A 56621-nucleotide genomic window follows, 5' to 3' on the forward strand; every position below is an offset into this window, starting at 1 on the left:
ACCGCATTCGCGAGCAAGCCCGCTCCCACATGGGTTTTGCGGTATTTGATTGATCGCAGAACTACAGACATAAAAAAGGCGACCCGCAGGTCGCCTCTCTCAACGCGGCGCGGATCAGAACTCGTGATCAGCGTTATCCGGGTTCAGGTCGCTGATGCCCAGCTTGCCGGCGGCGGCTTCGATCGAACCAGTCTGCTTGACCAGTGCGGCGATGGCGTCGCGCACGATTTGGTTGCCCTGGTCGTTACCGGCAGCGATCAACTGGTCGTAGTGCTCGCCTTTGTTGGCGTGGTCAACCATGACCTGGATCTTCGCTTCGGTCGACGCCAGGTCGGCCTTGAGCGCGCTGTCGGCGGCCGGGTCGGCCTTGGCCACCAGGGACGACAGGCTGGCGCCGGTCAGCTTGGTGCCGTCGACGCGGGTGTACTCGCCCAGGTAGACGTTGCGGATGCCCTTGGCGTCGTAGAAGTGCGAGTTGTGGGTGTTGTCGCTGAAGCAGTCCTGCTCGTCTTCTGGCGAGTTGGCTTCCAGGGAAACCTTCATGCGCTCACCGGCCAGTTCGCCCAGGGACAGGCTGCCCATGCCGAACAGCATTTTGCGCAGGCCGTCGGTGGCAGGTTCTGCCTCCAGGGTGGCGCGGTAGTTGTCTTCGACGTTGGGTTTCCAGTTGCCGACCATTTCTTCCAGGTCGCTGACCAGCAGCTGGGTCACGGCGCGCAGGTAAGTGCGGCGACGCTCGTTGTTGCCGCCCGTGGCGCCGTCGCCGGTCAGGTAGTCGGAGGCAGGGCGGTTGCCCGCGCCAGGGCCGGTGCCGTTGAGGTCCTGGCCCCAGAGCAGGAATTCGATGGCGTGGTAGCCGGTGGCAACGTTGGCTTCGGAACCGCCCAGCTCATTGAGGCTGGCGAGTTTTTCCGGGGTGATCTCCTTGACGTCGACCTTGTCTTCGCCAACCTGGATCTCGGTGTTGGCGATGATGTTGGCGTTGGCGCCTGGGTTACCCAGGGCATGCTCGTAGGATTTGTCGACGTAGTCGATCAGGCCTTCGTCCAGGGGCCAGGCGTTCACCTGGCCTTCCCAGTCGTCGATGATGGTATTGCCGAAGCGGAACACTTCGCTCTGCAGGTACGGCACGCGCGCGGCGATCCAGGCGGTACGGGCTGCTTTGAGGGTTTCGTCGTTCGGGTTGGCGAGGAAAGTGTCGATGGCGGTTTGCAGGGTTTTCGCAGTGGACTCGGCGTCGCTGTACACCGCGAACACCATGTCAGCGTAATGCGCGACCACGGCTTTGGCGGCCGTTTCGTCGACCTGGCCTGCTGGGGTGGCAGCCGCTGGAGCGGTAGTGCTGGCAGCCGGGGTCGGCGCCTGGTTTGCGGCGGCCTTGTCTTTACCTTCGCCGCAACCGGCGAGAGAAATGGCAATGGCCAGCAGACTGGCGGTGGCCAGGGGCATACGAATCATGGCGAACATCCTGCTTCGGTTGTTGATAGGGCGCGCGGGGGAGCGCAAAAAACTGCGACATAATGCGAAAGATTTGCATTTTGTGTAAAGGTTTATACGAGGGAAATATTTAGTATCGTTTTGCCGCTTCAGAGAATCGCCGCGTTGTTGCGCTCGGACTGCTTCAGGAAGGCCGCCAACTCCCGGGCCGGCAGCGGTTTGCTGTAGTGATAGCCCTGACCTTCATGACAGCCCTCGGAGATGATGTAGGCCTCTTGTTCGGCCGTTTCCACCCCTTCGGCGATCACCTGCATGCCCAGGCTTTTGCCCAGTTGGATGATGGCGCGCACGATGGTCGCATCGTCGTCGTCATCGAGCAGGTCCTGGACGAAGCTTTTGTCGATCTTGATCTTGTCCAGCGGCAGGCTCTTGAGGTAACTCAACGACGAATAGCCGGTGCCGAAGTCATCGATGGCGATCAGCGCCCCGGAACGACGCAGGCTCAGCAGGTGCTGGGCGGCGGTGCTGATGTCTTCCATCAGGCCGGTCTCGGTGACTTCCAGTTCCAGGCTGCGCGGCGGCAGGCGGTAGATCTGCATCAGGTTGTTGACCACCCGCGGCAACTCGGTGTGGTGCAGTTGCACCGTGGACAAGTTGACCGCCATGCGCAGGTCGGTGAAGCCCAGGTCATGCCATTCACGCAGTTGTCGGCAGGCCTGGTCCAGCACCCATTCGCCGATCGGGATGATGGTGCCGTTCTGTTCCGCCAGGGGGATGAACAGGTCGGGCGGCACCAGGCCGTGTTCCGGATGCTGCCAGCGAATCAACGCTTCCACACCCACCACACGATGGTCGCGGTAGCTGATCTGCGGCTGGTACACCAGGTGAAACTGCTCGCGGCTCAGGGCCTCGCGCAGGTCTTTTTCCAGCTCGCGGCGCCGGCGCATTTCGCTGTCGACGCTGGCGATATAGAACTGATAGCGGTTGCGCGAGCGGCTCTTGGCCAATGTCATGGTCTGTTCGGCTTTCTGCAGCAGCTTCTCGGTGCTGTCGCCGTCTTCCGGGAACAAGGTGATGCCGATAGTGGCACGCAGGCGAATCTGCTCATGCTCCAGGGCAAACTCGGCTTCCAGGTCATCCAGGATGCTTTGCGCCAGTTCGGCGGCTTCGTAGGGCTGGTCGATATCGGCCTGCACCAGCGCAAATTGGTCACCGCCCAAGCGGGCGAGGGCACCCAGGCGGCCGCTGTGGGCGCGCAGGCGATCGGCCAGGGCCAGCAGCAATTTGTCACCGGCCTGGTAGGTGAACTGTTCGTTGACGCTTTTGAAGTCATCCAGGCCCACGCACAACACCGCCACGCGGCGCTGACGACGGCCGGCGTCGATCAGGATCTTGTCCAGTTGCTCCTGCAGTTTCTGGCGGTTCGGTAAACCGGTGAGAAAGTCGTACTGGGCCATGCGCAGCAGGCTGCTTTCGGCTTCATGGCGCAAATGGGTGTTGCGCTCGATGGACTCTAGCAACTGGTTGGCGGTATTGATCCACAGGCCCAGCTCGTTGCGTTCGTGACCCTTGAGTGAAGGGATCTTGTGTTCGCTGGGCCGGTCCGGGTTGATCGAAGTCAGGTGTTCGATGATCCGCGACAACGGCTTGGTCAGCAGCCAGTGATAGACCAGGTACAGCACCAGGCCCATGGCCAGGGCGCGCAGCACGCCGGAAATGAAGATGATCACCGAACTGACCAGAAAGCCCTTGCCGTAGGTGGCGGTGTCCAGGGTGATGCTCAGGTCGCCGTAATACTCGCTATACGGGCCTTTGCCGACCAACGAGGTCGTAAAGGTCCGTTCCTGGCCAAGAATCAGGTCGGTCAACCAGCGGGAGGGCGACTGCTGAAGTGCGCGGCTTTTTTCTGCGAGCATGGTTTCGTTGGGATGGCCGATGGAGGCCATGCGCACGGCATCGTCCTGGAACAGGCCCTCAATCACTTGCATGCCCATTTCGCGGTCCAGGCTGTAGACGGCCTGGGTCGAGGGGTCGCGAAACATGTCGAGGATGCGCTGGGCATCGCCGGCCACGGCCTGGCGCGTCTTGTAGGCATCGAAAACGATCTGCGCCGCACTCAGCGCCACGCCCACGATCAATGCCGACAGCAGCACAACCCGTAGCAACTTCACCGACAAGCTGTTTTTGAGTTCCAGCTTCAAAGGGTCATTCCTTGTTCCATGCGGGTAGCCTCAATATGCCATGAGTATTGGCAATCTCGTGATGGCAGTCAAAGGAACATTGGGGGGAAGACTCAATTGAGATTGTGGCTGGGTAAGCGTGGGGGGCTGAGAGTCTGGGTGCCGGTCACTGACCCTCAATGTTGAGGGCTTGTAGGATAGAAGGCCGTACGGGCCGGCCTTCCAGTGAGACGTGCCTGGGTCAGAAAGTAATCTGGTTCTGAGGCTGCGACTCTGTATTACCTGCAATTTTTTCTGCATCTGGCATTTTGTCCAGCAGCTTGCCAGCCACGTCCAACGCGCCTTTTGCCAAGTCCATTCCCTTATCGAGAAGGCCCGTTACCATCGGCACTGCACCTACAACCATCGAAATAGGGTCCATCGTCATACTCCACATTTGATTGGGAGGGTTATTCCTCCCGCGACTTGAGTGGAAATATTTCATTAGTGAGTTCCATGATTCTTCGTCGGTGTTTCCAAGTAACGCCCACAAAAAAGCCCGGCAATTGCCGGGCTCTTTCTACTGCAAGGGTTGCTTAGGCAGTGAAGGTCTTGCCTTCGAACTGCTCAGCCACGAACTTCCAGTTGACCAGGTTCCAGAACGCTTCCACATACTTTGGACGCACGTTGCGGTAGTCGATGTAGTAGGCGTGTTCCCACACGTCGCAGGTCAGCAGCGGGGTGTCGCCGCTGGTCAGCGGGTTGCCGGCGCCGATGGTGCTGGCCAGGGCCAGGGAACCGTCAGCCTTTTTCACCAGCCAGCCCCAACCGGAACCGAAGGTGCCGACGGACGTCTTGGTGAACTCTTCCTTGAACTTGTCGAACGAACCGAACGCAGCGTTGATGGCGTCGCCAAGCGCGCCGGTAGGTTGGCCACCGGCGTTTGGCGCCAGGCAGTTCCAGTAGAAGGTGTGGTTCCAGACCTGAGCGGCGTTGTTGAAGATGCCGCCCGAAGAGGATTTGACGATCTCTTCCAGGGTCTTGCCTTCGAACTCGGTGCCAGGCACCAGGTTGTTCAGGTTCACGACATAGGTGTTGTGGTGCTTGTCGTGGTGGTATTCCAAGGTTTCCTTGGAAATGTGCGGCTGCAGGGCATCGTGTGCGTAGGGCAGCGGCGGCAATTCGAAAGCCATGATGATTCTCCTAATCAGGTCAGTTGCGGTGAGCGCAAGGCCGATCACGGGCGGCCAAACAAGCGCCGGGGAGTTTGTACTCTTTGCGGCGCAGGGGCTGGATCATAGCACCGGGGGTGCGGCAAAACCACGCAACAACTGTGTGGGATAGAGGTTCCAGAGCGTTTTGGAATATTCGCTACGCGGCGATCAATTGATAGGCCACGCTGAACATCATCACCGCCACCAGCAAGTCGAGCAGACGCCAGGTCGCCGGGCGTGCCAACCAGGGCGCCAGCCACGCAGCGCCGAGCGCCAGGGTGGCAAACCACAGGAACGACGCGCTGGCCGCACCGGCCACGTAGGCACCCGGTTCGGTTTGTTGGGCGCCCAGCGAGCCGATCAGCAGCACGGTGTCCAGGTACACGTGGGGGTTGAGCAGCGTCACGGCCAAAGCGCTGAGCAACACGGCGCGCAATGAGCGCACCTTGAGGTTTTCGCCCTGCTCAAGGCTTTGTTTGGAAAACGCCCGGCGCAACGCCAGGGTGCCGTACCACAACAGGAACGCCGCGCCGCCCCAGCGCGCAACCGCCAGCAACAACGGGTTCTGTGCCAGCACCGTGGCCAGGCCGAACACACCCGCAGCCACCAGCAACGCATCGCACACCACGCACAGCGCCGCCACGGGCAAGTGATGTTCACGGCGCAGACTTTGCGCCAGCACAAACGCGTTCTGCGTGCCGATGGCCATGATCAGGCCCAGGGCCACCAGCAGCCCATTCAGATAGCTTTGCCACATAGCGAGTTACTCCGCGTCTGCTGCCAGCTGCCGCAAGACGGCCATGGCGCGCTCGGCATCGGCGCGGCCGACAAACAAGTGGTCGTGGTAGAAGCCGGCGATCACATTGCAACTGATGCCAGCCTTGCCCAAGGCGCTGGCAAACGCAGCCGTCAGGCCAACGGCTTCAAGGGCCGAATGCACATTCAGGGTGATCCAGGCGGCGACGTAGTCGAAGCCCAGCCCGGCGTCTTCTGCTTGTTGGCGCTCGACAATCACCGTCAGGCCTTCGCTTTCGCGAAAACTGCCGATCACCTCGCACCCTGGCGGGATACGGTTGTCGGGCAGGGTGCAGAACACGTAGTCGCCGTCATTGAGTTGCGGGCTCATGCTGCGCAGCAGGGTTGCCAGGGCGGTTTCGCCAGCCATGTGAAGTTCCTTGAAGTAGAGAGAAGCAATGCTGGTCATTCTCACGGGCTACGCTGTATAAGAAAAACCAATATTGCTGATCGCTCATTAGAGAAACTGATGTTCGACTATAAATTGCTTTCCGCCCTGGCGGCGATTGTGGAACAAGCCGGTTTCGAGCGTGGCGCCCAGGTGCTGGGGCTGTCGCAATCGGCGATCTCCCAGCGCATCAAGTTGCTGGAAGCCCGTATCGGCCAACCGGTGCTGGTGCGCGCTACGCCGCCGACGCCCACCGACATCGGCCGCCGTCTGCTCAACCATGTGCAACAGGTGCGGCTGCTGGAGCGCGACCTGCAAAGCCAGGTGCCGGCGCTGGACGAAGAAGGCATGCCCGAGCGCCTGCGCATCGCCTTGAATGCCGACAGCCTCGCCACTTGGTGGGCCGAAGCGGTCAGTGGCTTTTGCGCCGAGCAGCACTTGTTGCTGGACCTGGTGGTAGAAGACCAGACCGTGGGCCTCAAGCGCATGCGTGCCGGTGAAGTGGCGGCCTGTATTTGCGCCAGCGAGCGCCCGGTGGCCGGCGCCCGCAGCTTGTTGCTCGGTGCCATGCGCTATCGGGCGTTGGCCAGCCCGGCCTTTATTGCGCGGCATTTTCCAAACGGCGTACGTGCTGATCAGTTGGCCCGCACACCGGCGCTGGTGTTCGGCCCGGATGATTTCCTGCAGCATCGCTACCTGGCTTCCCTCGGTGTGGACGGCGGTTTCGAACACCATTTGTGTCCTTCGTCCGAAGGGTTTATCCGCCTGACAGAGGCCGGCCTGGGCTGGGGCCTGGTGCCGGAGTTGCAGGTGCGTGACCAACTGGAAAAGGGCGTTTTGGTGGAGTTATTGCCAGATAAGCCCATCGATGTACCGCTGTACTGGCATCATTGGCGCAGTGGCGGGCAATTGTTGGGCTTGTTGACCGACCATCTGGCCCAGGCGTGTGGCCAATGGCTGGTGCCGTTGGGGTGACAGCGGGCGTCAAGGCAACAGCGATGAAAAACGAAAGAACACGGGGTAATACATGAAAATTCTGGTCACCGGCGCAAGCGGCTTCATTGGCGGGCGCTTTGCGCGTTTCGCCCTGGAGCAGGGCCTGGACGTGCGGGTCAACGGGCGACGTGCCGAAGGTGTGGAGCACCTGATACGGCGTGGCGCCGAGTTTATCCAGGGTGATCTGAACGACGCCGACCTGGTGCGCGAGCTGTGCCGCGATGTCGAGGCCGTGGTGCATTGCGCCGGTGCCGTCGGGTTGTGGGGCAAGTACCAGGACTTCCACCAAGGCAATGTGCTGGTCACTGAAAATGTCGTCGAGGCCTGCCTGAAACAACGGGTGGGGCGCCTGGTGCACTTGTCGTCGCCGTCGATCTACTTTGATGGGCGCGACCACTTGGGCCTGACCGAAGAGCAGGTGCCCAAGCGTTTCAAGCATCCTTATGCCGCCACCAAGTACCTGGCCGAGCAAAAGGTGTTCGGCGCCCAGGAGTTTGGCCTGGAGGTGATTGCCCTGCGCCCGCGCTTTGTCACCGGCGCCGGGGACATGAGCATTTTCCCGCGCCTGCTGAAAATGCAGCGCAAGAACCGCCTGGCGATCGTCGGCGACGGCTTGAACAAGGTCGATTTCACCAGCGTGCACAACCTGAACGAGGCGCTGCTCAGCAGTTTGCTGGCCACGGGCTCGGCCTTGGGCAAGGCCTACAACATCAGCAATGGCACGCCGGTGCCGGTGTGGGATGTGGTGAACTACGTGATGCGCCAGATGGACATGCCGCAGGTCACCCGGTATCGGTCCTACGGCCTGGCCTACAGCGTGGCGGCGTTGAACGAAGCGTTCTGCGCGATGTGGCCGGGGCGTCCGGAGCCGGCGTTGTCGCGCCTGGGCATGCAGGTGATGAACAAAGATTTCACCTTGGATATCAGCCGGGCCAGGCATTATCTGGACTACGAGCCCAAGGTCAGCCTGTGGACCGCCCTCGACGAGTTCTGCAGTTGGTGGAAAGCCCAGGATCCTGGGCTCAAGTAAGCTCACATCAGGCAACACATCGGGAACCGAATTCGAGGTTTCGGGTCGACCAGTGCGGCGCGAGCGCGGTTTATACTCCGGTCGCTCGGCTTTCCAGGCAGCCATCTCACCGATTCAGGGTTGATACATGCGTAACGATGCTAACGACGATTTCGACAATGTTCCCAGCCTGCGGGCAGATCACGGGGACGATGATGATTTCGAGCCGACTCCCGCCACCTCCGTGCGTTCGCGCACGACACCGGTGGTCAAGGTCAAGAGTGCCAGCACCGGCCCGCTGTGGGCGCTGGTCGGCGCGCTGCTGATCGCCTTCGCCGGCCTCGCCTGGTGGAGCTTCCAGCAGATCTCCCTGATGGGCCAGCAACTGGTCGCTACCCAGGAAAGTTTTGCACGCATCAGCGAAGAAGCGGCAGGGCGCCTGCAGGATATTTCCGGCAAGGTGGTGGCCAGCGAAGCCAGCGTGAACAATGGCAGCGAAGCCCTCAAGTTGCAGATCAAGCAGTTGGAAAGCCAGTTGCTGGAACAGGGCAAGCAGCAGGTCGGCGTCGCCGGCCAGGCCACCGTGCTGGACCAGCGCCTGGCGCAGATGACCGCCAGCACCACCGACCTGTCGAGCGCCAACGCCAAGCTGCAGGGGCAGGTCCAGGCCCTGACCGATGCCGTCGCGACCCTGAAAGCCGCGCAAGGTGATGCAGGCAAGCGTGATACCGAGATCAAGGACTTGTCTGCCGACGTGGCCGCCTTGAAGAAACAGGGCAACCCGAGCGCGGCCATCGCCCGTCTCGAGCAGGACCTGGTGGTGTTGAAGAGTGCCCAGGACAACCAGCCGGGCAACAGCGACGCGCCGACCAACAAAGAGTTCGACGTGTTCCGCATCCAGACCACGCGCAACATCACCACCTTGCAAAGCCAGGTGCAGAACCTGCAACAGCAACTCAACACCCCCGCCCGCTGAGCTGCCTGTAGTGAGCGGGCTTGCCCCGCGCTGGGGCCCCAAAACCTGCCAACGCAGGTTAACTGGATAGATGCGCTGCCTGGGTTGGGACGGCTGCGCCACCCAGCGCGGGGCGAGCCCGCTCACTACAAGTGGCCTCTTTACATCGTTGGAATTGTCACGGGCCGGTGACATTTCCCTTGCCCTTCGTTACTTGCCCCCACCTCGCCCTTGTTTAGACTTCGGTCATCCCACAAAAAATAATAAGGGCCACCCATGACCACGCACCCACTGCCTGCCAGCAGTTGGCTGAACGCACCTGCCCATCACGCCTGGCTTGCCAATGAAGGCCAGCGCCTGCTGTCGTTCGCCAAGGCCTCTCGACTGCCCGAGGGCTTCGGCAACCTGGACGACAACGGCCAGTTGCCCGCCGATGCCCACGCCGAAACCATGAACACCGCCCGCATGACCCACAGCTTTGCCATGGCCCACGCCATGGGGTTGCCCGGTTATGCCGACTTGGTGGCGCACGGTGTGGCCGCCCTGAGTGGGCCCCTGCGCGATAGCGAGCACGGTGGTTGGTTCGCCACGCCTCACGCGCGGGATGGCAACCGTGGCAAAGCGGCCTACCTGCATGCGTTCGTCGCGCTCGCCGCCAGCTCGGCGGTGGTGGCCGGCGCGCCGGGTGCACAGAATTTGTTGAACGACGCCATCCATATCATCGACCAGTTCTTCTGGAGCGAGGAGGAGGGCGTCATGCTCGAATCCTTTGCCCAGGACTGGAGCGGCATCGAAGCCTACCGTGGCGCCAACAGCAACATGCACGCCACCGAAGCCTTCCTGGCCCTGGCCGATGTCACCGGTGACACGCGCTGGCTGGACCGCGCGCTGCGCATCGTGGAGCGTGTTATCCACACCCATGCGGCCGGCAACCAGCACATGGTCATCGAGCACTTTGACGCCCATTGGCAACCCCTGCTCGGTTACAACGAAGACAACCCTGCCGACGGCTTTCGCCCCTATGGCATCACCCCCGGCCACGGTTTTGAATGGGCGCGGTTGGTGCTGCACTTGGACGCCGCACGCTTGCAGGCCGGGCTCGTCACGCCCGACTGGCTGGTGACCGACGCCAAAGGCCTGTTCGCCAGCGCCTGCGAGTACGCCTGGGCCGTGGACGGTGCGCCCGGCATCGTCTACACCTTGGACTGGAGCCAGCGCCCCGTGGTGCGTGAGCGCCTGCACTGGACCCACGCCGAGGCCAGCGCCGCCGCGCAGGCGCTGCTAAAGCGTACCGGCGAGCTGCATTACGAGACCTGGTATCGACGCTTCTGGGAGTTCTGCGACACCCATTTCATCGACCGTCACCACGGCAGTTGGCATCACGAATTGAGCCCGCAAAACCAGCCCAGCAGCAAGATCTGGGGCGGCAAACCCGACCTGTACCATGCCTGGCAAGCGGTGTTGCTGCCTGCGTTACCCTTGGCACCCAGCATGGCCAGCGCTCTGGGGCGCGGCGCTTATGTCACGAGCTGGTGACATTTGTGCGTCCCTTTGTTACCTGCGCCTGGAAAATCCCTGTTTAAACTCCGTGCAGCGCAAGCTCTAGACTTGCATGCATAACAACAAGAAAAGGTACTCAGATGAACGCGATTAATCGCCTCGCCGTAGCTATTTCCATTGCCTCGTTGTTTCCCCTCAGTGCATTTGCCGCCGACTCGAAAGGGACGGTTGAAGTTGTGCATTGGTGGACCTCGGGTGGTGAAAAAGCGGCTGTAGATGTCCTGAAGGCCCAAGTTGAGAAAGACGGTTTCACCTGGAAAGACGGCGCCGTAGCCGGCGGTGGTGGTGCTACCGCCATGACCGTGCTGAAAAGCCGCGCAGTCGCTGGCAACCCGCCAGGCGTTGCCCAGATCAAAGGCCCGGACATTCAGGAATGGGCGTCGACTGGCCTGCTCGACACCGACGTGCTCAAGGACGTCGCCAAAGAAGAGAAGTGGGACTCGCTGCTCGACAAAAAAGTCTCCGACACCGTCAAGTACGAAGGCAACTACGTTGCCGTACCGGTGAATATCCACCGCGTGAACTGGCTGTGGATCAACCCGGAGGTCTTTAAGAAAGCCGGGATCACCAAGAACCCAACCACCCTCGAAGAATTCTACGCAGCCGGCGACAAGCTCAAGGCAGCGGGCTTCATTCCGCTCGCCCACGGTGGCCAGCCTTGGCAGGACAGCACTGTGTTCGAAGCCGTCGTTCTGTCGGTGATGGGTGCAGATGGCTACAAGAAAGCCCTGGTTGACCTGGACAACGCCGCGCTGACCGGCCCGGAAATGGTCAAGGCCCTGACTGAGCTGAAGAAAGTCGCGACCTACATGGACGTCGACGGCAAAGGCCAGGACTGGAACCTGGAAGCGGGCAAAGTCATCAACGGCAAGGCCGGCATGCAGATCATGGGTGACTGGGCGAAGTCCGAATGGACCGCTGCCAAGAAAGTCGCCGGCAAGGACTACGAGTGCGTAGCCTTCCCGGGCACCGACAAAGCCTTCACCTACAACATCGACTCCCTGGCGGTGTTCAAGCAGAAAGACAAAGGCACCGCTGCGGGTCAGCAGGACATCGCCAAAGTCGTGCTGGGTGAAAACTTCCAGAAAGTCTTCAGCATCAACAAGGGTTCGATCCCGGTGCGCACCGACATGCTGGAGAAAATGGCCTCCTACGGCTTTGACTCCTGTGCCCAGACCGCTGCCAAAGACTTCCTGGCAGACGCCAAGACCGGCGGCCTGCAGCCAAGCATGGCCCACAACATGGCCACCACCCTGGCTGTGCAAGGGGCGTTCTTTGATGTCGTGACCAACTACATCAACGACCCGAAAGCCGACCCGGCCGACACCGCCAAGAAACTTGGCGCTGCGATCAAGTCAGCCAAGTGATGCTTGTGTAGGAGCCGGATTCTGTGGCGAGGGAGCTTGCTCCCGCTGGGGTGCGAAGCGCCCCAAAAGGCGGCGTCTGCTGCGCAGCCGAGCGGGAGCAAGCTCCCTCGCCACAATAAGCCGCCTCCTACAAGGCGATGTGCGTAGCCCTTTTTCCCTGTACTGGATTTTCCCATGAGTTCTGTTGCTGTGTTCAGCAAGGCCTCGCCGTTCGATGCACTGCAGCGCTGGCTTCCCAAACTGGTGCTGGCGCCGAGCATGTTCATCGTTCTGGTGGGCTTTTACGGCTACATCCTGTGGACGTTCGTGCTGTCGTTCACCAATTCCACCTTCCTGCCCAGCTACAAATGGGCCGGCCTTGCGCAATACGCCCGGTTGTTCGACAACGACCGCTGGTGGGTAGCGAGCAAGAACCTGGCGGTTTTCGGCGGGATGTTCATCGGCATCACCCTGGTCATCGGCGTGACACTGGCGATCTTCCTCGACCAGAAAATCCGCCGCGAAGGCTTTATCCGCACCATTTACCTGTACCCGATGGCGCTCTCGATGATCGTCACCGGTACCGCCTGGAAATGGCTGCTCAACCCGGGCATGGGCCTGGACAAACTCCTGCGGGACTGGGGCTGGGAAGGCTTCCGTCTCGACTGGCTGATCGACCCCGATCGCGTGGTCTACTGCCTGGTGATCGCGGCCGTGTGGCAAGCCTCCGGCTTCATCATGGCGATGTTCCTCGCCGGACTGCGGGGTGTGGACCAATCGATCATCCGCGCCGCCCAGATCGACGGCGCCAGCCTGCCGCGCATCTACTGGAGCGTGGTGCTGCCAAGCCTGCGCCCGGTGTTCTTCAGTGCGGTGATGATCCTGGCGCACATTGCGATCAAGAGCTTCGACCTGGTGGCCGCCATGACCGCCGGTGGCCCGGGCTACTCGTCCGACCTGCCTGCGATGTTCATGTACTCGTTCACCTTCAGCCGTGGCCAGATGGGTATGGGCTCGGCCAGTGCAATCCTGATGCTCGGTGCGATCCTCGCGATCATCGTGCCTTACCTCTACTCCGAGCTGAGGACCAAGCGTAATGACTAGTCTCGCCTCCAAACCTTCCATCAGCCTGAGTCGCATCGCGATCTACGCGGTGCTGATCCTCGCCGTGCTGCTGTACCTGGTGCCGCTGGTGGTGATGTTGCTCACCAGCTTCAAGACCCCGGAAGACATCAGCACCGGCAACCTGCTGAGCTGGCCGACCGTGGTCACCGGCATCGGCTGGGTCAAGGCCTGGGCCACCGTGGATGGCTACTTCTGGAACTCGATCAAGATCACCGTTCCCGCTGTGCTGATCTCCACCGCCATCGGTGCATTGAACGGCTACGTGCTGTCGTTCTGGCGCTTCAAAGGCTCGCAACTGTTCTTCGGCCTGCTGTTGTTCGGCTGCTTCCTGCCGTTCCAGACCGTGTTGCTGCCGGCGTCGTTCACCCTTGGCAAGATGGGCCTGGCCAGCACCACCACCGGCCTGGTGTTTGTGCACGTGGTCTACGGCCTGGCGTTCACCACGCTGTTCTTCCGTAACTACTACGTGAGCATCCCGGATGCGCTGATCAAGGCCGCGCGCCTGGACGGTGCGGGTTTCTTCACCATCTTCCGCCAGATCATTCTGCCGATGTCCACGCCGATCATCATGGTCTGCCTGATCTGGCAGTTCACCCAGATCTGGAACGACTTCCTGTTCGGTGTGGTGTTCTCCAGCGGTGACTCCCAGCCCATCACGGTGGCGCTGAACAACCTGGTCAACACCAGCACCGGAGCCAAGGAATATAACGTTGATATGGCAGCGGCGATGATCGCCGGGTTGCCGACCCTGCTGGTCTATGTGATCGCAGGCAAGTATTTCGTGCGCGGCCTCACGGCCGGCGCGGTCAAGGGGTAATCATGGCTACGCTTGAACTTCGCAATGTAAACAAGACCTATGGCGCCGGCCTGCCCGACACCTTGAAGAACATCGAACTGTCGATCAAGGAAGGCGAATTCCTGATCCTGGTCGGCCCTTCGGGTTGCGGCAAGTCCACGCTGATGAACTGCATCGCCGGCCTTGAGACCATCACCGGCGGCGCGATCATGATCGGCGACCAGGACGTGAGCGGCATGAGCCCCAAGGATCGCGACATCGCCATGGTGTTCCAGTCCTACGCGTTGTACCCGACCATGAGCGTGCGCGAGAACATCGAGTTCGGCCTCAAGATCCGCAAGATGCCCCAGGCCGATATCGACGCCGAAGTGGCGCGCGTGGCCAAGCTGCTGCAGATCGAGCACCTGCTCAATCGCAAGCCGGGCCAGTTGTCCGGTGGCCAGCAACAGCGTGTGGCCATGGGCCGTGCACTGGCGCGGCGCCCGAAGATCTACCTGTTCGACGAACCGCTGTCCAACCTCGACGCCAAGCTGCGCGTCGAGATGCGTACCGAAATGAAGCTGATGCACCAGCGCCTCAAGACCACCACGGTCTACGTGACCCACGACCAGATCGAAGCGATGACCCTGGGCGACAAGGTGGCGGTCATGAAGGACGGCATCATCCAGCAGTTCGGCACGCCCAAAGAGATCTACAACAACCCGGCCAACCAGTTCGTGGCGAGCTTCATCGGTTCGCCGCCGATGAACTTCGTGCCCCTGCGCCTGCAGCGCAAGGACGGCCGCCTGGTGGCCCTGCTCGACAGCGGCCAGGCCCGTTGCGAGCTGCCGTTGAACATGAACGATGCGGGCCTCGAAGACCGCGACGTGATCCTTGGCCTGCGCCCTGAGCAGATCCTGTTGGCGAACGGCGAGGGCAACGGTTCGTCGAGCATTCGCGCCGAAGTCCAGGTGACCGAGCCGACCGGCCCGGACACCCTGGTGTTCGTGCAACTCAATGACACCAAGGTCTGCTGCCGCCTGGCGCCGGATGTGGCGCCGCAAGTGGGCGAGACCCTGACCCTACAGTTTGACCCGGCCAAAGTGTTGCTGTTTGACGCCAAGACCGGTGAGCGCCTGGGCACTGCTTCTTCATCGCCCACACAAGGGCATGCCGACAATGTGGCTCAATTCAAAGGCCGCTGAAGTAGATAACTTGTTGTTTTAGCTAAAAAAAGTAAACCGCGTTAGATAAAAACAGTTTAATAACAATAAAGACGAGGATGTAGGGATGAAAAAGCAACACAACAACACTCGGCTGATCTGCCAACTGTCAGCAGCAGCAGCCCTGGTATTGTCCGCCAATGCGATGGCGGCCGATGCATTCAGCTCCGATTCCAAGTGGATGACCGGCGATTGGGGTGGTGAACGTACCAAGCTGATCGAGCAAGGTATCGACATCAAGGCTGACTACGTTGGGGAAGTCGGTGGCAACCTGCACGGTGGCTACAACAACGACAAAACTGCCCGTTACGCTGACCAGTTCGGTCTGGGCGTAGCACTGGATCTGCAAAAGCTGTGGGGCTGGGACAACACCCAGGCCAAGATCCAACTGACCAACCGTAATGGCGCAAACATCTCCAATGACCGTATTGGCGATCCGCGTGCCGGCACCTTGAGTTCGTCTCAAGAGGTTGATGGCCGTGGCCACATGGTGCGTCTGACCCAGTTCTGGATCCAGCACCAGATGTTCGACAACAAGCTGGATGTGAAACTCGGTTACTTCGGTGAAGGCGAAGACTTCAACACCTTCCCATGCGACTTCCAGAACCTGTCGTTCTGCGGCTCGCAAGTGGGTAACTACGTGAACACCTGGTACAACTGGCCTGTGAGCCAGGCGGCTATCCGCGTGAAGTACAACATCACGCCAGAGCTGTATGCGCAAATCGGTGCGTACAACCAGAACCCATCGCAGCTGGAGCACGGCAACGGCTTCAAGCTCAGCGGCAGTGGCACCAAGGGCACCGTGATCCCGGTGGAATTGGTCTGGTCGCCGAAGGTCAATGGCCTGCCGGGCGAATACCGTGTGGGTTACTACAAGAGCACCGCCGATGCCAACGACGTACGTGAAGACGTCAACGGTAACGACGCTGGCACTACGGGCGCGGCCTTCCGTGTTCGTAGCAGCAAGACCGGCTACTGGGGTGTGCTGCAACAGCAACTCACCACGCACAATGGCGACGCTTCCCGCGGCCTGAACATCGCGGCCAACGTGACCTTCCACGACAAAGACACCAACCTGGTCGACAATTACCAGTCGTTGATGCTGGTCTACAAAGGTCCATTCGACGCGCGCACCAAGGATGACGTCGGTATCGGTGTTTCCCGTATCCACGCCAACAGTGACGTGAAGAAAAACGCCGAGCTGCTCAATGCGGCTGGTGGCTTCACCGACTACGACCAATCGGGTTTCGCACCGCTGCGTAACACCGAGTACAACGTCGAAATCAACTACGGCTTCCACGTCACCAACTGGCTGACCGTGCGTCCCAACCTGCAATACGTCGCCAACCCAGGCGGTGTGAAAGAAGTCGACAACGCGTTGGTAGCGGGCCTGAAAATTCAGTCTACGTTCTAACGTTGTTGCGATAAGCTCCTTCTCTCTGTGCGCATTTTGCGGGTAGCCATGGCTACCCGCTTTTTTTTGAGGAAGGGGAGCACATCTCCCTGTGGGAGCTGGCTTGTCGGATCGCCGCACCGCTGCGATCCAGGCGACTCGGTACAGCAGGCAGGCCGCGTTGATGCCATCGCAGGCAAGCCAGCTCCCACAAAGACATTCAGGACCGTGGCACATGCATGAGCATCCGCTGCAACGCTTTTTCAAATCCCTGCGCGAGCGACCGGTGTTCGCCTGGGAACGCTTTCAGATGCGCGACGTGTTGGTGATCGACCACCCGTTGTGCCAGGCGGTGTTCAGCCGCCAGGGCGCGCAACTGCTGCATTTTCAGCCTCGGGGCCAGAAGCCTTGGCTCTGGTGTGCAGCCAAGTGGCCACAAGTCGGCGCTATTCGTGGTGGCGTGCCGGTGTGCTGGCCGTGGTACGGCCGCCATCCGAGCGAGAATGCCTGGCCGTCCCATGGTTGGGCGCGGTTGATTGATTGGAAACTGCTCGACAGCAGCACCGACGACGACGGCGTGCGCCTGCACTGGCAATTGCAGCTGTGCGACTGGCAGGTCGACCTGCACGCGCACCTGGGCGAAACCCTGGAACTGCGCCTGAGCACCGAGCATCAGGACGAGTTGCCGTGCCAGTTGAGCCATGCATTGCACGCATATTGGCGTATTGGTCACGTCGACGAGATAGCGCTGTCTGGGCTCGAGGGGGCGCAAGGTTACGACCAGCTCAATCGCCAGGTCTGCCAGCAGGAAGGCGAATTGCGGGTGGAGGGCGGGTGCCAGCGGGTGTTCCAGCACGAGGGCGAACTGCACCTCAAGGACCACGCCTGGCAGCGTGAGCTGTGCATCGACACCGGTGACAGCGCCGACACGGTGGTGTGGCATCCGGGCAGCCGGCCGTTGTTGGGCGTGAGCTTCAACGAGGCGTCGGGGTTTGTGTGCGTAGAGTCGGCGATGGCCGGGGCGAGTTTGGCGCCGGGGGAGAGGGCGCATTTGAGTTTGCAGGCCAGGGCCGGCGTCTAGCGGTGTAGCTTCTGGCGCTATCGCAGGCAAGCCAGCTCCCACAGGGGAATGCATTCCAAATGTGGGAGCTGGCTTGCCTGCGATAGAGTCGGTACTGCTGGTGGAGATTGCTGCTAGTTGAACTCATCCCCCACCGGATACCGGCTGTCATTCAAGCTCTCTTTGATCTTGCGCAGATGCGGCTGGAAATCCACCCCGCGACGCAACGTCATGCCGGTCGCCAGCACGTCCAGCACCGTCAGCTGGATGATCCGCGAGGTCATGGGCATGTAGATGTCGGTGTCTTCCGGCAACGGAATGTTCAGGCTCACCGTGCTGGCCTTGGCCAACGGCGAGTTCTCAGCGGTCACGCCGAGTACCGAGGCGCCGTTGCTGCGGGCGATCCGTGCCACTTCCACCAGTTCACGGGTACGCCCGGTGTAGGAAATGATCACGAACAGCTCGCCGGTATGGGCCACCGAGGCGATCATGCGCTGCATCAGCACGTCGGCATGGGCGGTCACGGCGAGGTTGAAGCGGAAGAACTTGTGCAGGGCATCCATGGCCACCGGTGCCGAAGCGCCCAGGCCGAAGAAGTGGATCTGCCGCGCCTGGATCAACAGGTCCACGGCTTTGCTGATCAGGGCCGGGTCCAGCGCCTGGCAGGCGCTGTCGAGGGACGCAATGGCGCTGCCAAAGATCTTTTGCGTGTACGCCTCAGGGTTATCATCGGCTTCCACGGCGCGGCTGACGTACGCGGCGCCACTGGCCAGGCTTTGCGCCAGTTGCAATTTCAGTTCAGGGTAACCGCTTACGCCGAACGAACGGCAGAAACGGTTGACCGTCGGTTCACTGACCGAGGCGGCCTGGGCGAGGGCGGCGATCGAGAAGCGGGTGGCCTGCTGCGGGTTGAGCAGGATGACTTCTGCGACTTTGCGCTCGGCCTTGTTCAATTCTTCGAGGCGGTTCTGGATCTGTTCCAGAAGATTTCGCACGCGGTCCATTCAGTCTTTCCTTCGGGCGACGATGCAAATTAAGGGCGGCAACCAATCGACGAGCGGCCCTTGGAGGTGGCCTATCCTACTGAGCGTAGCTGAACACCACCACTCGGAATGCGTATTTCGGGAAAATGTTGTGGTTATTACTACATTTTTCCTTGAGTGATGCCTTGAAAAAAGGTATTTGTAGCTTAACTTGATAAAAGAACAAACATCATGCCTTCGATAACCGTAGAACCCTGCACCTTTGCCCTGTTTGGCGCCTTGGGTGATCTGGCGCTGCGCAAGTTATTTCCTGCCCTCTATCAACTCGATGGCGCCGGGCTCTTGCACGACGACACCCGCATCCTGGCCCTGGCCCGTGAAGCCGGTACCGAGCAACAGCACCTGGCTCGCATTGAAAAAGAACTGCGCAAATACGTCGGCAAGGAGCTGGACGAAGCTGTTGCCAAGCGCTTCCTGGCGCGGCTGGCGTATGTGCACGTCGATTTCATGAAGGCCGACGACTACGTTGCCCTTGCCGAAAAAGTCGGCAGCGAACAACGCCTGATCGCCTACTTCGCCACCCCGGCTGCGGTGTACGGCGGCATCTGCGAAAACCTGGCCAAGGCTGGCTTGGCGGAAAACACCCGCGTGGTCCTGGAAAAGCCGATCGGCTCGGACCTGGAGTCCTCGCGCAAGGTCAATGACGCCGTGGCGCAGTTCTTCCCGGAGAACCGCACCTATCGCATCGACCATTACCTGGGCAAAGAGACCGTCCAGAACCTGATCGCCCTGCGTTTCGCCAACAGCCTGTTCGAAACCCAGTGGAACCAGCATTACATTTCCCACGTGGAAATCACCGTGGCCGAGCAGGTCGGTATCGAAGGCCGTTGGGGTTACTTCGACAAGGCCGGCCAGCTGCGCGACATGATCCAGAACCACCTGCTGCAACTGCTCTGCCTGATCGCCATGGACCCGCCGGCCGACCTGTCTGCCGACAGCATCCGTGACGAGAAGGTCAAGGTGCTCAAGGCCCTGGCGCCGATCAGCCCCGAAGGCCTGACCACCCAAGTGGTGCGCGGCCAGTACATCGCGGGCTACAGCGCCGGCAAAGCCGTGCCGGGTTACCTGGAAGAAGAGAATTCCAACACCCAGAGCGACACCGAGACGTTCGTCGCCCTGCGTGCCGATATCCGCAACTGGCGTTGGGCCGGGGTGCCGTTCTACCTGCGGACCGGCAAGCGCATGTCGCAAAAGCTGTCGCAGATCGTCATCCACTTCAAGGAACCGTCCCACTACATCTTCGCCCCTGAGCAGCGCTTGCAGATCAGCAACAAACTGATCATCCGCCTGCAACCGGACGAAGGTATTTCCTTGCGCGTGATGACCAAGGAGCAGGGCCTGGACAAGGGCATGCAACTGCGCAGCGGCCCGCTGCAACTGAATTTTTCCGACACCTACCGCAGCGCACGCATCCCCGATGCCTACGAGCGGTTGCTGCTGGAAGTGATGCGCGGCAATCAGAACCTGTTTGTGCGCAAAGATGAAATCGAAGCCGCGTGGAAGTGGTGTGACCAGTTGATCGCCGGTTGGAAGAAATCCGGTGATGCGCCCAAGCCGTACGCGGCGGGTTCCTGGGGGCCGATGAGCTCGATTGCACTGATCACGCGGGATGGGAGGTCGTGGTATGGCGATATCTGAATTGAAACTGCCCCAGGGCGTAACCCCTCACGAGTACCGCACGCCGGTACTGCTGGCCGAAGGCCTGGCCAATGATGTGGCCGCGCAATTGCGCACGGCCCTCAGTGCCCGTGGCGAAGCGACCCTGGTGGTGTCCGGCGGCCGTAGCCCGGTGGCGTTTTTCCAGCACTTGGCCAAGCAAGACCTGGACTGGTCCAAGGTCACCATCACCCTGGCCGACGAGCGCTGGGTGCCGGTGGAGCACGCCGACAGCAATGCCGGTTTGTTGAAGCAGCACCTGTTGAAAGGCCCGGCAGCCAAGGCCAAGTTCTTGAGCCTCTACAGCGCCGCCGCCAACCTTGAAGACGCTGCCTTGCAGGCCGATCGCCTGCTGGGCGAGTTGCCAGCCATTGATGTGCTGGTACTGGGCATGGGCGATGATGGTCACACCGCATCGCTGTTTCCCAACAGCCCGAACCTGAGCGAAGCCCTGCAGCCCAACGGTACCCGCCGTTGCTGGCCAATGCTGGCGCCGACCGTGCCGCACCAGCGCCTGACCATGAGTCGCGCGTTGCTGGCCACGGCCAACTACACCGTGCTGTCGATCTCCGGCAGTTCGAAATTGACCACCTTGAGCGCCGCGCTGGCGAGTGACGACGTCGCTGCCATGCCGATTCGCGCGTTTCTGCAACCTACATTAGAGATTTACTGGTGCCCATGAGCCAAGGATCAGCCGCTATGAACAGCCCTCAACCGACCGTGTCCATGGCGGACAAAGTTGCCCTGATCGACAGCCTCTGCGCCAAGGCGCGGATCCTGCCGGTGATCACCATCGCCCGCGAACAAGACATCCTGCCACTGGCCGATGCCCTGGCAGCCGGTGGCTTGACCGCATTGGAAGTGACCCTGCGTTCCGAGTTCGGCCTCAAGGCCATTCAAGTCCTGCGCGAGCAACGCCCTGAACTGTGCACCGGTGCTGGCACCGTGCTGGATCGCCACATGCTCGAGGCCGCAGAAGTGGCGGGTTCGCAGTTCATCGTCACCCCCGGCATTACCCGCGACCTGCTGGAAGCTTCGGTGCACAGCCCGATCCCGCTGCTGCCGGGCATCAGCAATGCCTCGGGCATCATGGAAGGTTATGGCCTGGGCTATCGCCGCTTCAAGCTGTTCCCGGCTGAAGTCAGCGGCGGCGTGGCTGCGATCAAGGCCCTCGGCGGCCCGTTTGGCGAAGTCAAATTCTGCCCAACCGGCGGCGTCGGCCCGGCCAATATCAAGAGCTACATGGCGTTGAAAAACGTGATGTGCGTGGGCGGTAGCTGGATGCTGGACCCGGAGTGGGTCAAGAACGGCGACTGGGCCCGCATCCAGGAAGTCACTGCCCAGGCGCTGGCGCTGCTGGACTGATCTGATTTATCGAATCGTTGTTGCTGTGCTTAACGGCATTTTTGCGGTGCACTTGGTCGGTGTACCGCTTTTTTTTGCCCGCAGAAAAACCCAAGAACTCCGATGGTCAACGGTGGGAGCTGGCTTGCCTGCGATAGCGGTGGGTCAGAAAGTACGGTGTGACTGATGTACCGTTATCGCAGGCAAGCCAGCTCCCACAAGTTTAGTGGGGGGTCAGCTCGGTAATGGCGTTGACCAGGGCATTGATATCCGCCGCCGAGGTGACCAGCCCCGGTGTCACCCGAATACAGGTCCCAAACGCCGCCCCTACGCGGGTGGTGGTAAACAGGTTGTAGTCCTTGAGCAAGCGGTCGGCCATGGCCTGCTGGTCCCGTCCGACGAACTTGAAGGCCGTGATCCCGCAATACAGCCGAGGATCGTCCGACGTCAGCACCTCGATCCCCGCCAACGGCCGCACCTGGCTCACCCACAAATCCCGCAGGTAATTCACCCGTGCACCCTTGGCTGCCGAGCCGCCCAGCGCGCGATGTTCTTCAAACACCAACGGCAAGGTCATCAGCGCGGGAAAGTTGGGGGTGCTGTAGGAGGTCCGTGCGCGCACATCGGTCATCGGGTAGTGAAACTCGCCCATGTCCGGGTCGATGTCGGCCAGGCGCTCCGGGGCTATATAGAGAAAGCCCAGGGTCAGCGGCGCGCCGATCCATTTGTGCAGGTTGAAGCCGGCGAACTGGATGCCAAGCTCCGCCAGGTTGAACTCGATCTGGCCCAGGGCATGGGCGCCGTCGAGGATCACATCGATACCGTGCTCACGGGCGGCCTTGGCAATGGCTTCGACTGGCATTACCAGCCCGGTGCGGTGGGTCACGTGGGTCAGGGCCATCAGCTTGAGGCGAGGGTACTGAGCGAACGCCTCGCGATAAGTCTGCACCAGGCTGTCGAAACTGGCCGGGTGTGTGTGGGACAGTTCGATCACTTCCACACCACGAACACCCGCCAACCAGCGCATCGCGCCTTTGACCGTGTCGTACTCCAGGTCGCTGATCAACACTTGGTCGCCCGGTTGCAGGCGGTTGTAGTTGCGGATCAGCGACTGCAAGGCTTCGGTGGCGTTACGGGTAAAGGCAACGGACTCCGGATCAACGCTGATCAGCTCGGCCAGTTGGCGCCGGATCTCGACATTTTCGCCCTGCTCGAAGCGCTGGCGCACGTACAGCGAATTGCTGCGGTTGATGAACGCAACGTGCTCCAGGTACTGCGCCCGGACCACACGGCTCATGCGTCCGAAATAACCGTTTTCCAGGTTGATCGGGCCAGGCTCCAGTTCGTAATTTCCGGCGATGGTCTGCCAGTGGTGTTCGTTATCAGCATTCCTTGGCATGGCGAGGCTCTTAATGGCGAGGGGCGGGTTTACCGTGTTTTACGCGCAGCGGCTCCAGCAGTTCGGACAGGCCGTTGCTGTCGATTTCCTGCATCAATGCCAGCAAACCACCCAGCTCGCCGTGGGGGAAACCTTCACGGGCAAACCAGTTCAAGTAAGGCCCGGGCAGGTCGGCGATGATCCGTCCCTTGTACTTGCCGAAGGGCATTTCGCGGGTGATCAGCAGTTCAAGTTTTTCGGGATTCATAAGGCTTCAGGCGCGTGAGTCGAGGCCTTGGAAAATACAGGCATTCTGCATGAAGGCCAATTGACAGATCATGCAAATAACGTACATACAGATGGTTCAATAATTCGTAACTTGTTGAAAAATAATAGAAAAGTTGTTTTCAGAAACCTGGCACGGGCGCTGCAATCATTAAGACAACCTTCTCAACCCGCACAAGGAATTGAAAAATGACTGACATCAACAAAGAATCGATCTCCGTACTCAATGACCTGATCGAGACCAGCAAAGACGGCCAGAAAGGTTTCGCGACCTGTGCTGAAGACATCAAGCATCCAGAGCTCAAGGCGTTGTTCGTCAAGCGCTCCGCTGATTGCGCAACTGCGGCTGCCGAGCTGCAAACTGCAGTGCGCGCCTTGGGTGGTGATCCGGAAGAGTCAGGCAGTGTGGCCGGCGCGTTGCACCGTGGCTGGGTCGACGTGAAATCGTTGGTCACTGGTAAAGATGAAGAGGCGGTGCTGAACGAAGCCGAGCGCGGTGAAGACCATGCGTTGAAGGCTTATAAAGAAGCGATCGAGAAGATCAACAAGCACAACCTGTTGGGGATTCGTGACCTGGTAGAGCGCCAGTTCCACGGTGCACAGCGCAATCACGACCAGGTGAAAGCCCTGCGTAACCAGGCTCGCGCTCAGTCGTAAGCCCTGCGCTGTAGCAAATGTGGGAGCGGGCTTGCTCGCGAAGGCGGAGTGTCAGTCGACTGATAGGTGACTGATCCACCGCTTTCGCGGGCAAGCCCGCTCCCACATTTGTATTGTGCAGTTTTCGAGACTGAGATCAGCCAATGCTGATCGGCGGCAACTCGGTCAGCTCAACCACTTGCTGCTTGCGCGGCGCCAGGATCTCGGCCTCGCCATCCACCACCAGCTCATCGCACTGGTTGAACACACGGGTGGCAATGCGCACACGGAACTTGGGCAGCTTCTCGAGGATTTCCAGGCGCACGGTCAAGGTGTCGCCGATCTTCACCGGCTTCTGGAAGCTCATCTGCTGGCCGATGTAGATGGTGCCCGGTCCAGGCAACTCGCAGGCCACAGCGGCGCTGATCAGGGCGCCACTGAACATGCCGTGGGCGATACGCTCCTTGAACATGGTGGCCTTGGCGTACTCGGCATCCAGGTGCACCGGGTTGTGATCGCCGGACATGGCGGCGAACAGCTGGATATCGCGCTCCTCGACGGTCTTGCTGAAGCTGGCAGTCTGGCCGACTTCGAGGGCTTCGTACGGGGTGTTGGTAACCTGAGTCATCTAAAGGTACATCCTGTGGCTAATCGGTGATTATCGGCTGATTTTAAAGGAAAGTTATTCGCAGCGGGCCGGCCTGTGCAGGGTCAGGGCCTGGTCGAGCCACGTCAGCACATCCGCTGTGACTTCGTCGCGGTTGGTTTCATTGAACACTTCATGTCGCGCCTGCGGGTAGATCGTCAATTGCAGGTTTTGGCAGCCGGCCTCGCGCAAGGCGTGGGCCAGATCTTTGAGACGCTTGCCCTCGCTCACCGGATCACATTCGCCGCCCGTGACCAGGATTGGCAGGCCCGGGTCGATCTGAGCGAGGTTGGACGCCTTGCTGATCTGCTGCAAGCCGCCCAGCAGGTCGATCCACAGCTGGTTGGTGCAACGAAAGCCACACAGCGGGTCATGGATGTACTTGTCGACTTCGGCCGGGTCGCGGCTGAGCCAGTCGAAGGCCGTGCGGTTGGGTTTGAATGCCTTGTTGAAGGAGCCGAACGACAGGAAGTCGATCAACGCACTGCGCCCGCGCAAACCCTGGCGCGCGCGCTCGATGCGCGCAATCACCCGCGCCGCACGGTACAGCGCCACCGGTTGGAAATTCGAGCCGCTGAGAATCGCCCCACTCAAGCTGGCGCTGTGGTGCAGCAGGTAGGCCTGGGCGATATAGCTGCCCATGCTGTGGCCCAGCAGGATGATCGGCAGCCCCGGCTGCTGGTGCGCAATGTGCTGGTTCAGGCTGGCCAGGTCGCCCACCACCTTGTTCCAGCCGTCGTGCTCGGCGAACAGCCCGAGCGTGCCTTCGTCCGCCGTGCGGCCGTGGCCGCGCTGGTCCAGTGCGTACAGCCCGTAGCCCGCGCCACACAGCGCCTCGGCCAGGCGCCCATAGCGGCCGCTGTGCTCGGCCATGCCGTGGGACAGCATGACCATCGCCTTGGCCGGGCCGTCCGGTAGCCATTGATTGACGTACAGGCGGCTGCGGTCATTCGCGGTCAGCCAGAAGGTGCTGTGGTTCATGGCGCTTCCTTTGCTCAGGTTCGATGCAGTGTATAGCTCATCTGCCAGGGACTTGGGTATCAGCCTACGCCTCAGGGGCAAGATTCATACAATCAATGACACGGTTTGGCGTATTTGCCTGTTTGGCCATAGCTGCTAACGTCCCCAAAGCTCCGCTTTTTATAGCCGCCTGTTTTTACAGCGGCAGCGGTCGGACACACTCAGGTAAGAGGACAAGAATAATGCAACCTGATTTCTGGAATGACAAACGCGCGGCGGGCGTTCCCAATGACATCGACCTGACGTCCTACAAGTCAGTGATCGAAGTGTTCGAGCGTTCCTGCAAGGCCTTTGCCGACCGTCCGGCATTCAGCAACATGGGCATCACCCTGACCTACGCCGAGCTTGAGCGCCAGAGTGCGGCGTTCGCCGGTTACCTGCAGCAGCACACCGACCTCAAGCCCGGCGAGCGCATCGCGGTGCAGATGCCCAACGTGCTGCATTACCCAATTGCCGTGTTCGGTGCCTTGCGCGCCGGGCTGATCGTGGTCAACACCAACCCGCTGTACACCCCACGGGAGATGCGCCATCAGTTCAAGGATGCCGGCGTGCGTGCGCTGGTCTACCTCAACCTGTTCGGCTCGCGGGTGCAGGAAGTCTGCGCCGACACCGAGATCGACTACCTGATCGAAGCCAAGATGGGCGACTTCATGCCTGCCGCCAAAGGCTGGCTGATCAACACCGTGGTCGACAAGGTGAAGAAGATGGTGCCGGCCTACAGCCTGCCACGGGCCGTGTCGTTCAAGCGTGCGCTGCGCATGGGCGCGGGCCTGGGCGTGACTCGCCATCCGGTGACGCTGGATGACATCGCCGTGCTGCAATACACCGGGGGCACCACCGGCCTGGCCAAGGGCGCGATGCTCACCCATGGCAACCTGGTGGCCAACATGCAGCAGGTGCGGGCGTGCATGTCCCAGGTCTCTGACGACGGCCAGCCGCTGGTGCGGGAAGGGCAGGAGGTGATGATCGCGCCGCTGCCGCTGTACCACATCTATGCATTCACGGCGAACTGCATGTGCATGATGGTGACCGGCAACCACAACGTGCTGATCACCAACCCGCGGGACATCGGTGGCTTCATCAAGGAGCTGAAGAAGTGGCGGTTCTCCTGCCTGCTGGGCTTGAACACGTTGTTTGTGGCGCTGATGGACCACCCGGACTTCAAGACCCTGGATTTCTCTCACCTGAAGATCACCAACTCCGGTGGCACCGCACTGGTCAAGGCCACGGCCGAGCGCTGGAAGGCACTCACCGGCTGTTCCATCGGCGAAGGCTACGGCCTCACGGAGACCTCGCCCGTGGCGAGCACCAACCCGTATGGCAGCAGGTCGCGACTGGGCACCGTGGGCATTCCGGTGCCGGGCACGGCGATGAAGGTCATCGATGATGAAGGCCGCGAATTGCCGTTGGGCGAGCGGGGCGAGTTGTGCATCAAGGGCCCGCAGGTGATGAAAGGTTACTGGCAGCAACCGGTCGCCACCGCCGAGACCCTGGACGCCGAGGGTTGGCTCAAGACCGGCGACATCGCGGTGATCGACACTGATGGCTTTGTGAGCATCGTCGACCGCAAGAAAGACCTGATCATCGTTTCGGGCTTCAACGTGTACCCCAACGAGATCGAAGACGTGGTGATGGCGCACCCGGCCGTGGCCAACTGCGCAGTGATCGGCGTGCCGGATGAACGCACTGGCGAAGCGGTCAAACTGTTTGTGGTGGCGCGCACCCAAGGGGTGAGCCTTGAAGAGTTGAAGGCGTACTGCAAGGCCAACTTCACGGGGTACAAAGTGCCTAAACACATCGTGTTGCGCGAGTCGTTGCCGATGACGCCGGTGGGGAAAATTCTGCGACGTGAGCTTCGCGACATCGCTTGATTTGAAATAGGGTAAAAATTGTGGGAGCTGGCTTGCCTGCGATGGCGGTGTATCAGTCACAGGATGTATTGACTGACAGACCGCCATCGCAGGCAAGCCAGCTCCCACATTGTTATTTGTTGATCTGTAAAGCCCATTCCAGAGCCTTTTCCTGGGGGATTCTGCCCTGGTTTAAAGTGTGACCAAATATTGTAGGACAGTCGTGATTATGACTGTAGGGCCCTCCTTTGGCTCTAGGCGGCCCTTGGCAAAGCTGCTACTCTCGGCGCGCTTTGTGACGTCTAGGCCTGCTTGAAAGCGCCAGATTCACCTAAAAAAACATACACCAATAATAATCGCATCAAATGCGATGATGAATTCGCGTCGCTGACGTCGCTGAGGAGTGGGCTTCCATGAACGAAGACTTTTGGAAGGATAAGTACCCCGCCGGGATTGCTGCAGACATCAATCCAGACGAGTATCCGAATATTCAGGCGGTACTGAAGCAGTCCTGCCAGCGCTTCGCCAACAAACCGGCTTTCAGCAACCTGGGCAAGACCATCACCTACGGTGAGTTGTACGAATTGTCCGGCGCCTTCGCCGCGTACCTGCAACAGCACACCGACTTGAAGCCCGGTGATCGCATCGCCGTGCAACTGCCCAACGTCCTGCAATACCCGGTCGCTGTGTTCGGTGCCATCCGTGCCGGTCTGATCGTGGTCAACACCAACCCGCTGTACACCGCGCGGGAAATGGAACACCAATTCAACGACTCCGGCGCCAAGGCCCTGGTGTGCCTGGCCAACATGGCCCACCTGGCGGAAAAGGTCGTGCCCAAGACCTCCGTCAAGCACGTGATCGTCACCGAAGTCGCCGACCTGTTGCCGCCGCTCAAGCGCCTGCTGATCAACAGCGTCATCAAGTACGTGAAGAAGATGGTCCCGGCCTACCACCTGCCGAAGGCGATCAAGTTCAACGACGTGCTGGCCAAGGGGCACGGCCAACCGGTCAGCGATGCCAGCCCGGCCAGCAGCGATGTGGCCGTGTTGCAATACACCGGTGGCACCACCGGCGTGGCCAAGGGCGCGATGCTTACCCATCGCAACCTCGTCGCCAACATGTTGCAGTGCAAGGCGCTGATGGGCTCCAACCTCAACGAGGGCTGCGAGATCCTGATCACGCCGCTGCCGCTGTACCACATCTATGCGTTCACCTTTCATTGCATGGCGATGATGCTGATCGGCAACCACAACATCCTGATCAGCAACCCGCGCGACCTGCCGGCGATGGTCAAGGAACTGTCCAAGTGGAAGTTCAGCGGCTTTGTCGGCCTGAACACCCTGTTCGTGGCGCTGTGCAACAACGAGGCGTTCCGCAAGCTGGATTTCTCGGCATTGAAAGTCACCCTGTCTGGCGGCATGGCCCTGCAACTGGCAGCCGCCGAGCGCTGGAAAGACGTGACCGGCTGCGGCATCTGCGAAGGTTACGGCATGACCGAGACCAGCCCGGTGGCCACCGTCAACCCGATCCAGTACACCCAGATCGGCACCATCGGCATTCCTGTGCCGTCGACCCTGTGCAAGGTCATTGCCGACGACGGCAGCGAGTTGCCTTTGGGCGAGATCGGCGAGCTGTGCATCAAGGGCCCGCAGGTGATGAAGGGCTACTGGCAGCGTGAAGACGCCACCGCCGAAATTCTCGACAGTGAAGGCTGGTTGAAGACCGGTGATATCGCGCTTATCCAGCAAGACGGCTACATGCGCATTGTCGACCGCAAGAAGGACATGATCCTGGTCTCCGGTTTCAACGTGTACCCCAACGAACTGGAAGACGTGCTGGCTGGCCTGCCGGGCGTGCTGCAATGCGCGGCCATCGGTGTGCCGGACGAGAAGTCCGGGGAACACATCAAGATCTTCATCGTGGTCAAGCCGGGCGCGACGCTCACCAAGGACCAGGTGATGGAGCACATGCGCGCCAACCTCACCGGTTACAAAGTGCCGAAAGCCGTGGAATTCCGCGATGCATTGCCGACCACCAACGTGGGCAAGATCCTGCGCCGTGAGTTGCGTGATGAAGAGCTGAAGAAGCTCGGCCTTAAAAAGTAACCCCTAAAAAACCCCGCTGATGCGGGGTTTTTTATGGCCTGCTGATTCCCATGATTGGATTGGAATGCAATCCCATGTGGGAGCTGGCTTGCCTGCGATTGCGATTCTTCAGTCACTGTTGGGCTGGCTGGTACACCGCTATCGCAGGCAAGCCAGCTCCCACCGTTTTTTGACCGAGTTTTTACAGGGAAAATTGCGCGAAGCTGATGCCCGCGCCAGCCGGGCGTACGTCCTTGAGGAACGAATCCTTGTCCGCGCTCAGCTCCAGGGTGATCTCCGGTTTGCGCTTGCCCGCATTGCGCACCACAAGGCCTTCGAGCTTCTCGCGCAGGAACACCGTCGGCACCTTCAGGTGCAGCAACTGGTCGGTCTCGGCGTTGTGCATCAACAGATGGATCCACTCGTACTGGCCGATCGCAATGCGGCCCACCGGCAGGTCAAACCACCAGATGTTGCGCTTGCGGTCCAGGTCGGTGAAATGGCAGTTGTTGACGCCGAGTACGGCACCGCCCAGTTCGGTGTTTCTGCGGGCGATGGCCTGTGCTTTATTGAGTTTCATAACCTTCCTACGGGATCTGTTATTCAGCGTTATAGCCTGAATGTGCCGGGCATTCTCGTGGGTTGGCTGCAAAACATAAAGCCAAACCTGCGGCTGGCGATGAAATGCCCCCTGAAAATAATTGAAACTCTGCCGAACGGCCTCGGGTCAATCTCTAGGTAATGACCAAAACCCTTGATTGTTCTTCTGGAGAAATACCATGGGCAGCACAGCGGATAAGGCAAAAGGTTTGAAAGACGAAGCCGTCGGCAACATCAAGCAAGGCGTCGGCAAGGTCACCGGCAACGACAAACTGCGCGCTGAAGGCGTGGTGCAGGAAAAGAAAGGCCAAGTCGAAAAAGCGATTGGCGACACCAAGGACGCTGTAAAAAAAGCCACCAAATAAGTGTGCTTTCAAGCAGCCCGAACGGCCATCCACGGATGGCCGTTTTTATGTCATCTGTTGCCGCTAAAGTTTCGAAATTGTTTCAAGGTCGCCAAATAGGCTACCTTGATGTAGAAAACGGCCCCTGAGTCGCCCACGACCTCATCCTCTTTGCGGCGAAAGGAGACGCTATGATTTTTCCGGTATTAGACGGCCTCAAGCTTCACAAGGTGCTGGTGCGCACCGTCAAAGAGTTCGTTGATGACGAGATGCCCACCTACGCCTCGGCACTGGCCTACCAGATGCTGTTCTCCCTGTTTCCCTTCCTGCTGTTCCTGATTGCCCTGATCGGTTTCCTGCACCTGCCGGACTTCTTCACCTGGCTGCGCATGCAGTCGGAGCTGGTATTGCCACCCCAGGCCCTGGAGCAGGTCAACCCGGTGATCGACCAGTTGCAGCAATCCAAGGGCGGCCTGCTCTCGGTGGGTATCGTCATCGCCCTGTGGACCGCCTCAGCGGGCGTGCGCCTGATGATGAGCGCGATGAACGCCGCCTACGATGTGGTCGAAGGCCGGCCGATCTGGAAGCGCTTCCCGCTGTCGATCTTCTACACGGTCGGCATCGCCGGCATGTTGCTGGCCGCCGCCGCGCTGATGGTGCTGGGCCCGCAGGTGATGGAATGGCTGGCCGGGCAGATCGGCATGCAGGAATTTGTCGTCACCCTGTGGACCATCCTGCGCTGGCCGTTGATCGTGATCTTGCTGATGTTCGCCGTGGCCCTGATGTACTACGTGATGCCCGACGTAAAACAGAAATTCCGCTTTATCACCCCAGGCTCGGTGCTGGCGGTGGTGGTGTGGATCATCGCTTCCCTGGGCTTTGGCTACTACGTCAAAACCTTCGCCGACTACAACGCCATGTATGGCAGTATCGGTGCGATCATCGTCCTGCTCCTGTACTTCTATATTTCTGCCGCCGTGCTGCTGCTCGGCGCGGAGATGAATGCCGTGATCGAACACATGTCGGTCGAAGGCAAGGACCCCGGCGAGAAGGATTTTGATGAGCACAGCGCCACGGATGAAAAACAACACGTCTCAGGCCTCGGCCGTGACCACTCCAAGCCCACTACCGATGAAGTCTGATCGATGATCCGTGAAATCCTGAAAATGGGCGACGAGCGCCTGCTGCGCATCGCGCCACCGGTCCCCCCGGAAATGTTCGACAGCCCCGAGCTGTGGCAATTGATCGATGACATGTTCCAGACCATGGAACACGTGGGCGGCGTCGGCCTGGCCGCACCGCAGATCGGTGTTGATTTACAGCTGGTGATCTTTGGTTTCGACGCCAGCGAGCGTTACCCGGACGCGCCTCCGGTGCCGCAGACTATCCTGATCAACCCATTGATCACGCCGCTGAGCCCGGTGCTGGAAGAGGGTTACGAAGGTTGCCTGTCCGTGCCGGGGCTGCGCGGCGCCGTGAACCGCTATCAGCAGATTCGCTACGAAGGCTTCGACCCCAAGGGCGAGCCGATTGTGCGCGTGGCCGACGGTTTTCATGCGCGGGTGGTGCAGCATGAGTGCGATCATCTGATCGGCCGGCTGTACCCGTCGCGGATCACCGACTTCAGCAAGTTCGGCTTTATCGAAGTGATGTTCCCCGACATGGACCCTACTGCCGACGACTAGCTTTCAGACCCAATGAGGTCAAAATGTGGGAGCGAGCAAGCCCGCTCCCACATTGGTTTTGTGTTCAGTCTGATTATTTGGCGGGTTTAACAAACCGCAACGTCATCCGGTCCGACTCGCCAATCGCCACATACCTGGCCTTGTCCTGCTCACCCAACCGCAACGTCGGCGGCAAGGTCCACACGCCACCGGCATAGTCCTTGGTGTCCTTCGGGTTGGCATTCACTTCGCTTTGCCCTGCCAGCTTGAACCCGGCATCGGTGGCCAGCTTCACCACCTGGGCGGTGGTCAGGTAACCGCTGTCCTTGATGGCTTCCAGGTCCGCCCCGTCCTTGGCCCGATGGTCTTCCACACCCAGCACGCCACCCGGCTTCAGCACCTGATAGAACGCACTGAAGGTGGCTGGCGCGGTGCCGGCTTCTACCCAGTTATGCACATTGCGAAAGGTCAGCACGGCATCGGCCGACGCCGGCTTGCCGAACACCGGCGCCTTGGGATCGAACTCCACCACTTGGGCCTTGGCGTACTGCGCCGGGGCGGCGGCGAATTTCTTCTTCAGGTTCTCTTCGGACGTACGCGCATAGGTGCTGACGCTCGCCGCCTGCACGGCGGCGATGTAATGCCCGTGGTCCTTGAGCAGCGGCGCCAGCACTTCGCTGTACCAACCGCCACCCGGGGTGATTTCGATCACCGTCTGCTTGGCGCCCAGGCCAAAGAACTCCAGGGTCTGCTGCGGGTGGCGATAACCGTCACGGGCGCTGTTGGCCGGGTCGCGCCAGGAACCGGCGAGCACGCTGGCGTATTGCTGGGCGCTGATCGGCGTATCGGCCGCGTGGCTCATGGCTGGGGCGAGGAGGGCGGTGAGGGAGAGGGCTGCAAGCGTCTTGTTCATGATCGTCCTGTATGGGGCCACTGTGCCGTCGAGGCTAGCATGGGCCCTCCACCAGCCGATCACACATTATCGAAGGTCGACCTCACCAACGGTTCTAAGCCCATGGCGATCATCGGCTTGTTGCGCTTGTAGCGCACCAGCCGTTCGCTCAAGGACTGAGGCAATAGCGTTTCCTGGCTGAACCCCATGCGCTGATAAAGCCCCTCAAGGTCCGGATGGCACAGCAGCCACACCGTGCCTTCACTCGACGCCACCGCTTGGCGGATCAAGCGCGCCGCCAGGCCCTGGCCGCGATAGGCGGGGGCCACGAACACACCGGTCAGCCACTGCCCGCCGACCACCGGGGTCAGGCACAGCCCGGCGACAATCTCGCCGTCTCGTGCCACCCACAAACGCCCGCCCTTGAGGGCTTTCATCGACGAGTCGTGGCTGCGATAAAACTTGTTCAGCAGCGGCCACAGCGGCTCTGCCAGCAGTTCCAGGGTCAATTCAGGCATGGTGTTCAAGTGGCGTGATGAAGGGGCGGGGATTATAAGCGCCTTCTGCCGCCCAATAGGTGGTATACCCAGTGCTACATCCCCTGCACGTGGAGTACGTATCATGGCCAAAGGTATGGATTCAAAAAAAGCCGCGAAGAAGAAACCGGCCAAGACCGCCGATGAAAAACGCGCCGACAAGAAAGCCAAGAAATCCGAAACCGGCTTGTTCGGCCATTGAGTTCCAAGCTTAGAACCAAATGATCTGCAAGATTTTCCGGCCTCGCTGCACAGAGCAGGAAACACCTGCTCTGAGCTGCCGATGGCCAACTACCTTGATCTGACCCAACGCCGGGAAATCGAAGCCCTGGCGCAACGCTTTACCGTACGCACCGAATGGCCGACCTGGCTGCTGATCATCGGCGTCTATGCCGGCTGGTTCAGCGTGATGTTCGCCAGCCATTGGCTGGGCCTGTGGTTGAGCACCTTGTTGCTGGTCCCGCTGGTGACGCTGTGGCTGTCGGTGCAACACGAACTGCTCCATGGCCATCCCACCCGTTCGCTGTTCGTGAACAAACTGCTCGGTTACGCCCCGTTTGCCGTGTGGTACCCCTACACCCTGTACCGCGACAGCCACCTGCTGCACCACAACGACGAAGACCTCACGCTGCCGGGCATCGACCCGGAAAGCCGTTACCTCAGGCAAGCCCAGTGGGACAGCAGCTCGCTGTTCGAGCGCGGTGTGCACTGGCTGACCAAGACCGTGCTCGGCCGTTTCCTGTTGGCCGCTCCGTTGGCGATTGGCCGACTGGCCCGCCATGAGTGGCAGCGCCTGCCGCAGGTATGGCCGATGTGGCTGTGCCATGGCGCCGTCACCGTACTAATGCTCAGCTTTATCGCCCATTACAGCACCTTGTCGGTGCTGCACTACCTGCTGCTGGTCAGTGTGCCGGCCTTGTCCCTGGCGTCGATCCGTTCCTACTATGAGCACCGCCCGCACCCGCAACCGGAACAGCGCACCGTGCTCAACGAAGCGTCCTGGCCGTGGACCTGGCTGTTCCTCAACAACAACCTGCACCTGGTGCACCACGACTTGCCGAAACTGCCCTGGTATTTGCTGCCCACCGTGTACCGTGCGCGCCGCGAGCAGTGGGTGGCGCGCAGTGGTGGGTTTCTGGTGCAAGGCTATGGCCAGTTGATCAGCCGCCACGGCCTCAAGGCCATCGACAGCCCCCGGCACCCTTTTGCGTGAGAGAAGACCATGAGTGAGCACTACGCCGAGCTGCTGATGTACGTTGCGCCGGATCACATACACCAGGCCAACCAGCAGTGGCTGGCGCGTATTCTTGAACGGCTCGGCCTCAGCCGCCGCAACGCCGACCACCTCGACCTGCACGGCCTGTGGCTCGCCCCCGAACTGCTCGTCACGCAAACCTGCGGCTACCCGCTGATGACCCAGTTGCGCGGCCAGGTCCGCATCATCGGCCGCCCGCGCTACGAACTGCCCCACAGCAGTGGCGGCGAACATTGCAGCCTGCTGCTGACCCGCGACGACAACTCGCGTACCACCCTGGCGCAGTTCTACGACAGCCGGGGCGTGATCAATGGCCATGATTCCAACAGCGGCATGAACCTGCTGCGCGAACGCCTCGCGCCGTTGCAGCGCGATGGCCGCTTCTTCGCCAGCGTCGGCGTCAGCGGCGCGCACCGCGAGAGCCTGCGCTGGCTACGGGAAAACCGCGCCGACCTCGCCGCCATCGACAGCGTGACCTACGACTACCTGGCCCGTTTCGCCCCGCACGAAGTGGCGGGGCTGCGCCTCGTCAGCCGCAGCGCGCCCAGCCCGACCTTGCCTTACATCGGCCCGCTGAGCTTGAGCGATGAGCAGGTCACCACGATTCGCCAGGCGATGAACCAGGCGCTGCAGGATTTGCCGCAAGTGGTTGAAACCCTGGGCGTGCAGGCAGTGCTTCCGGCCAGCGAAGACGACTATCAGGTCCTGCTGGACTATCAACAGCAAGCCGCCAGTGCTGGTTACTCGGTGCTTCAATAAGGTTATATAAAAATACCTTTTAAATATTATTAAAGAATAAGCAGCCTTGCTAGGATCGCTCCACCGGAACACCGGACATAACGCGCAACCTACTCAAATGGAGCCACTATGTCCGGCGCCGACACTTCTCACAGCGATTACGTGGGCGGATTGTTCCGCAGTCATTACGACTGGCTGTGCAGCCGTTTGCACCGTCATCTCGACTCCCGTGCGCACGCCGAAGACATCGCCGCCGATACCTTTGTCCAACTCTTGAGTTCTCCGGGGGTGGTGCCGATCCGGCAACCCCGCGCCTTGCTGACCACCATTGCCCAGCGCCTGATGTACCAGCTGTGGCGTCGTCGTGACCTGGAACGCGCCTACCTCGATGCCCTCGACAACGACGAAACCTCTACCGCACCCTCGCCGGAAGACCTGGCGCAAATGCTCGAAGCCCTGCAGGCCATCGACCACTTGCTTGACGGCTTGCCGGCCAAGGTCAAGGCGACCTTTTTGTTATCGCAACTCAATGGCCTGACCTACCCGGAAATCGCGGCCGAGTTGGGTATTTCCCAGCGTTCCGTGAGCGACTACATGGCCCGCGCCCTCAACCGTTGCCTGCGGCTGTGCCTGGAATGAACGATGAGCTGATCGACACTGCCACGCACTGGTATGTACTGTTGCGTTCAGGCCAGGCCACGGCGGCGGATTGGCAGCGTTATCACCAGTGGCGCGCCAGTGACCCGCGCCACGAAGCACTGTGTCAGCAACTGGAGACACGTTTGGGGGTGTTCCAGATTCCCCTGGCCCAGGGGGTGAGCGGCAAAGTGTTGCAGCAGGCGCTGGACGCGCCTTCCAGTCGGCGTCAGGTGTTGCAGGTCGCGTTGGCCGGTGCTGGCGTGGCAATCGGCGCAGCGCTGCTGGCCAAGCCCATGGGCTTGTCGGAGCTGACGGCCGATATCCGCACCGGCACCGGCGAGCGCCGCACCGTCACCCTGGCGGATGGCAGCGAATTACTGTTGAACGCGCAAAGCGCGGCGGATATCCAGTTTGATTCGCAACGGCGCCTGGTGCGCCTGCGTGAAGGGGAGTTACTCGCCAAGGTTGCCAGCGACCGCAATCGACCGTTTCAGATCCAGACTGACCACGCGCGCCTGCACGCCTATGGCAATCGCTTTCTGGTGCGTGAGCGGGAAGGGCAGGGCCAGGTCGTTGCGCTTAACGGTGCGGTGCAGATCGACCGCCAGGACGGCGAGCGCCTGCAACTGGCGGCCGGCCATGAAGTGCACTACGGCCCCACGGGCTTTGGCCCTGTTGAAGCCAGTTCTTCCGCCGCGACCGCGTGGGTCGATGGTTTCCTGCAGGTACGCGACCGTCCGCTGGCCGAGGTGATCGAGGCGTTACGCCCGTATCACAACGGCGTGCTGCGCCTGGACCCCGGCGTCGCTGGCCTGCGCGTCAGCGGCCTGTACCGTCTCGACAATCCCCAGCAGATCCTCGACACCCTGGCGCGCACCTTGCCGATTCACATCACGCGCCGCACCGGCTTGTGGGTGACCGTCAGTGCGGCCTGACCCCCTGTGGGAGCTGGCTTGCCTGCGATGGCATCCCCGCGGTGTGCCTGTGGTACCGAGTTGTCTGCATCGCAGGCAAGTCAGCTCCCGCATTGAATGGGTGATCAGTTTAAGGCCAGGACCCGGTTCTAAGGACATAACCAAACGATCTGCAAGTTTTCCCCTCGCTGTCCCACATCACTCCCGTAAGCGCTGCGGGGAGCAGCGTTCTCGAGTTTCCTTGGGGGGAGCCAAAGTGAGTCAGTTCAACCGTGTGCCGCTTCGAACTTTTGCCCTGGTGCCGTTGGCCAGCCTGTTTTTCGCGTTTGCCGCCAGTGCCGAAGAGACGCGCCAGGTCTATCACATCGCCCCTGGCCCGTTGGATGAAGTGCTGCTGAACATCAGCCGCCAGAGCGGCCAGGTGATCTCCTTCACCCCGCAACTGGGCCAGTATTCCTCGGCCAGCGTGGACGGTTCGCTGTCGGCCCATCAGGCCGTCGACGCCGCGCTCAAGGGCACCGGTCTGCAAGTGCAGGTCAGCCCGGAAGGCGCCTTCATCATCAAGGAAGGCGCGAGCAAAAACGCCACCAGCAGCGTCAAGGCCCAGACCAGCGCCGCGCAGGCGCCAACCCTGGATCGCGTGGTCGCCATCGGCACCCGTCGCAGTGACGCCACCGCCCTGACCAGCAGCGCCCCGGTGGACGTGATCAACGCCGAAGAACTCAAGCAGACCGGCGCCACCAGCCTCAACCAGGCGCTGTTCCAGTTGCTGCCCTCGTTCAACTTTCCGCAGAACAACAGCGCCACCCGTGGCCAGGACCCCAAGGGCGCGTCCTTGCGTGGCCTGTCGCCTGACCAGACCCTGGTGCTGATCAACGGCAAGCGCCGGCACACCTCGGCGGTGGTGAATATTTCCGGGGGCGTGCCGTTCATTGGTGCCCAGCCGGTGGACCTGGACATGATCCCCATCAGCGCCATCGACCACGTCGAAGTGCTGCGTGATGGTGCCTCGGCACAGTACGGTTCCGACGCAGTGGCCGGCGTGGTCAACATCGTGCTCAAGGAGCGCGACAGCGGCGGCGGTATCAACACGCAACTGGGCAAGTACGCCCAGGGCGACGGCTTCAGCAAGACCACCGACGGCTGGTACGGCATCGGCCTGCCGGGCGATGGCTTCCTGACCCTGAGCTTCAACACCCTGAACAACAAGCCTGACGACATCGGCGACAAGTACGTGGCCGACGGCCAGGTGCAAGACCCGCGCTGGGGCGGTGCCGGGCGTGACAAATACAACCTGGCGGCCAACGCCGAGATCGGCTTGAACGATCAATGGCGCCTCTACAGCTTCGCCACCTTTGGCCAGGACACGTCGGTGAACAACACGCCGCCGCTGCTGGCCAGCAGCCCTAACAACGTGGCGTCGATCTACCCCAACGGCACGATCCCCAAATACCGCTATCGCTATGAAGACGGCGCCATCACCGTGGGCACCCGTTATGAAGATGACAGCATCGGCCGCTTCGACCTGAGCGCCACTTACGGCCGCGACGAGCACGATGAACTGGCCTTCAACACCGTCAACCCGAGCTACGGCGCCAACAGCCCGACCAAATTCAACGTCGCCACCCTGATCAACGACCAGACCAACATCACCCTCGACTACGCCAAGGACCTGGACGTGAACTGGTCCAGCCACCCGCTGACCGTCTCGGCCGGCGTGGCCTACCGGCATGAGCAATATCGCCTGGAGGCGGGTGACTACGACTCCTACTCCTATGGCGGTATCGACAACGTGCAAGTGGGCGCGGTGCAGGCTTCGGGCCTGACCCCGGATGACGCCGGTACCTTCAAGCGCGACGTGGGCGGGGTGTATTTCGGCCTGGAAAACCAGGTCACCGACAAGCTGCAAGTGGGCGTGGCCGGGCGCACCGAGCACTACTCGGATTTCGGTTCGGCCACCACGGGCAAGCTGTCGGCGCGCTATGACTTCACCCCGCAAGTGGGCGTGCGCGCGACGGTCAACAACGCGTATCACGCGCCGAGCCTGGGGCAGATCGGCACGTCGTGGACCACCACCACCAACCTGGACGTCAACGGCAACCCGGTGCTGACCCGCATGCTGCCGGCCGACAACCCTGCGGCCCGCGCCCTCGGCGCCCAGGCGCTCAAGCCGGAAAAATCCACCAACTACTCGTTGGGCCTGGTGCTGCGACCGACTGAGCACGCCTCGTTGACCGTCGACGCCTACCAGATCTCGATCCGCGACCGGCTGTTGTTCAGCGGCGGTATTTCCGGGCCGTTGGCCGAGCAGATCCTCACCAATGCCGGCTACGGCCAGTACTCCTGGGCGCAGTTCATGACCAACGCCGCCGACACCCGCACCCGGGGCGTCGACATCGTCGGCAAGTACAACATTGACCTTGCGCAGTTCGGCGACCTGAACCTGTCGGCCGGCTACACCAAGGCCCGCACCACCATCGAGAAGGTCCACGAAAACCCCAACGGCTTCGAAGTGCTGACCCGCGAAGCCCGTGGCTTTATCGAGCATGGCTACCCCGAGGACAAGCTGGTGTTCGGCGCGGTGCACAAGATCAGCCAGTGGACCATTGCCCTCAACGAAACCCGCTACGGCAAATACCGCAAATACGCGGCTGCCGAAGCCAACGCCCAATACGACCAGACCTTCAGTGCGCAATGGACCACCGACCTGGACGTGAACTACGCGTTCACCAAGCAACTGCGCGTCTCGGTGGGGGTGAACAACCTGTTCGACAGCAAACCCGACGACTTCAACACCCGCCTGCGCCAGACGCCCGGTCAGCAATACAGCTACCTGTCGCCGACCGCGCCGGAGGGGGCGTTTTACTACACGCGGCTCAGTTATGACTTTTAACCGATCTTGAGTACCGCAGAGATCAAATGTGGGAGCGGGCTTGCTCGCGAAGACGGTGGATCAGTCACCGGATGCATTGACTGGCACACCGCATTCGCGAGCAAGCCCGCTCCCACACAAGCCCACTCCCACACTGGTTTTGCGTTGTTCTCGAAATCGAATCACCAAGAGGCTACACATGAAAAAGATCAAACACCTGCTCGGTGGCTCGCTACTGGCCCTGGCCCTGGTGGCCCAACACGCGCCCGCCGCCGACGCGGTCAAGCCGATCCACTTCGGTGACATCACCTGGGAAAGCGGCAGCTTGATTACCGAAGTGCTGCGCGTGATCGTCGAGAAAGGCTACGGCCTGCCCACCGACACCTTGCCCGGCAGCACCGTGAGCCTCGAAGCCGCCCTGGCCAAGGACGACATCCAAGTGATCGGCGAAGAGTGGGCCGGGCGCAGTCCGGCGTGGGTCAAGGCCGAAAGCGAAGGCAAGGTGTTCGGCCTGGGCGACACCGTCAAAGGCGCCACCGAAGGCTGGTGGGTGCCCGAGTACGTGATCAAGGGCGATGCCGAACGGGGTATCAAGCCGCTGGCGCCGGACCTCAAGTCAGTGGCCGACCTGGCGCGCTACAAAGACGTGTTCCGTGACCCCGAAGACCCGAGCAAAGGGCGCTTCCTCAACAGCCCCACCGGCTGGACCTCCGAGATCGTCAACAGCCAGAAGCTCAAGGCCTATGGCTTGACCGACACCTTCGTCAACTTCCGCACCGGTTCCGGTGCGGCGCTGGACGCCGAGGTGGCGTCCTCGATCCGTCGTGGCAAGCCGGTGTTGTTCTACTACTGGTCGCCGACGCCGCTACTGGGCCGTTTCAAGCTGATCAAGCTGGAAGAGCCGCCGTTCAACGCCGAAGCCTGGAAAACCTTGGCCGACGCCCACAACCCGCACCCTATCGGCACCCGTTCGTTGCCCGCGCATTTAGCGATTGGCGTGTCGGCGCCGTTCAAGGCGCAGTACCCGCAACTGGTGACGTTCTTTGAGAAAGTCGACCTGCCGATCGACCTGCTCAACGGCACCCTCGCGCAGATGAGCGAGAAGCGTGAGCAACCGCGCCAGGTTGCGTTGACGTTCCTCAAGGAACAACCACAAGTCTGGCAACAGTGGGTGCCGGCGGACGTCGCGGCCAAGGTCAAGGGGGCGCTCTGATGCTTAAATTCCTCGCTGCCGCCGTTTTATCGCTGGTCGCCGGTCACGTGCTGGCGGCCGACCCGGCCACCTTGCGCATCGGCTACCAGAAAAGCTCGGTGAGCATGGTGCTGGCCCGTGAGCACAAGCTCTTTGAAGCCGCGCTGCCCGGCACCCAGGTGCAGTGGATCGAGTTTCTCGGCGGTCCGCCGCTGATCGAGGCGTTGAACGGCGGCAGCCTGGACATCGGCAATATCGGCGACATCCCGCCGATCTTCGCCCAGGCGGCTGGCATTGATTTGCAGTACTTCGCTGTCGAGCCCAATGAAGGCAAGACCGAAGCGGTGCTGGTGCCCAAGGCCAGCACGATCCAGAGCGTGGCCGAACTCAAGGGCAAGCGCGTGGCGCTGCTCAAGGGCTCCAGTGCGCACAACCTGTTCTTGAAAAGCCTGCTGCGCGCCGGTCTGCAATGGAAAGACGTGAACGTGGTGTATCTGTCGCCGTCCGATGGGCGCGCCGCGTTCGAGCAGGGCAAGGTCGACGCGTGGGTGGTGTGGGACCCGTACTACTCGGCCGCCGTGGTCGACGGTTCCGCCCGCGTGCTGGGCGATGGCCAGGGCCTCAATCCGGCCGGGAGTTTCTTTGTGGTTAACCACCCGTTCGCTCAACAGCACCCGCAGGCCGTCGCCACGATTATCCAGACCCTGGCCAAGGCGCAGCGCCTGTCCCTCGACCAGCCCGACGACAGCATCGCCCTGATGGCCAAGACCCTGGGCCTGCCACCGGCGGTGGTGCGCAGCTACTTCGAACACCGCTCGCCCGCGCCGATCCGCCCGCTGCAAGCCGTCGACGTCGCCAACCAGCAACGCACCGCCGACCTGTTCTTCGCCAACGGCCTGATCCCTAAAAAGGTCGATGTGCAGCAAATCGTCTTCAAGGCCCCTTAATCATGCAACCGATCTATATCGATTTTCTCAACGGCCTCGACATCGATGAACTGGGCCTCTCCAACGACGAAATCCTCACCGCCATCGAAGCCAGCCTGGCGATCCAGGGCCGGGGCGAGGCGGTGATCGAGCCGCGCACCCACTTGATTCCCGGCGGCGAGATCAACGGCCACTTCAACGTACTGCGCGGCGTGCTCGGCGGCAACATCGGTTACGCGGGCGTGAAAGTGGTGGGCGATTTCGTCGACAACTACCGCAAGGGTCTGCCTTCGGAACTGGCGATCCTCAACCTGCTGGACCCGGCCACCGGCATTCCCAAGGCGATCCTCGACGCCTCGGCCATCACCGATATGCGCACCGGCGCGGTCACTGCCATCGGCGCCAAATACCTGGCCCGGCCCGACAGCAAAGTGCTGGCGCATATCGGCGCCCGTGGCACCGCATACTGGAATGTGCGCTTGCTCGACCACCTGTTTGACTTCGAGGAAATCCGCGTGCATTCGCGCCGCAGCGAAAGCCGCGAAGCCTTCGCCGAGCGCCTGCGCCAGGACTTGGGCAAACCGGTGATCGTCACCGAGGATTGGGAAAGCACCGTGCGTGGCGCCGACATCGTGGTCGAGGCCTCGCGCCTGGATCAGCCCGAGCCCTTGCTGCGCACCGACTGGATCAAACCCGGGGCGTTTGTCGTGCCCTACGGCACCATGAGCGCGGTGGAACTGTCGCTCACCGACATCATGAGCAAGTTGGTGGTCGATGATTGGGGACAGTGCAAGGGCGGTCTGTTTGGCGCGTTACGTGCCCATGTCGACGCCGGAAAACTCAGTGCCGACACCCTGCATGCCGAGCTGGGGCAGATCGTTGCCGGCTTGAAAAACGGCCGGGAAAACCCTGAAGAAACCATCCTGTTCTGGCATCGCGGGCTGAGCCTCAGCGATATCGCCCTGGGCCACGCCCTGCTGGAAAAAGCCAAGCGCCTGGGGATTGGCCAGCGGTTGCGCTGGGCATGATTGAGCTGGATCCCCAAGGCCTGGCGCTCGCGGATTTATTGGCGATTGCCCGGCAGGATGCATCGGCCGACTTTACCCCTCTGGCCCGTCAACGCATCGAAGACGGTCACGCATTGCTGCTGAAACTGGCCGCCGAAGGCACACCGATTTATGGCGTGACCACCGGCCTCGGCGCGGCGGTGGATACGCCTGTGGCACCTGTGCAGGCAAACATCCCCCTGGGCCGGGCGGTGGGGGTGGGGCGCCTGGCCAACCGACAGGAAGTGCGCGCGATCATGGCGGCGCGGCTGGCGGGGTTGGCTCAGGGCCGTTCGGGCATTTCACCAGAAGCGGCGGATGCGTTGCTGGCGCTGCTCAATACCGGGGTCGAGCCCGAGGTGCCGTTGCTCGGCTCGTTGGGTGAGAGTGACCTGGCGCCCTTGGCCCATCTGAGCCTGGCGTTGTCGGTGCCGTTGACCGGCAAGGACGGCCTGGCGCTGGTCTCGGCGAATGCCGCGAGTGTCGGCCTGGGCGCCTTGCTGGTGGCCGACGCGCAGCAGGTGCTGGCGGCGTTGCTGGCGGCATTGGCGCTTTCGTGCGAGGGCTATCGGGCCAACCTCAGCCCGTTCCAGCCGTGGGCGTCGCGCCTGCGAGCGGCGCCGGGGCAGGCCGAACAATCGGCGGCGTTGTTGCAGTTGTTGGTGGGCGGAGACTTAGCCGATAGCCCGCGCCGCTTGCAGGACCCGTTGAGCTTTCGCTGTGCCACGGTGGTACAGGGCGCCGCGCAGCAGGCGTTGAAACAGCTGCATGAACTGGTCGAGTTGGAACTGCGCAGCGGTGCGGATAACCCGGCGTTGATCAGCGAAGAGGCGCGGGTGTTGGCCACGGCGAATTTTGACAGTACCCACCTGGCACTGGCGGCCGAAGGCCTGGGGTTGGCCTTGAGCCGAGTGGCGGCGTGCAGTGCCGAACGCATCGCCAAACTGTTATCGCCTGCGTCCAGTGAGCTGCCACGGTTTTTGATAACCCAGCCGGGGCATGTCGGGATGGCGGCGTTGCAACGCACCAGCTCGGCACTGGTCGCCGAGATCGGGCACTTGGCCAACCCGTTGCCGGCGGTGAGTGTGCCGGTGGCCGATCGCGTGGAAGATTACGCCGGTCAAGCGCTGGCCGTGGTCGACAAGACCCGCCGTTTGACCGAACGGGTGCTGTGGCTGGCGAGTATCGAGCTGATCGTCGCCGCGCAGGCCGTGGACCTGCGTGGCCCGCTGCAGCTGGGGCAGGGCGTGCGGCAGGTCCATGAAGCGGTGCGCCGCCACGTGGCGCACCTGGACCAGGACCGCTCCGGTTCAGTGGACGTGCTGGCACTGAGTGCCTTCCTCCAAACCACCCCCTTCCCCCTGTAGGAGCCGGCTCCTACGGGGAGAGGTCAGGCGGCTTCGATGGCCAGTGCGGTCATCACCGCTGGCCGCTCACTGATGCGCTGTTGAAACGCTGCCAGCGCCGGCCATTCCTGCAGGTCGATGTCGTTAAACGCCGCCCAGCGCAGCACCACGAACAGGTAGGCATCGGCCACCGAATACCCGGACTCCAGCAGGTAATCCTGGCGCTCAAGCGTCTGCACCAGAATCGCGAAACGCTTGTGCAACGTGGTGAGGAACATGGCGCGCACGTCGCCCTGGATCGCGCCATTGAAGAAGATCGCCAGGCCGCCGTGGATTTCGCTGGCGATGAAGTTCAGCCATTCCTGCAAGCGCACGCGGTCCCAACTGCCATTGGCCGGGGCCAGGCCTGCTTCGGTTTTCTGGTCGGCCAGGTATTGCAGGATCGCGCTGGCTTCGGTCAGCACCTGGCCATTGTCCAGTTGCAGAGCCGCCACGTAGCCCTTGGGGTTGATCTGCAGGAAGTTCTCGCCGTTGGCGGTGGTTTTGGTCTGGTTGTCCACCCGCACCAGCTCGAACGGCAGGGCCAGTTCGCGCAGCACGATATGCGGGGCGAGGGAGCAGGCGTGGGGGAAGAAATACAGTTTCATCAAGGGCGACTCCTTAGGGTTTGCGCCAGTCTCACGGGCATGACACCTTGCGTAAAATTAAACCTTCAGAGCCCCGCCATAAGGACAGCTACTGCCATGATGAACCTGATGCACTGGCGCCTGCTGGTGGCCGTGGCCGACCACGGCAGCATCACTGCCGCCGCCGAGCGCGTGGGCATGACCCAATCCGCTGCCAGCCAGGCCATGGCCGGTATGGAGGCGACCCTGGGGGTGCAATTGTTTACCCGTGAGCCGCGCAAGACCTTGCCCACCGCCCTGGGCTTGAGTGTGATCGAACAGGCGCGGGTGATGCTTGGAGCGTTGCAGACCATTCGGACCACCGTCGATGAAGCGCGCCCGCTGCTGCGTGGGAGCATTCGTATTGCCAGTTTCCCTATGGTGCTGGCGACGTTTCTGACACCGTTGCTGCAACGTTTCCGTCAATTGAACCCCGGTATCGAGGTCACCACCCTGGATGTCACCGACAGCGAAGTGCACACCTTGCTGGAGGCCGACCTGATCGACCTGGGCGTGGTGCTCAACCCCAAGCCCGAGCGCAAGGCCACGGTACTGGGGCGTGATTTCTGGATGGCGGTGCTGCCGGCCGAGCATCCGCTGGCGCTGCGCCCGGCAGACGCGACGGTGTCGCTGGAAGAGTTGCTGGAGCAACCGTTCGTGCTGGCCACCGGTGGTTGCACCGCCAACGCCCGTAGCCTGGGAGCCGCAGCCGGGCTGAGCCTGCGTGATATCCGTGTGGAAGTGCGTGAGTTCAACAGTGCCTTCAGCCTGGTCCGTGAAGGCGTCGGCGTGACACTGGTGCCCGAAATGGCCTTGCCGGCCCAGCGAAATGGCCTGCGTGTCATGCCGTTGACGGTACCGATGCACCGCGAATTTGCCTTGGTGGGTTCTCCAACACGGCCTGCTTCGGCGGCGGTCAGCGCATTGTTAAAAATGCTGGCTGACTAGTGACCTTGCATAGCGCCAAGCCCTGTCTATGCTCACCCAGAACCGTGATGACGCTTGCCATATAAAGCGATTCGGATGGTTTGTTCCCCATGAAAGGTTTGCCAGCACTATCCAACTTATGAATGGAATGCGCCTTCCAGGCGCCGGGAATCAAGGGTGATCTGACCATGTTCAACCGCCATCACAAATCCGACCTGCAAGAAATCGAACGTTTCTCCTGTGCCCTTACCGAAGCCAACGCCAAACTCGCCGCCATCAGCCGTTCCATGGCGATGATCGAGTTTGACCGCAATGGCGTGATTCTCGATGCCAACGATAACTTCTGCAAAGCCATGGGCTACACCGTGGAGGAGATTCGCGGCAAACATCATCGGGTCTTCTGCGAAGAGGCCTACACCCACACCGAGGCCTACGCCAAGTTGTGGCGCGACCTGGCGCGGGGCGAGGCCCTCAGCGGCACCTTCATGCGCTTGAACAAGCGTGGCCAGGAAGTATGGCTGGAGGCCAGCTACATGCCGGTGCTCGACAGCCAGAACCAGGTGCAGAGCGTAATCAAGGTGGCGTCGGATATTTCCGCGCGGGTCCACCATGAACACGAAAACCAGAGCCTGATCGACGCCATCAGTCGCTCGATGGCGGTGATTGAGTTCACCCCCCAGGGCCAGATCATCAACGCCAACGACAATTTCCTGCGCACCGTGCAGTACTCGCGCGAAGAAATCATCGGCCAGCACCACAGCATGTTCTGCCATCGCAGCGAGGTGGAGTCGCCTTCGTACAAGGCGTTCTGGGCCTCGCTCAACCGCGGCGAATATCACTCCCACCGTTTCGAGCGCAAAAACAAATACGGCAAGACGCTGTTCCTGGAAGCGTCCTACAACCCGATCTTCGACACCAACGGCCGCTTGTACAAAGTGGTGAAGTTCGCCAGTGACATCACCGATCAGGTCACCACCCTGCGCACCGCTGCGGATTCGGCCCACGCCACCTCGGTGCAGAACGACGCCTGCGCACGCAAGGGCTCGGAGGTGGTGCAGCAAACGGTGCAGATCATCGAAGAAATCTCCCACGACCTGAACCAAGCTGCACAAAGCATCGATGCCGTGAGCAAGCAGTCGGACATCATCGGCGCCATCGTGCAGACCATCCGCAGCATCGCCGAGCAAACCAATATGCTGGCGCTCAACGCGGCGATTGAAGCGGCACGCGCCGGTGAGCATGGGCGCGGGTTTGCGGTGGTGGCCGACGAAGTGCGCAGCCTCGCGGCGCGGACCAGCCAGGCGACGGTGGAGATTGTGGATGTGGTGCGCAAAAACCACGACCTGTCGGTGAGCGCGGTGTCGAGCATGCAGTCGAGCTTGAGCCGCACCGGGCTGGGGGTGGAACTGGCGAATGAGGCGGGGCAGGTGATCCTGGAGATTCAGGAAGGGTCACGGCATGTGGTGGATGCGATCAGTCAGTTCAACTCGACGTTGCAACTGCAATAACTGAAGCAGCTCAAACCTGTAGGAGCCCGGCTTGCTGGCGATGGCGTCCCTGAGATCAACATCGAACTCAAGGGCCTCATCGCCGGCAAGCCGGGCTCCTACAGAATGTGGTGTCAGATCGCGGCCAGGGTTTCTTTCACGGCTTGTGCCGGGTCAGTGGCTTTGGCTGCGACTTGCTGATCCTGCTGCTCCTTCACGCGCTCAGCCACTTGCTTGGCGATCGCGTCCTGTTTTTCCTGCGGCATGGCCTGCACTTCTTCCTCGGTCAAACCCTGTTCCTTGAGCAGTTGCTCACGGATACGCTCGGCCGGGGTTTTGTTCATGTAGTCGGTGAAGTCAGCGCGGGCGGTGCTGGTGCTGGAGCCGGCTGCCGGCACATCAGTGGTCGCCGCAGGGGCTGCGGTGGTGGCTTGCAACTGCACGCGGGTCTTGGCGAAGGCCTCGTCGATACGGTCGTTGGCCTTGTCCAGGTCCTTCTGCGCGGCCGGTACGGTCACGCTTTGCTGCGCAGCCTGCAGGGCGCCGCTGTACAGCGTGCTGGCGGCGGCGTTGGCCGGGTCCATGTCGGCACGCTTGAGCTGTTGCACGGTGGAAATGGCTTGGGTGTTGTTGTTGATCAGCATGATTGCTCACCTGGGGTGTGTTCGGTGCCACAGGTGGAGCAAATAGCGTGCCGGGGGCCATCCCCCCGTATTTATTGGGGCTGGCGCGGCCGTCGCGGCAAGTATTGTCCTGTCGACGGCCGATCCTTGCCGTCAGTGGGCGATGTTCTCCAGCGCCAGGTTGCGCGTGCGCGGGCCGAACCCACTGATGGTGATCATCACGATCAGCATGCTGCTGGCAATGAACGCCAACACGCCGGGCGTGCCCAGGTGGTCGAGGATCAACCCGATCAACAGGCTGCTGAACACCGTGGACAAGCGGCTGAACGAATAGCAGAACCCCACCGCCCGCGCACGGATGTTGGTGGGGAACAGCTCGCTCTGGTACGAGTGATAACTGAAGCTGAGCCAGGCGTTGCAGAAGGTGATCATCACCCCGCAGATCACCAGGCCCACCGCCGTGGTTTGCAGGGCGAACAGGCTGCCGAAGATCATCGCGCCCAGGGCCGAGCCGACGATCTGCCATTTGTTCTCAAAGCGATTGGCCACCTTCACGAACAGCAATGGCCCCAATGGATAGGCGAGGGTGATGATGAACGCGTACATCAAACTGTGGGTCACGCTGACGCCCTGGCCCGACAGCAGCGCCGGCAACCAGTTGCCGAAGCCGAAGAAACCGATGGCCTGGAACACATGGAACACGATCAGCATCAACGCGCGGCGACGGTATGGCGGCTGCCAGATATCGGCAAAGCGGCCGCTGCCTTGCACGCTGACGGGCTCGGGCTCCGGCGCATCCAGGGGTTTGCCGTGATCCTTCTGGCAGCGGGCTTCCAGAGTGTCGAGGATCGCACTGGCTTCCTCGAAGCGGCCTTTCTGTGCGAGCCAGCGCGGTGATTCCGGCAGGCGTTTGCGCAGCCACCAGATAAACAGCGCAAACACCGCACTGGCCAACACCACCCAGCGCCAGCCGGAAATGCCAAACGGTGCCTGGGGCACCAGCCACCACGACATCAGCGCCACGGCCGGCACCGACAGGAATTGCACGAAAAACGCGAAGGCAAACGCCGAGCTGCGCATGCGCTTGGGCACCAGTTCCGACAAGTAGGCATCGATGGTCACCAACTCGATCCCCAGGCCAATGCCCACCAGAAAACGCATGCAAATAATGCCCAGGGCGGAGGTCTGGATCCCCATCAACACTGTGGCGACGGTGTACCAGACCAGCGCGAAGGTGAAGATTGCACGGCGCCCGAAACGGTCGGCAATCGGGCTGAGCAGGCTGGCGCCAAGGAACAGGCCGAGGAAGGTCGCCGAGGCGAACGCGGCCTGGTCCGAGAAGCCGAACACACCCTCGCTGCCGGTGTGGAACAGCCCGTCGCTGATCAGGCCAGGGCTGATATAGGCCGTCTGGAACAGGTCATACAGCTCGAAAAAGCCGCCAATCGACAGCAGCGCCACCAGGCGCCAGACGGTGGCGACGGCGGGCAGGCGGTCAATGCGTGCGCTGATATGGGCGGCACGGATCGGGTCGATGCCGTCAGTGGCAGAGGCAGTGAGTGTCGACATGAGCAAGATTCCAGGAGCAGTGGCCTGGAATCTTAGCCGGCTAACGGAAATCGGTGCGTGTGAAGTTGCCTGTGTTTGGCCTCACATTCACCGATTTATTGCGCCAAGGCCTTGTGTTTGCAGGTTTTATGGCGCGGGGCTCAGTTGTGACCGTCCAGGGCGAACTTCTGGAAACCCGGGCGCTGGCTGAGCCGCTGGTAATACGCCTCGACCGCCGGGTAGGGCGGGTGCTCCAGTGGCGCATTGCGCCAGCGGTGTACCGACAGGCCGACGAGGATGTCGGCGAGGCTGAACTCATCGCCGGCTACATAGGCGCCCGTTTTCAGCAACTGTTGCTCCAGCAGGCCCATCTTGTCATTCCAGGCTTGCACGCCCGCGCTGATGCGTTGCGGGTCCTGGTAGTCCGGGTTCTGGCGCACCAGGGCGTGGAAAGCGTAGCCCCATGATGGGTTGAGTTCGGTGGCTTGCCAGTCCATCCATTGCTCCACCCGGGCCCGTGGGGCGGGTTCGGCGGGCAGCAGGTCGTGGCGTTGGTAGAGGCCTACGAGGTAACGGCAGATGGTGTTCGATTCCCACAGCACGCCATGGTCGTCGACCAGCACCGGCACTTGGGCGTTGGGGTTCAGGGCGAGGAACTCGGGGGACTGGGTAGGGCTGTAGCCGATGCCCCAGTCTTCACGGTGGTAGTCGATGCCCAGTTCCTGGCAGGTCCACAGGACTTTTCGCACGTTGATGGAGGACGTGCGGCCCAAGATTTTCAATGAGTGTCCCATGGTGCTTCCCTGTCGCTGAAAATGACCTGAAGGAATCTAGCAGCGGTGCACGCTCGAAGCTACGTCGATGTGGCGGGTAGCGCCGATGCGGGCAGGCCGAAGGTGCGGTCGAACAGCCAGTTGAAGGCAAAGGTGTAGCAGGGGATGAACAGGATCAGCGCCAGGTCCAGCAGGAACGCCTGCACGAGGCTCACGTTCATCCACCAGGCGATCAGCGGAATCAGGAACACGATCAGCGTCAGCTGGAACCCCACGGCGTGGGCGATGCGCCGTTTGACTGTGCGCGTGCGGTCATGCTGGCGGCTTTCCCAACGCTCGAACAGGGTGGTGTAGATGAAGTTCCAGGTGACCGCAACGGTGGTGATCACCACCGCCAGGGGCCCAGTGCTGGACGGGTGTGTGCCGGACAGCAGCGCCAGGCCGAGGGCCGAGAAGGTCATGCCGATCAGCTCATAGAGCGACACATACACCAGTTTGCGTTTCACGCCTTGCATACCGCTTCCTCTTTTTTCGGGTGACAGGAACGTCACAAGGCGCGGAAGATAGCGTCAATATGGCTGACACAAAAAGTCAGAAGCTTTCAGTTTTATTGATAGGTGGCGAGATGAGCTTTTCCAGCGACAGCGTTGAAGTGTTCCTGGCCGTGGTGGAGGGCGGCTCTTTTTCAGCGGCGGCGCGGGCGCTGGGCAAGGTGCCTTCGGCGGTGAGCATGGGCATCGCCAACCTTGAGGCCGAACTGGGTTACCTGTTGTTTGATCGCAGCCACCGCGAGCCGGTGCCCACCGACCTCGCGCTGGCGCTGATCCCCCATGCACGGTTGATGGCCGAACAGCTCAAGCAGTTGCAGGTGCACGCGTTGCAGCTGTCCCAGGGGTTGGAAAGCAAGTTGTCGATAGGTGTGGGGGTGGATATCAATACTCGGCGTTTGCTCGCGGCCATCGCCGACATCAGCGAGCAATTTCCACTGTTGGAAATCGAAGTGCTGACAGCGCCACAAGATGACGTGTTGCAGTTGCTGCACAGCGGGCGCGTGCAGGTGTGCCTGGTGTTTGCAGGGCTGAGCGTGAACGTGTTGGAGCGTTTTCAGTTTGTCGCCAGTGAGCAGTTGATCGCCTGCATCAGCCCGCACCATCCGCAGGCGCAGGGCGAGCCGTTTCTGGAAGACCTGGTGCGGGTACGGCAGATTCTGGTGGCGGGCCGGGACAGTCCTCTCAGCGATCGCCGCCCACTCGTGGGGCAATCCTATTGGCGTACCGACAGCCTGGGCGTGGCGTTGGACATGGTCGAGGCGGGCCTGGGCTGGGGCAATTTCCCGCAATCGGCGGTGGCGCCACTGCTGGCGGCAGGCCGGTTACGGCGGTTGGACTTCAAGAACATCGAGAACGGGCTGGCGATGGTGGTGAACGCGGTGTGGTTGAAGCACCAGCCCTTGCACAAAGGCGCATCGGCGCTGGTACAACGGCTGGCCAATCGGGACTGACCCGCCCACATCACGTAGGAGCCGGCGCGGTCAAAAATGTGGGAGCTGGCTTGCCTGCGATAGCGGCAGATCAGCCGGCACAGCATTGCCTGACACACCGCCATCGCCAGGGATGTGCTTGGCACGCAGCTCAGGTGCTTTCGCGCACCTGCAACTCAAACCCCATGTCTACCACCGGCTTGGCGATCTTGTTGCTGGCCATGACCGTCAGCAAATGCTCCGCCGCACGCCGCCCGATGGCTTCGCGTGGCGTGCTGATACTGCTCAGGCGCGGCACCATGAAGGACGACGCCGGCAAATCGTTGAAACCCAGCACCGCCACACGCTCTGGCACCTTGATACCATGGCGCAGGGCTTCCAGCAGGGCGCCTTGGGCCAGGTCGTCGTTGCCAAAGAAGATCGCGTCCACGTCCGGATGGGCTGCCAGCATCTGCAAGAACAGCTCGCCGCCCAGGCCAACGGAGGAGGGGCGCGGGGTCAGCAGTTCCAGCGCCGGGTCGTACAGGCCCGCCTGCTGCAACGCGCGGCGAAAGCCCTCGCCCCTCAGCAAGGTGCGCTGGTCCAACTGCGCACCGATATACGCCAGGCGCTTGCGCCCACGGGACAGCAGGTGCGCCGCCGCCGTTTCCCCCGCGCTCAGTTGCGAGAAACCCACGCAGTTCACGCCGGCGTTGGGGTCCAGGTCCATCATGTAGATGCATGGCACATTGCTGGCCTCGACCATCCGTCGCGCGCTCTCGGTGCGGTCGAAGCCGGTCAGCAGCAAGCCCCGTGGCTGATAGGCCATGTAGTTGCGCAGCAGGTTCTCTTCTTCTTCACGGGAATAGTGGGAGTTGCCGATCAGCACTTCAAAGCCCTTGGGCCGCAGTACCTGGTGGATGGCTTCGAGGGTTTCGATAAACAGCAGGTTGGACAGCGACGGCACGATGACCACCACCGAATGGCTCTGGGCCGACGCCAGGGCACGGGCGGCCGGGTTGACCACGTAGTTCAGCTCGCTGGCGGCCTGCTGGACTTTTTCCACCAGCTCCTTGGCCACGGTGCTCACGCCTCGCAAGGCGCGGGACGCGGTAATCGGGCTGACGCCGGCCAGGCGGGCGACTTCGTTGAGGGTCGGGCGACCCGTGGTGCGCAATTTTTTATCGTTCTTGGAGGTCATCAGGCGGCTTGCCAAACAAAAATCGAGGCACTAAGGTAGCGCTGTCTCCAAATGGCTGCAAATTCTTGAACGCAGGGTTGCCTGATCCGGTTCAAATGATTGGAGAGGATGCACGCGTCACTCCATAAAAATGACAAGACGGCGCGGGAAAAGCCTGTTTTTGCACTAGCCTTACAGCGTGCAAAGGTAGCGCTATCTGCGTCCTGAGGTGTTTCATGAGTCAACCTGTTACCGCCCTGGTCATCATGGGTGTTTCCGGCTGTGGCAAGTCCAGCGTCAGCGAGGCCCTGTGCCGCCTGAACGGCGCCACTGCCATCGAAGGCGACAGCTTTCACCCCGCCGCGAACATCGAGAAGATGAGCGCCGGCCACCCCCTCAACGACGACGACCGCGCCGGCTGGCTCGACATCCTGTGCGATGAACTGCGCCGTTCGCTTAAGGCGGGCGAGCACCCGGTGCTTACCTGTTCAGCCCTGAAAAAGAAATACCGCGACCACCTGCGCGAAGCCGCACCCGGCCTGGGGTTCGTCTTCCTGGAGCTGACCCGCGCCGTCGCCGCCGACCGTGTGTCCCATCGCCCCGGCCATTTCATGCCGGCAAGCTTGATCGACAGCCAGTTCGCCACCCTTGAATCGCCCGTGGGCGAGCCGCTGACCCTGGCGCTCAACGCCAGCGAAGACAGCGTCGAGGACCTGGCCGAGCAAACCCATGCCTGGTGGCTGCAACACGGCTTTGAACCTACTCATTAATTTTTTGCCGGAAAAGATAGCGCTATCCCCGGCGAAAGATTCAACACCCGCTTTAATAACAACAACAAACAGGAGAGACCCCCCATGTTTGGCATGTCCCACGAGTCTTACCTACTGCTTGATGCAGTGGTCACTATCATCGGGTTGATCGTTCTGATCACCAAATTCAAGGTGCACCCGTTCATTGCACTGATCATCGCGGCCGGCTTCCTGGGCCTGACCTCGGGCATGCCCGTGGACAAGATCATCAAGGCGTTTCAGGACGGCTTCGGCGGCGTGCTCGGCTTTGTCGGCATCATCCTTGCGCTGGGCACGATGCTCGGCAAGATGATGGCTGAATCCGGCGGCGCCGATCAGATCGCCCAGACCCTGATCCGTGCCTTCGGCAAAGAGAAGGTGCAGTGGGCGATGATGTTCGCCGCGTTCCTGGTGGGCATCCCGCTGTTCTTCGAGATCGGCTTTGTGCTGCTGATCCCGCTGGTGTTTATCGTGGCGCGCCGCACCGGTGTGTCCCTGATCAAAATCGGCATCCCGTTGCTCGCCGGCCTGTCGGCGGTGCACGGCCTGGTGCCACCGCACCCGGGCCCACTGCTGGCCATCGGCGTGTTTGGCGCGGACATCGGCAAGACCATCCTCTACGGCCTGATCGTCGCATTGCCGACCGCTATCATCGCCGGCCCGATCTTCGGCACGTTCATCGCCAAGTACATCCCGGGCAACCCGTCCCAGGAACTGGTTGATCAACTGGCCCGCGAGCCAGAAAACAAAAACCTGCCGAGCTTCAGCGTGACCCTGATCACCGTGCTGCTGCCGGTGTTCCTGATGCTGCTCAAGACCTTCGCCGACATCGCCCTGCCGGACGGCCACGCCATTCGCAACTGGATGGACATGATCGGCCACCCGATCACCGCGCTGCTGCTGGCGTTGCTGTTGTCGCTGTACACCTTTGGCCATCGCCAGGGCATCGGTTCCAAACAGATCCTCAAGCTGCTCGACGCCAGCCTGGCGCCCACGGCGGCGATCATCCTGATCATCGGTGCCGGTGGCGGCTTCAAGCAGATGCTGGTCACCAGCGGCGTGGGCGACGTGATCGGCCACATGGCAGTGAACGCGCAGATCAACCCGATTTTGCTGGCATGGCTGGTGGCGGCGGTGATTCGTGTGGCGACCGGTTCGGCGACCGTGGCGACCATTACTGGCGCAGGCATCGTGGTGCCGGTGGTGGGGATGATTCCGGGGGTTAACCGGGAACTGCTGGTGCTGGCGACGGGAGCGGGTTCGTTGATCCTGTCTCACGTCAACGATGCGGGGTTCTGGCTGGTGAAGCAGTATTTCAATATGACCGTGGCCGAGACGTTCAAGACGTGGACGGCGATGGAGACCATCCTGTCGATTGTGGCGCTGATCTTCATCATGCTGTTGTCGTTGGTGGTTTAGCAGCCCCACACCATGAGGGCGGGGTGAAAACCCAATCCAAATGTGGGAGCGGGCTTGCTCGCGAATGCGCAGTATCAGTCGCCGAATGTGTTGACTGATGTACCGTATTCGCGAGCAAGCCCGCTCCCACATGGGTTACCGCATTTTTACAGATAGGTCGCGTCAGGCTTTAGGGCCCAGGCCATCGGCCCGGAACATCGTCCGAATCCCGCGCACCGCCTGGCGAATCCGGTCCTGGTTCTCGATCAGCGCAAAGCGCACGTGATCATCGCCGTACTCACCAAACCCAATGCCCGGCGACACGCACACCTTCGCCTCCAGCAGCAGCTTCTTGGCAAATTCCAGCGAGCCCATGGCGGCATAGTGCTCGGGGATCTTCGCCCAGACGTACATCGACGCCTTCGGGTTCTCCACCATCCAACCCAGCTCATGCAGGCCCTTGACCAGCACATTGCGGCGTTGGCGGTACTGCTCGGCGATGTCTTTCACGCACTGCTGGTCACCTTCCAAGGCAGCAATGGCGGCGACTTGCAGCGGCGTGAAGGTGCCGTAGTCGTGGTAGCTCTTGATGCGTGCCAGGGCGCTGACCAGTTCCGGGTTACCCACCATGAAACCGATGCGCCAGCCGGCCATGTTGTAGCTCTTGGACAGGGTGAAAAATTCCACCGCAATGTCCTTGGCGCCCGGCACCTGCATGATCGACGGGGCTTTCCACCCGTCGTAGACGATGTCGGCGTAGGCCAGGTCGTGGATCACCAGCACGTCGTACTGCTTGGCCAGGGCGATCACGCGTTCAAAGAAATCCAGCTCCACGCACTGCGCGGTGGGGTTGGACGGGAAGCCCAGGATCATCATCTTCGGCTTGGGGATCGAGCCACGAATGGCGCGCTCCAACTCGGCGAAGAAATCCACGCCGGGCACCAGAGGCACCGAGCGCACCTGGGCGCCGGCAATCACCGCGCCGTAGATGTGAATCGGGTAGCTCGGGTTGGGCACCAGTACGGTGTCGCCTTGGTCCAGGGTGGCCAGCATCAAGTGCGCCAGGCCTTCCTTGGAACCGATGGTCACGATGGCTTCGGACTCAGGGTCGATGTCCACTTCATAACGGTCTTTGTACCAACGCGAAATCGCCCGGCGCAGACGCGGAATGCCTTTGGAGGTGGAGTAGCCGTGGGTGTCTTCGCGCTGGGCGACCTGCACGAGTTTTTCGACAATGTGCGGCGGCGTGGCGCCGTCGGGGTTACCCATGCTCAAGTCGATGATGTCTTCGCCGCGCCGACGCGCAGCCATCTTCAGCTCGGCAGTGATATTGAATACGTAAGGGGGGAGTCGATCGATGCGCGCAAAGCGGCGCGGCGAACCTTGGTCTGCCATTGTTGCCTCGAAGTACGTAAGCGCCCGGAACCGTCCG

At 61.4% G+C, this 56621-nt stretch carries 53 protein-coding genes and 2 pseudogenes; 34 read left to right on the top strand and 21 right to left on the bottom strand.

The features are described from left to right. Positions 1–114: 114 nt before the first annotated feature. From HX803_RS27335 to HX803_RS27360, 6 genes are all read right to left on the bottom strand, one after another. Positions 115–1458 carry an imelysin family protein gene (locus HX803_RS27335; RefSeq protein ID WP_178925075.1) on the bottom strand — a complete coding sequence of 448 codons (1344 nt, stop codon included), beginning with the start codon at positions 1456–1458 and terminating at the stop codon, positions 115–117. A gap of 128 nt (positions 1459–1586) precedes the next feature. Further along, positions 1587–3638 (bottom strand): bifunctional diguanylate cyclase/phosphodiesterase, encoded by a 2052-nt coding sequence (locus HX803_RS27340; protein ID WP_178925077.1) that lies wholly within the window; start codon positions 3636–3638, stop codon positions 1587–1589. 220 nt (positions 3639–3858) lie between these two features. After that, positions 3859–4038, bottom strand: a complete 180-nt coding sequence (locus tag HX803_RS27345; protein WP_178925079.1) for a hypothetical protein — start codon at positions 4036–4038, stop codon at positions 3859–3861. A 154-nt stretch (positions 4039–4192) separates the two neighbouring features. Continuing rightward, complete coding sequence (locus HX803_RS27350; protein ID WP_094950838.1) at positions 4193–4789, bottom strand: superoxide dismutase; 597 nt, start codon at positions 4787–4789, stop codon at positions 4193–4195. Positions 4790–4967: 178 nt separating this feature from the next. Continuing rightward, on the bottom strand, positions 4968–5567 hold the full coding sequence (locus HX803_RS27355) for a LysE/ArgO family amino acid transporter (RefSeq protein WP_178925081.1): 600 nt from the start codon (positions 5565–5567) through the stop codon (positions 4968–4970). 6 nt (positions 5568–5573) lie between these two features. Further along, positions 5574–5975, bottom strand: a complete 402-nt coding sequence (locus HX803_RS27360) for an ACT domain-containing protein (protein ID WP_178925083.1) — start codon at positions 5973–5975, stop codon at positions 5574–5576. 99 nt (positions 5976–6074) lie between these two features. Between HX803_RS27360 and HX803_RS27365 the strand changes: the two genes are divergently transcribed. The 10 genes from HX803_RS27365 to HX803_RS27410 all read left to right on the top strand — a co-directional run bounded on the left by HX803_RS27365 (position 6075) and on the right by HX803_RS27410 (position 17456). Beyond that, a complete protein-coding gene (locus HX803_RS27365; protein ID WP_178925085.1) occupies positions 6075–6968 on the top strand; it encodes a LysR family transcriptional regulator ArgP in 894 nt (297 codons plus the stop codon). Between the two features lie 52 nt (positions 6969–7020). After that, on the top strand, positions 7021–8019 hold the full coding sequence (locus HX803_RS27370) for an NAD(P)-dependent oxidoreductase (RefSeq protein WP_178925087.1): 999 nt from the start codon (positions 7021–7023) through the stop codon (positions 8017–8019). Positions 8020–8146: 127 nt separating this feature from the next. Further along, positions 8147–8974 carry an ATPase gene (locus tag HX803_RS27375; protein WP_178925089.1) on the top strand — a complete coding sequence of 276 codons (828 nt, stop codon included), beginning with the start codon at positions 8147–8149 and terminating at the stop codon, positions 8972–8974. 255 nt (positions 8975–9229) lie between these two features. Continuing rightward, complete coding sequence (locus HX803_RS27380; RefSeq protein ID WP_178925091.1) at positions 9230–10489, top strand: AGE family epimerase/isomerase; 1260 nt, start codon at positions 9230–9232, stop codon at positions 10487–10489. 104 nt (positions 10490–10593) lie between these two features. Next, the gene (locus HX803_RS27385; protein WP_176994251.1) at positions 10594–11880 is read left to right on the top strand and encodes an ABC transporter substrate-binding protein; all 1287 of its coding nucleotides are present in this window, start codon (positions 10594–10596) and stop codon (positions 11878–11880) included. 174 nt (positions 11881–12054) lie between these two features. Next, the gene (locus HX803_RS27390) at positions 12055–12963 is read left to right on the top strand and encodes a carbohydrate ABC transporter permease (protein WP_017253695.1); all 909 of its coding nucleotides are present in this window, start codon (positions 12055–12057) and stop codon (positions 12961–12963) included. Continuing rightward, entirely contained in the window at positions 12956–13801 is an 846-nt protein-coding gene (locus HX803_RS27395; protein ID WP_178925093.1) for a carbohydrate ABC transporter permease, read from the top strand. Before HX803_RS27390 ends, HX803_RS27395 begins: the two co-directional genes overlap by 8 nt. A 2-nt stretch (positions 13802–13803) precedes the next feature. Then, positions 13804–14964, top strand: a complete 1161-nt coding sequence (locus tag HX803_RS27400) for an ABC transporter ATP-binding protein (protein ID WP_178925095.1) — start codon at positions 13804–13806, stop codon at positions 14962–14964. 85 nt (positions 14965–15049) lie between these two features. After that, positions 15050–16396: a carbohydrate porin gene (locus tag HX803_RS27405; RefSeq protein WP_178925096.1), complete on the top strand. Its 1347-nt coding sequence runs from the start codon at positions 15050–15052 to the stop codon at positions 16394–16396. A gap of 214 nt (positions 16397–16610) precedes the next feature. Further along, positions 16611–17456: a D-hexose-6-phosphate mutarotase gene (locus tag HX803_RS27410; protein ID WP_178925098.1), complete on the top strand. Its 846-nt coding sequence runs from the start codon at positions 16611–16613 to the stop codon at positions 17454–17456. Positions 17457–17569: 113 nt separating this feature from the next. Here the strand turns inward: HX803_RS27410 and HX803_RS27415 are convergent, their stop codons facing one another. Then, a complete protein-coding gene (locus HX803_RS27415) occupies positions 17570–18430 on the bottom strand; it encodes a MurR/RpiR family transcriptional regulator (RefSeq protein ID WP_174554056.1) in 861 nt (286 codons plus the stop codon). Between the two features lie 219 nt (positions 18431–18649). On the opposite strand from HX803_RS27415, the gene zwf reads away from it, so the two are divergent. The 3 genes from zwf to HX803_RS27430 are packed head-to-tail and all read left to right on the top strand — an operon-like array spanning position 18650 to position 21499. Then, on the top strand, positions 18650–20116 hold the full coding sequence (gene zwf, locus HX803_RS27420) for a glucose-6-phosphate dehydrogenase (protein WP_176994246.1): 1467 nt from the start codon (positions 18650–18652) through the stop codon (positions 20114–20116). Continuing rightward, on the top strand, positions 20103–20816 hold the full coding sequence (gene pgl / locus HX803_RS27425) for a 6-phosphogluconolactonase (protein WP_178925100.1): 714 nt from the start codon (positions 20103–20105) through the stop codon (positions 20814–20816). The genes zwf and pgl overlap by 14 nt, the downstream gene beginning before the upstream one ends. Positions 20817–20833: 17 nt before the next feature. After that, positions 20834–21499, top strand: a complete 666-nt coding sequence (locus HX803_RS27430) for a bifunctional 4-hydroxy-2-oxoglutarate aldolase/2-dehydro-3-deoxy-phosphogluconate aldolase (RefSeq protein WP_176994244.1) — start codon at positions 20834–20836, stop codon at positions 21497–21499. A 202-nt stretch (positions 21500–21701) separates the two neighbouring features. Here HX803_RS27430 and HX803_RS27435 read toward each other — a convergent pair whose 3' ends face one another. Beyond that, complete coding sequence (locus tag HX803_RS27435) at positions 21702–22877, bottom strand: aminotransferase class V-fold PLP-dependent enzyme (RefSeq protein ID WP_178925102.1); 1176 nt, start codon at positions 22875–22877, stop codon at positions 21702–21704. A 10-nt stretch (positions 22878–22887) separates the two neighbouring features. Further along, the gene (locus tag HX803_RS27440) at positions 22888–23124 is read right to left on the bottom strand and encodes a DUF3820 family protein (protein ID WP_176994242.1); all 237 of its coding nucleotides are present in this window, start codon (positions 23122–23124) and stop codon (positions 22888–22890) included. A 206-nt stretch (positions 23125–23330) separates the two neighbouring features. Between HX803_RS27440 and HX803_RS27445 the strand changes: the two genes are divergently transcribed. Continuing rightward, on the top strand, positions 23331–23798 hold the full coding sequence (locus HX803_RS27445) for a PA2169 family four-helix-bundle protein (protein ID WP_025858443.1): 468 nt from the start codon (positions 23331–23333) through the stop codon (positions 23796–23798). Between the two features lie 136 nt (positions 23799–23934). Here the strand turns inward: HX803_RS27445 and HX803_RS27450 are convergent, their stop codons facing one another. Next, entirely contained in the window at positions 23935–24405 is a 471-nt protein-coding gene (locus tag HX803_RS27450) for a MaoC family dehydratase (protein ID WP_178925104.1), read from the bottom strand. A gap of 54 nt (positions 24406–24459) precedes the next feature. Further along, positions 24460–25404, bottom strand: a complete 945-nt coding sequence (locus HX803_RS27455) for an alpha/beta hydrolase (RefSeq protein WP_178925106.1) — start codon at positions 25402–25404, stop codon at positions 24460–24462. Between the two features lie 221 nt (positions 25405–25625). Here HX803_RS27455 and fadD2 point away from each other — a divergent pair, with 221 nt between their 5' ends. Both fadD2 and fadD1 read left to right on the top strand, forming a co-directional pair. Then, positions 25626–27314, top strand: coding sequence for a long-chain-fatty-acid--CoA ligase FadD2 (gene fadD2, locus HX803_RS27460; RefSeq protein ID WP_178925108.1), 1689 nt, complete (start codon positions 25626–25628; stop codon positions 27312–27314). Positions 27315–27706: 392 nt separating this feature from the next. Then, entirely contained in the window at positions 27707–29398 is a 1692-nt protein-coding gene (gene fadD1, locus HX803_RS27465) for a long-chain-fatty-acid--CoA ligase FadD1 (RefSeq protein ID WP_178925110.1), read from the top strand. 181 nt (positions 29399–29579) lie between these two features. Here fadD1 and HX803_RS27470 read toward each other — a convergent pair whose 3' ends face one another. Continuing rightward, positions 29580–29957 (bottom strand): hypothetical protein, encoded by a 378-nt coding sequence (locus HX803_RS27470; RefSeq protein WP_178925112.1) that lies wholly within the window; start codon positions 29955–29957, stop codon positions 29580–29582. Between the two features lie 199 nt (positions 29958–30156). Between HX803_RS27470 and HX803_RS27475 the strand changes: the two genes are divergently transcribed. From HX803_RS27475 to def, 3 genes are all read left to right on the top strand, one after another. Next, positions 30157–30342 carry a CsbD family protein gene (locus HX803_RS27475; protein WP_176994235.1) on the top strand — a complete coding sequence of 62 codons (186 nt, stop codon included), beginning with the start codon at positions 30157–30159 and terminating at the stop codon, positions 30340–30342. Positions 30343–30512: 170 nt separating this feature from the next. After that, positions 30513–31463: a YihY/virulence factor BrkB family protein gene (locus tag HX803_RS27480; RefSeq protein ID WP_178925114.1), complete on the top strand. Its 951-nt coding sequence runs from the start codon at positions 30513–30515 to the stop codon at positions 31461–31463. Positions 31464–31466: 3 nt separating this feature from the next. After that, positions 31467–32006, top strand: a complete 540-nt coding sequence (def, locus tag HX803_RS27485; protein ID WP_178925116.1) for a peptide deformylase — start codon at positions 31467–31469, stop codon at positions 32004–32006. 73 nt (positions 32007–32079) lie between these two features. Here the strand turns inward: def and HX803_RS27490 are convergent, their stop codons facing one another. Both HX803_RS27490 and HX803_RS27495 read right to left on the bottom strand, forming a co-directional pair. Next, positions 32080–32898, bottom strand: coding sequence for a class I SAM-dependent methyltransferase (locus tag HX803_RS27490; protein ID WP_178925118.1), 819 nt, complete (start codon positions 32896–32898; stop codon positions 32080–32082). A 59-nt stretch (positions 32899–32957) separates the two neighbouring features. Then, positions 32958–33395: a GNAT family N-acetyltransferase gene (locus HX803_RS27495; RefSeq protein WP_178925120.1), complete on the bottom strand. Its 438-nt coding sequence runs from the start codon at positions 33393–33395 to the stop codon at positions 32958–32960. A 301-nt stretch (positions 33396–33696) separates the two neighbouring features. Here HX803_RS27495 and HX803_RS27500 point away from each other — a divergent pair, with 301 nt between their 5' ends. The 9 genes from HX803_RS27500 (at position 33697) to HX803_RS27540 (ending at position 44362) form a co-directional block, all read left to right on the top strand. Then, positions 33697–34626 carry a fatty acid desaturase gene (locus HX803_RS27500; protein ID WP_178925122.1) on the top strand — a complete coding sequence of 310 codons (930 nt, stop codon included), beginning with the start codon at positions 33697–33699 and terminating at the stop codon, positions 34624–34626. Between the two features lie 9 nt (positions 34627–34635). Further along, complete coding sequence (locus HX803_RS27505) at positions 34636–35427, top strand: phosphate/phosphite/phosphonate ABC transporter substrate-binding protein (protein ID WP_178925124.1); 792 nt, start codon at positions 34636–34638, stop codon at positions 35425–35427. 108 nt (positions 35428–35535) lie between these two features. Continuing rightward, positions 35536–36045 carry a sigma-70 family RNA polymerase sigma factor gene (locus HX803_RS27510; RefSeq protein ID WP_178925126.1) on the top strand — a complete coding sequence of 170 codons (510 nt, stop codon included), beginning with the start codon at positions 35536–35538 and terminating at the stop codon, positions 36043–36045. Beyond that, on the top strand, positions 36042–36980 hold the full coding sequence (locus HX803_RS27515; protein WP_178925128.1) for a FecR domain-containing protein: 939 nt from the start codon (positions 36042–36044) through the stop codon (positions 36978–36980). The genes HX803_RS27510 and HX803_RS27515 overlap by 4 nt, the downstream gene beginning before the upstream one ends. A 235-nt stretch (positions 36981–37215) precedes the next feature. Beyond that, the gene (locus HX803_RS27520; RefSeq protein ID WP_178925130.1) at positions 37216–39852 is read left to right on the top strand and encodes a TonB-dependent receptor; all 2637 of its coding nucleotides are present in this window, start codon (positions 37216–37218) and stop codon (positions 39850–39852) included. Positions 39853–40030: 178 nt separating this feature from the next. Continuing rightward, complete coding sequence (locus HX803_RS27525) at positions 40031–41044, top strand: ABC transporter substrate-binding protein (protein ID WP_178925132.1); 1014 nt, start codon at positions 40031–40033, stop codon at positions 41042–41044. Next, a complete protein-coding gene (locus HX803_RS27530) occupies positions 41044–41970 on the top strand; it encodes an aliphatic sulfonate ABC transporter substrate-binding protein (protein WP_178925133.1) in 927 nt (308 codons plus the stop codon). Before HX803_RS27525 ends, HX803_RS27530 begins: the two co-directional genes overlap by 1 nt. A 2-nt stretch (positions 41971–41972) precedes the next feature. Further along, the gene (locus HX803_RS27535) at positions 41973–42977 is read left to right on the top strand and encodes an ornithine cyclodeaminase family protein (RefSeq protein ID WP_178925135.1); all 1005 of its coding nucleotides are present in this window, start codon (positions 41973–41975) and stop codon (positions 42975–42977) included. Beyond that, a complete protein-coding gene (locus tag HX803_RS27540) occupies positions 42974–44362 on the top strand; it encodes an aromatic amino acid lyase (RefSeq protein ID WP_178925137.1) in 1389 nt (462 codons plus the stop codon). The genes HX803_RS27535 and HX803_RS27540 overlap by 4 nt, the downstream gene beginning before the upstream one ends. Before the next feature lie 23 nt (positions 44363–44385). Here the strand turns inward: HX803_RS27540 and gstA are convergent, their stop codons facing one another. Next, positions 44386–44988 (bottom strand): glutathione transferase GstA, encoded by a 603-nt coding sequence (gstA, locus tag HX803_RS27545; RefSeq protein WP_178925139.1) that lies wholly within the window; start codon positions 44986–44988, stop codon positions 44386–44388. 96 nt (positions 44989–45084) lie between these two features. On the opposite strand from gstA, the gene HX803_RS27550 reads away from it, so the two are divergent. The 3 genes and pseudogenes from HX803_RS27550 to HX803_RS33240 form a co-directional block, all read left to right on the top strand. Then, the gene (locus tag HX803_RS27550; RefSeq protein WP_178925141.1) at positions 45085–45954 is read left to right on the top strand and encodes a LysR family transcriptional regulator; all 870 of its coding nucleotides are present in this window, start codon (positions 45085–45087) and stop codon (positions 45952–45954) included. Positions 45955–46121: 167 nt separating this feature from the next. Next, positions 46122–46898, top strand: a pseudogene (locus tag HX803_RS33235) (PAS domain-containing protein); the annotation flags it as partial. Positions 46899–47036: 138 nt separating this feature from the next. Then, positions 47037–47441: pseudogene (locus HX803_RS33240) on the top strand (methyl-accepting chemotaxis protein); the annotation flags it as partial. A 113-nt stretch (positions 47442–47554) separates the two neighbouring features. Here HX803_RS33240 and HX803_RS27560 read toward each other — a convergent pair. The 4 genes from HX803_RS27560 to HX803_RS27575 form a co-directional block, all read right to left on the bottom strand. Next, on the bottom strand, positions 47555–48064 hold the full coding sequence (locus tag HX803_RS27560) for a hypothetical protein (RefSeq protein WP_176994219.1): 510 nt from the start codon (positions 48062–48064) through the stop codon (positions 47555–47557). Positions 48065–48196: 132 nt separating this feature from the next. After that, complete coding sequence (locus HX803_RS27565) at positions 48197–49612, bottom strand: MFS transporter (protein ID WP_178925145.1); 1416 nt, start codon at positions 49610–49612, stop codon at positions 48197–48199. A 140-nt stretch (positions 49613–49752) separates the two neighbouring features. Beyond that, entirely contained in the window at positions 49753–50385 is a 633-nt protein-coding gene (locus HX803_RS27570; protein WP_178925147.1) for a glutathione S-transferase family protein, read from the bottom strand. Between the two features lie 59 nt (positions 50386–50444). After that, entirely contained in the window at positions 50445–50879 is a 435-nt protein-coding gene (locus HX803_RS27575) for a PACE efflux transporter (RefSeq protein ID WP_178925149.1), read from the bottom strand. A gap of 110 nt (positions 50880–50989) precedes the next feature. Here HX803_RS27575 and HX803_RS27580 point away from each other — a divergent pair, with 110 nt between their 5' ends. Then, the gene (locus HX803_RS27580) at positions 50990–51865 is read left to right on the top strand and encodes a LysR family transcriptional regulator (protein ID WP_178925158.1); all 876 of its coding nucleotides are present in this window, start codon (positions 50990–50992) and stop codon (positions 51863–51865) included. A gap of 130 nt (positions 51866–51995) precedes the next feature. On the opposite strand, the gene HX803_RS27585 is transcribed toward HX803_RS27580, so the two are convergent. Next, positions 51996–53027, bottom strand: coding sequence for a LacI family DNA-binding transcriptional regulator (locus tag HX803_RS27585; RefSeq protein WP_178925163.1), 1032 nt, complete (start codon positions 53025–53027; stop codon positions 51996–51998). Between the two features lie 212 nt (positions 53028–53239). Here HX803_RS27585 and HX803_RS27590 point away from each other — a divergent pair, with 212 nt between their 5' ends. Beyond that, positions 53240–53773, top strand: coding sequence for a gluconokinase (locus HX803_RS27590; protein ID WP_065932241.1), 534 nt, complete (start codon positions 53240–53242; stop codon positions 53771–53773). Positions 53774–53857: 84 nt separating this feature from the next. Further along, entirely contained in the window at positions 53858–55210 is a 1353-nt protein-coding gene (locus tag HX803_RS27595) for a GntP family permease (RefSeq protein ID WP_176998013.1), read from the top strand. A 162-nt stretch (positions 55211–55372) separates the two neighbouring features. Here the strand turns inward: HX803_RS27595 and alaC are convergent, their stop codons facing one another. Continuing rightward, positions 55373–56584, bottom strand: coding sequence for an alanine transaminase (gene alaC / locus HX803_RS27600; protein WP_178925160.1), 1212 nt, complete (start codon positions 56582–56584; stop codon positions 55373–55375). Positions 56585–56621: the final 37 nt, after the last annotated feature.

Source organism: Pseudomonas sp. P7548, assembly GCF_013386585.1.
Lineage (GTDB): Bacteria > Pseudomonadota > Gammaproteobacteria > Pseudomonadales > Pseudomonadaceae > Aquipseudomonas.

Bases quoted from the DNA above. Each gene is read 5' to 3' on its own strand.
- HX803_RS27530 (WP_178925133.1), top strand. From the start codon at position 41,044: ATGCTTAAATTCCTCGCTGCCGCCGTTTTATCGCTGGTCGCCGGTCAC.
- HX803_RS27480 (WP_178925114.1), top strand. From the start codon at position 30,513: ATGATTTTTCCGGTATTAGACGGCCTCAAGCTTCACAAGGTGCTGGTG.
- HX803_RS27505 (WP_178925124.1), top strand. From the start codon at position 34,636: ATGAGTGAGCACTACGCCGAGCTGCTGATGTACGTTGCGCCGGATCAC.
- HX803_RS27435 (WP_178925102.1), bottom strand. From the start codon at position 22,877: ATGCCAAGGAATGCTGATAACGAACACCACTGGCAGACCATCGCCGGA.
- HX803_RS27475 (WP_176994235.1), top strand. From the start codon at position 30,157: ATGGGCAGCACAGCGGATAAGGCAAAAGGTTTGAAAGACGAAGCCGTC.
- HX803_RS27575 (WP_178925149.1), bottom strand. From the start codon at position 50,879: ATGCAAGGCGTGAAACGCAAACTGGTGTATGTGTCGCTCTATGAGCTG.
- HX803_RS27570 (WP_178925147.1), bottom strand. From the start codon at position 50,385: ATGGGACACTCATTGAAAATCTTGGGCCGCACGTCCTCCATCAACGTG.
- HX803_RS27350 (WP_094950838.1), bottom strand. From the start codon at position 4,789: ATGGCTTTCGAATTGCCGCCGCTGCCCTACGCACACGATGCCCTGCAG.
- fadD1 (WP_178925110.1), top strand. From the start codon at position 27,707: ATGAACGAAGACTTTTGGAAGGATAAGTACCCCGCCGGGATTGCTGCA.
- gstA (WP_178925139.1), bottom strand. From the start codon at position 44,988: ATGAAACTGTATTTCTTCCCCCACGCCTGCTCCCTCGCCCCGCATATC.
- HX803_RS27405 (WP_178925096.1), top strand. From the start codon at position 15,050: ATGAAAAAGCAACACAACAACACTCGGCTGATCTGCCAACTGTCAGCA.
- HX803_RS27580 (WP_178925158.1), top strand. From the start codon at position 50,990: ATGAGCTTTTCCAGCGACAGCGTTGAAGTGTTCCTGGCCGTGGTGGAG.
- HX803_RS27500 (WP_178925122.1), top strand. From the start codon at position 33,697: ATGGCCAACTACCTTGATCTGACCCAACGCCGGGAAATCGAAGCCCTG.
- HX803_RS27450 (WP_178925104.1), bottom strand. From the start codon at position 24,405: ATGACTCAGGTTACCAACACCCCGTACGAAGCCCTCGAAGTCGGCCAG.
- HX803_RS27495 (WP_178925120.1), bottom strand. From the start codon at position 33,395: ATGCCTGAATTGACCCTGGAACTGCTGGCAGAGCCGCTGTGGCCGCTG.
- fadD2 (WP_178925108.1), top strand. From the start codon at position 25,626: ATGCAACCTGATTTCTGGAATGACAAACGCGCGGCGGGCGTTCCCAAT.
- HX803_RS27540 (WP_178925137.1), top strand. From the start codon at position 42,974: ATGATTGAGCTGGATCCCCAAGGCCTGGCGCTCGCGGATTTATTGGCG.
- HX803_RS27375 (WP_178925089.1), top strand. From the start codon at position 8,147: ATGCGTAACGATGCTAACGACGATTTCGACAATGTTCCCAGCCTGCGG.
- HX803_RS27410 (WP_178925098.1), top strand. From the start codon at position 16,611: ATGCATGAGCATCCGCTGCAACGCTTTTTCAAATCCCTGCGCGAGCGA.
- HX803_RS27470 (WP_178925112.1), bottom strand. From the start codon at position 29,957: ATGAAACTCAATAAAGCACAGGCCATCGCCCGCAGAAACACCGAACTG.
- HX803_RS27565 (WP_178925145.1), bottom strand. From the start codon at position 49,612: ATGTCGACACTCACTGCCTCTGCCACTGACGGCATCGACCCGATCCGT.
- HX803_RS27355 (WP_178925081.1), bottom strand. From the start codon at position 5,567: ATGTGGCAAAGCTATCTGAATGGGCTGCTGGTGGCCCTGGGCCTGATC.
- HX803_RS27525 (WP_178925132.1), top strand. From the start codon at position 40,031: ATGAAAAAGATCAAACACCTGCTCGGTGGCTCGCTACTGGCCCTGGCC.
- pgl (WP_178925100.1), top strand. From the start codon at position 20,103: ATGGCGATATCTGAATTGAAACTGCCCCAGGGCGTAACCCCTCACGAG.
- HX803_RS27595 (WP_176998013.1), top strand. From the start codon at position 53,858: ATGTTTGGCATGTCCCACGAGTCTTACCTACTGCTTGATGCAGTGGTC.
- HX803_RS27445 (WP_025858443.1), top strand. From the start codon at position 23,331: ATGACTGACATCAACAAAGAATCGATCTCCGTACTCAATGACCTGATC.
- HX803_RS27455 (WP_178925106.1), bottom strand. From the start codon at position 25,404: ATGAACCACAGCACCTTCTGGCTGACCGCGAATGACCGCAGCCGCCTG.
- HX803_RS27510 (WP_178925126.1), top strand. From the start codon at position 35,536: ATGTCCGGCGCCGACACTTCTCACAGCGATTACGTGGGCGGATTGTTC.
- def (WP_178925116.1), top strand. From the start codon at position 31,467: ATGATCCGTGAAATCCTGAAAATGGGCGACGAGCGCCTGCTGCGCATC.
- HX803_RS27590 (WP_065932241.1), top strand. From the start codon at position 53,240: ATGAGTCAACCTGTTACCGCCCTGGTCATCATGGGTGTTTCCGGCTGT.
- HX803_RS27535 (WP_178925135.1), top strand. From the start codon at position 41,973: ATGCAACCGATCTATATCGATTTTCTCAACGGCCTCGACATCGATGAA.
- HX803_RS27395 (WP_178925093.1), top strand. From the start codon at position 12,956: ATGACTAGTCTCGCCTCCAAACCTTCCATCAGCCTGAGTCGCATCGCG.
- HX803_RS27380 (WP_178925091.1), top strand. From the start codon at position 9,230: ATGACCACGCACCCACTGCCTGCCAGCAGTTGGCTGAACGCACCTGCC.
- HX803_RS27365 (WP_178925085.1), top strand. From the start codon at position 6,075: ATGTTCGACTATAAATTGCTTTCCGCCCTGGCGGCGATTGTGGAACAA.
- HX803_RS27430 (WP_176994244.1), top strand. From the start codon at position 20,834: ATGAACAGCCCTCAACCGACCGTGTCCATGGCGGACAAAGTTGCCCTG.
- zwf (WP_176994246.1), top strand. From the start codon at position 18,650: ATGCCTTCGATAACCGTAGAACCCTGCACCTTTGCCCTGTTTGGCGCC.
- HX803_RS27390 (WP_017253695.1), top strand. From the start codon at position 12,055: ATGAGTTCTGTTGCTGTGTTCAGCAAGGCCTCGCCGTTCGATGCACTG.
- HX803_RS27345 (WP_178925079.1), bottom strand. From the start codon at position 4,038: ATGGACCCTATTTCGATGGTTGTAGGTGCAGTGCCGATGGTAACGGGC.
- HX803_RS27440 (WP_176994242.1), bottom strand. From the start codon at position 23,124: ATGAATCCCGAAAAACTTGAACTGCTGATCACCCGCGAAATGCCCTTC.
- HX803_RS27490 (WP_178925118.1), bottom strand. From the start codon at position 32,898: ATGAACAAGACGCTTGCAGCCCTCTCCCTCACCGCCCTCCTCGCCCCA.
- HX803_RS27335 (WP_178925075.1), bottom strand. From the start codon at position 1,458: ATGATTCGTATGCCCCTGGCCACCGCCAGTCTGCTGGCCATTGCCATT.
- HX803_RS27515 (WP_178925128.1), top strand. From the start codon at position 36,042: ATGAACGATGAGCTGATCGACACTGCCACGCACTGGTATGTACTGTTG.
- HX803_RS27370 (WP_178925087.1), top strand. From the start codon at position 7,021: ATGAAAATTCTGGTCACCGGCGCAAGCGGCTTCATTGGCGGGCGCTTT.
- HX803_RS27360 (WP_178925083.1), bottom strand. From the start codon at position 5,975: ATGGCTGGCGAAACCGCCCTGGCAACCCTGCTGCGCAGCATGAGCCCG.
- HX803_RS27400 (WP_178925095.1), top strand. From the start codon at position 13,804: ATGGCTACGCTTGAACTTCGCAATGTAAACAAGACCTATGGCGCCGGC.
- HX803_RS27550 (WP_178925141.1), top strand. From the start codon at position 45,085: ATGATGAACCTGATGCACTGGCGCCTGCTGGTGGCCGTGGCCGACCAC.
- alaC (WP_178925160.1), bottom strand. From the start codon at position 56,584: ATGGCAGACCAAGGTTCGCCGCGCCGCTTTGCGCGCATCGATCGACTC.
- HX803_RS27385 (WP_176994251.1), top strand. From the start codon at position 10,594: ATGAACGCGATTAATCGCCTCGCCGTAGCTATTTCCATTGCCTCGTTG.
- HX803_RS27560 (WP_176994219.1), bottom strand. From the start codon at position 48,064: ATGCTGATCAACAACAACACCCAAGCCATTTCCACCGTGCAACAGCTC.